Source organism: Pseudomonas sp. ok266 (genome assembly GCF_900110195.1).
GTDB lineage: Bacteria > Pseudomonadota > Gammaproteobacteria > Pseudomonadales > Pseudomonadaceae > Aquipseudomonas > Aquipseudomonas neuropathica.
Genome location: NZ_FOCU01000015.1, coordinates 142,784 through 199,311, shown reverse-complemented (window position 1 = coordinate 199,311; position 56,528 = coordinate 142,784). Strand labels below are relative to the sequence as shown.

At 59.4% G+C, this 56,528-nt stretch carries 55 protein-coding genes and 1 riboswitch (1 of these 56 cut by a window edge); of the genes, 16 read left to right on the top strand and 39 right to left on the bottom strand.

The features are described from left to right. The first annotated feature begins 98 nt into the window (after positions 1 to 98). The 3 genes from rdgC to sugE all read left to right on the top strand — a co-directional run bounded on the left by rdgC (position 99) and on the right by sugE (position 2,567). On the top strand, positions 99 to 1,019 hold the full coding sequence (gene rdgC, locus BMY54_RS26095; RefSeq protein ID WP_064390914.1) for a recombination-associated protein RdgC: 921 nt from the start codon (positions 99 to 101) through the stop codon (positions 1,017 to 1,019). A 148-nt stretch (positions 1,020 to 1,167) separates the two neighbouring features. Further along, complete coding sequence (locus BMY54_RS26090) at positions 1,168 to 2,133, top strand: bile acid:sodium symporter family protein (RefSeq protein WP_093440111.1); 966 nt, start codon at positions 1,168 to 1,170, stop codon at positions 2,131 to 2,133. Positions 2,134 to 2,252: 119 nt separating this feature from the next. After that, positions 2,253 to 2,567: a quaternary ammonium compound efflux SMR transporter SugE gene (gene sugE, locus BMY54_RS26085; protein WP_003223093.1), complete on the top strand. Its 315-nt coding sequence runs from the start codon at positions 2,253 to 2,255 to the stop codon at positions 2,565 to 2,567. A 114-nt stretch (positions 2,568 to 2,681) separates the two neighbouring features. Here the strand turns inward: sugE and BMY54_RS26080 are convergent, their stop codons facing one another. From BMY54_RS26080 to BMY54_RS26065, 4 genes are all read right to left on the bottom strand, one after another. Next, the gene (locus tag BMY54_RS26080; RefSeq protein ID WP_093440107.1) at positions 2,682 to 4,556 is read right to left on the bottom strand and encodes an MFS transporter; all 1,875 of its coding nucleotides are present in this window, start codon (positions 4,554 to 4,556) and stop codon (positions 2,682 to 2,684) included. A 99-nt stretch (positions 4,557 to 4,655) separates the two neighbouring features. Then, positions 4,656 to 5,807, bottom strand: a complete 1,152-nt coding sequence (locus tag BMY54_RS26075) for a TDT family transporter (RefSeq protein ID WP_093440169.1) — start codon at positions 5,805 to 5,807, stop codon at positions 4,656 to 4,658. Between the two features lie 105 nt (positions 5,808 to 5,912). Continuing rightward, positions 5,913 to 6,224 carry a cupin domain-containing protein gene (locus BMY54_RS26070; RefSeq protein ID WP_093440102.1) on the bottom strand — a complete coding sequence of 104 codons (312 nt, stop codon included), beginning with the start codon at positions 6,222 to 6,224 and terminating at the stop codon, positions 5,913 to 5,915. Between the two features lie 51 nt (positions 6,225 to 6,275). Continuing rightward, positions 6,276 to 7,463, bottom strand: a complete 1,188-nt coding sequence (locus tag BMY54_RS26065) for an MFS transporter (protein ID WP_093440097.1) — start codon at positions 7,461 to 7,463, stop codon at positions 6,276 to 6,278. Positions 7,464 to 7,554: 91 nt separating this feature from the next. On the opposite strand from BMY54_RS26065, the gene BMY54_RS26060 reads away from it, so the two are divergent. Continuing rightward, complete coding sequence (locus tag BMY54_RS26060) at positions 7,555 to 8,097, top strand: TetR/AcrR family transcriptional regulator (protein WP_093440092.1); 543 nt, start codon at positions 7,555 to 7,557, stop codon at positions 8,095 to 8,097. A gap of 222 nt (positions 8,098 to 8,319) precedes the next feature. Further along, the gene (locus BMY54_RS26055) at positions 8,320 to 11,790 is read left to right on the top strand and encodes a hybrid sensor histidine kinase/response regulator (RefSeq protein WP_093440087.1); all 3,471 of its coding nucleotides are present in this window, start codon (positions 8,320 to 8,322) and stop codon (positions 11,788 to 11,790) included. Between the two features lie 84 nt (positions 11,791 to 11,874). Here BMY54_RS26055 and rmuC read toward each other — a convergent pair whose 3' ends face one another. Both rmuC and BMY54_RS26045 read right to left on the bottom strand, forming a co-directional pair. Next, on the bottom strand, positions 11,875 to 13,239 hold the full coding sequence (gene rmuC, locus BMY54_RS26050; protein ID WP_163013634.1) for a DNA recombination protein RmuC: 1,365 nt from the start codon (positions 13,237 to 13,239) through the stop codon (positions 11,875 to 11,877). A 175-nt stretch (positions 13,240 to 13,414) separates the two neighbouring features. Further along, complete coding sequence (locus tag BMY54_RS26045; protein ID WP_093440078.1) at positions 13,415 to 13,738, bottom strand: SEL1-like repeat protein; 324 nt, start codon at positions 13,736 to 13,738, stop codon at positions 13,415 to 13,417. 962 nt (positions 13,739 to 14,700) lie between these two features. Here BMY54_RS26045 and BMY54_RS26035 point away from each other — a divergent pair. The 3 genes from BMY54_RS26035 to BMY54_RS26025 all read left to right on the top strand — a co-directional run bounded on the left by BMY54_RS26035 (position 14,701) and on the right by BMY54_RS26025 (position 17,100). Further along, positions 14,701 to 14,925 carry a hypothetical protein gene (locus tag BMY54_RS26035; protein ID WP_003214941.1) on the top strand — a complete coding sequence of 75 codons (225 nt, stop codon included), beginning with the start codon at positions 14,701 to 14,703 and terminating at the stop codon, positions 14,923 to 14,925. A 273-nt stretch (positions 14,926 to 15,198) separates the two neighbouring features. Beyond that, positions 15,199 to 15,681 carry a hypothetical protein gene (locus BMY54_RS26030; protein ID WP_093440074.1) on the top strand — a complete coding sequence of 161 codons (483 nt, stop codon included), beginning with the start codon at positions 15,199 to 15,201 and terminating at the stop codon, positions 15,679 to 15,681. Between the two features lie 147 nt (positions 15,682 to 15,828). After that, positions 15,829 to 17,100: an OmpP1/FadL family transporter gene (locus BMY54_RS26025; RefSeq protein WP_093440070.1), complete on the top strand. Its 1,272-nt coding sequence runs from the start codon at positions 15,829 to 15,831 to the stop codon at positions 17,098 to 17,100. A gap of 133 nt (positions 17,101 to 17,233) precedes the next feature. Here BMY54_RS26025 and BMY54_RS26020 read toward each other — a convergent pair whose 3' ends face one another. The 14 genes from BMY54_RS26020 to cobO form a co-directional block, all read right to left on the bottom strand. Further along, a complete protein-coding gene (locus BMY54_RS26020; RefSeq protein WP_093440065.1) occupies positions 17,234 to 17,794 on the bottom strand; it encodes a glutathione peroxidase in 561 nt (186 codons plus the stop codon). Positions 17,795 to 17,849: 55 nt separating this feature from the next. Further along, positions 17,850 to 17,972, bottom strand: coding sequence for a hypothetical protein (locus tag BMY54_RS31080; RefSeq protein WP_256573964.1), 123 nt, complete (start codon positions 17,970 to 17,972; stop codon positions 17,850 to 17,852). Beyond that, the gene (locus BMY54_RS26015; protein WP_093440060.1) at positions 17,969 to 19,177 is read right to left on the bottom strand and encodes an MFS transporter; all 1,209 of its coding nucleotides are present in this window, start codon (positions 19,175 to 19,177) and stop codon (positions 17,969 to 17,971) included. The genes BMY54_RS31080 and BMY54_RS26015 overlap by 4 nt, the downstream gene beginning before the upstream one ends. A gap of 53 nt (positions 19,178 to 19,230) precedes the next feature. Next, positions 19,231 to 19,635: a MarR family winged helix-turn-helix transcriptional regulator gene (locus BMY54_RS26010; RefSeq protein ID WP_007919794.1), complete on the bottom strand. Its 405-nt coding sequence runs from the start codon at positions 19,633 to 19,635 to the stop codon at positions 19,231 to 19,233. Between the two features lie 175 nt (positions 19,636 to 19,810). Further along, complete coding sequence (locus BMY54_RS26005) at positions 19,811 to 20,542, bottom strand: adenosylcobinamide-GDP ribazoletransferase (protein WP_093440055.1); 732 nt, start codon at positions 20,540 to 20,542, stop codon at positions 19,811 to 19,813. A gap of 1 nt (position 20,543) precedes the next feature. Next, the gene (gene cobC / locus BMY54_RS26000; RefSeq protein ID WP_093440050.1) at positions 20,544 to 21,119 is read right to left on the bottom strand and encodes an alpha-ribazole phosphatase family protein; all 576 of its coding nucleotides are present in this window, start codon (positions 21,117 to 21,119) and stop codon (positions 20,544 to 20,546) included. Further along, on the bottom strand, positions 21,116 to 22,171 hold the full coding sequence (gene cobT, locus BMY54_RS25995) for a nicotinate-nucleotide--dimethylbenzimidazole phosphoribosyltransferase (protein WP_093440046.1): 1,056 nt from the start codon (positions 22,169 to 22,171) through the stop codon (positions 21,116 to 21,118). The genes cobC and cobT overlap by 4 nt, the downstream gene beginning before the upstream one ends. Further along, positions 22,168 to 22,689 (bottom strand): bifunctional adenosylcobinamide kinase/adenosylcobinamide-phosphate guanylyltransferase, encoded by a 522-nt coding sequence (gene cobU, locus BMY54_RS25990; protein WP_093440042.1) that lies wholly within the window; start codon positions 22,687 to 22,689, stop codon positions 22,168 to 22,170. Before cobU ends, cobT begins: the two co-directional genes overlap by 4 nt. 149 nt (positions 22,690 to 22,838) lie before the next feature. Further along, positions 22,839 to 24,290 carry a cobyric acid synthase gene (locus BMY54_RS25985; RefSeq protein ID WP_093440038.1) on the bottom strand — a complete coding sequence of 484 codons (1,452 nt, stop codon included), beginning with the start codon at positions 24,288 to 24,290 and terminating at the stop codon, positions 22,839 to 22,841. Beyond that, positions 24,287 to 25,279, bottom strand: coding sequence for a threonine-phosphate decarboxylase CobD (cobD, locus tag BMY54_RS25980; protein WP_093440034.1), 993 nt, complete (start codon positions 25,277 to 25,279; stop codon positions 24,287 to 24,289). The genes BMY54_RS25985 and cobD overlap by 4 nt, the downstream gene beginning before the upstream one ends. Beyond that, on the bottom strand, positions 25,272 to 26,180 hold the full coding sequence (cbiB, locus tag BMY54_RS25975; RefSeq protein WP_093440029.1) for an adenosylcobinamide-phosphate synthase CbiB: 909 nt from the start codon (positions 26,178 to 26,180) through the stop codon (positions 25,272 to 25,274). Before cbiB ends, cobD begins: the two co-directional genes overlap by 8 nt. Further along, positions 26,177 to 26,827 (bottom strand): 5,6-dimethylbenzimidazole synthase, encoded by a 651-nt coding sequence (bluB, locus tag BMY54_RS25970; RefSeq protein WP_093440025.1) that lies wholly within the window; start codon positions 26,825 to 26,827, stop codon positions 26,177 to 26,179. The genes cbiB and bluB overlap by 4 nt, the downstream gene beginning before the upstream one ends. Beyond that, on the bottom strand, positions 26,824 to 28,224 hold the full coding sequence (locus BMY54_RS25965) for a cobyrinic acid a,c-diamide synthase CobB (RefSeq protein WP_093440020.1): 1,401 nt from the start codon (positions 28,222 to 28,224) through the stop codon (positions 26,824 to 26,826). The genes bluB and BMY54_RS25965 overlap by 4 nt, the downstream gene beginning before the upstream one ends. Next, positions 28,221 to 28,832, bottom strand: coding sequence for a cob(I)yrinic acid a,c-diamide adenosyltransferase (gene cobO / locus BMY54_RS25960; protein WP_003223053.1), 612 nt, complete (start codon positions 28,830 to 28,832; stop codon positions 28,221 to 28,223). Before cobO ends, BMY54_RS25965 begins: the two co-directional genes overlap by 4 nt. An 80-nt stretch (positions 28,833 to 28,912) precedes the next feature. Then, positions 28,913 to 29,143, bottom strand: a riboswitch (cobalamin riboswitch). Positions 29,144 to 29,306: 163 nt separating this feature from the next. On the opposite strand from cobO, the gene BMY54_RS25955 reads away from it, so the two are divergent. Both BMY54_RS25955 and BMY54_RS25950 read left to right on the top strand, forming a co-directional pair. Then, the gene (locus BMY54_RS25955) at positions 29,307 to 29,891 is read left to right on the top strand and encodes a hypothetical protein (RefSeq protein ID WP_093440017.1); all 585 of its coding nucleotides are present in this window, start codon (positions 29,307 to 29,309) and stop codon (positions 29,889 to 29,891) included. Between the two features lie 66 nt (positions 29,892 to 29,957). Continuing rightward, entirely contained in the window at positions 29,958 to 31,271 is a 1,314-nt protein-coding gene (locus BMY54_RS25950; protein WP_093440013.1) for a PQQ-dependent sugar dehydrogenase, read from the top strand. 134 nt (positions 31,272 to 31,405) lie between these two features. On the opposite strand, the gene BMY54_RS25945 is transcribed toward BMY54_RS25950, so the two are convergent. From BMY54_RS25945 to BMY54_RS25925, 5 genes are all read right to left on the bottom strand, one after another. After that, positions 31,406 to 31,942: a C40 family peptidase gene (locus BMY54_RS25945; protein ID WP_093440008.1), complete on the bottom strand. Its 537-nt coding sequence runs from the start codon at positions 31,940 to 31,942 to the stop codon at positions 31,406 to 31,408. A gap of 219 nt (positions 31,943 to 32,161) precedes the next feature. Continuing rightward, positions 32,162 to 32,779, bottom strand: coding sequence for a C40 family peptidase (locus BMY54_RS25940; RefSeq protein ID WP_007919826.1), 618 nt, complete (start codon positions 32,777 to 32,779; stop codon positions 32,162 to 32,164). A gap of 214 nt (positions 32,780 to 32,993) precedes the next feature. Beyond that, positions 32,994 to 33,698 (bottom strand): DnaA regulatory inactivator Hda, encoded by a 705-nt coding sequence (gene hda, locus BMY54_RS25935; protein ID WP_007919828.1) that lies wholly within the window; start codon positions 33,696 to 33,698, stop codon positions 32,994 to 32,996. Between the two features lie 206 nt (positions 33,699 to 33,904). Further along, a complete protein-coding gene (locus BMY54_RS25930; RefSeq protein WP_093440003.1) occupies positions 33,905 to 34,978 on the bottom strand; it encodes an AI-2E family transporter in 1,074 nt (357 codons plus the stop codon). Between the two features lie 34 nt (positions 34,979 to 35,012). Next, positions 35,013 to 36,071, bottom strand: a complete 1,059-nt coding sequence (locus BMY54_RS25925; RefSeq protein ID WP_093439999.1) for a DUF2066 domain-containing protein — start codon at positions 36,069 to 36,071, stop codon at positions 35,013 to 35,015. A gap of 374 nt (positions 36,072 to 36,445) precedes the next feature. Between BMY54_RS25925 and purM the strand changes: the two genes are divergently transcribed. From purM to BMY54_RS25910, 3 genes are read left to right on the top strand one after another with little or no spacing between them, the layout of a single operon-like run. Continuing rightward, positions 36,446 to 37,504 (top strand): phosphoribosylformylglycinamidine cyclo-ligase, encoded by a 1,059-nt coding sequence (purM, locus tag BMY54_RS25920; RefSeq protein ID WP_093439992.1) that lies wholly within the window; start codon positions 36,446 to 36,448, stop codon positions 37,502 to 37,504. Then, positions 37,504 to 38,154: a phosphoribosylglycinamide formyltransferase gene (purN, locus tag BMY54_RS25915; protein ID WP_093439988.1), complete on the top strand. Its 651-nt coding sequence runs from the start codon at positions 37,504 to 37,506 to the stop codon at positions 38,152 to 38,154. Before purM ends, purN begins: the two co-directional genes overlap by 1 nt. An 8-nt stretch (positions 38,155 to 38,162) precedes the next feature. Further along, complete coding sequence (locus tag BMY54_RS25910) at positions 38,163 to 38,876, top strand: DUF3108 domain-containing protein (RefSeq protein ID WP_093439984.1); 714 nt, start codon at positions 38,163 to 38,165, stop codon at positions 38,874 to 38,876. 274 nt (positions 38,877 to 39,150) lie between these two features. On the opposite strand, the gene BMY54_RS25905 is transcribed toward BMY54_RS25910, so the two are convergent. Next, positions 39,151 to 40,776, bottom strand: coding sequence for a methyl-accepting chemotaxis protein (locus BMY54_RS25905; RefSeq protein WP_093439980.1), 1,626 nt, complete (start codon positions 40,774 to 40,776; stop codon positions 39,151 to 39,153). A 130-nt stretch (positions 40,777 to 40,906) separates the two neighbouring features. After that, complete coding sequence (locus tag BMY54_RS25900; RefSeq protein WP_093439974.1) at positions 40,907 to 41,962, bottom strand: amidohydrolase family protein; 1,056 nt, start codon at positions 41,960 to 41,962, stop codon at positions 40,907 to 40,909. A gap of 128 nt (positions 41,963 to 42,090) precedes the next feature. On the opposite strand from BMY54_RS25900, the gene BMY54_RS25895 reads away from it, so the two are divergent. After that, positions 42,091 to 42,507, top strand: coding sequence for an OsmC family protein (locus BMY54_RS25895; RefSeq protein WP_093439968.1), 417 nt, complete (start codon positions 42,091 to 42,093; stop codon positions 42,505 to 42,507). A gap of 61 nt (positions 42,508 to 42,568) precedes the next feature. Next, complete coding sequence (locus BMY54_RS25890; RefSeq protein WP_093439953.1) at positions 42,569 to 43,435, top strand: pirin family protein; 867 nt, start codon at positions 42,569 to 42,571, stop codon at positions 43,433 to 43,435. Positions 43,436 to 43,663: 228 nt separating this feature from the next. Here the strand turns inward: BMY54_RS25890 and BMY54_RS25885 are convergent, their stop codons facing one another. The 4 genes from BMY54_RS25885 to BMY54_RS25870 form a co-directional block, all read right to left on the bottom strand. Beyond that, positions 43,664 to 44,392: a dienelactone hydrolase family protein gene (locus BMY54_RS25885; protein WP_093439949.1), complete on the bottom strand. Its 729-nt coding sequence runs from the start codon at positions 44,390 to 44,392 to the stop codon at positions 43,664 to 43,666. Between the two features lie 68 nt (positions 44,393 to 44,460). After that, positions 44,461 to 46,368 (bottom strand): molecular chaperone HtpG, encoded by a 1,908-nt coding sequence (gene htpG, locus BMY54_RS25880; RefSeq protein ID WP_093440165.1) that lies wholly within the window; start codon positions 46,366 to 46,368, stop codon positions 44,461 to 44,463. A gap of 82 nt (positions 46,369 to 46,450) precedes the next feature. After that, the gene (locus tag BMY54_RS25875; protein ID WP_093439944.1) at positions 46,451 to 46,903 is read right to left on the bottom strand and encodes a PaaI family thioesterase; all 453 of its coding nucleotides are present in this window, start codon (positions 46,901 to 46,903) and stop codon (positions 46,451 to 46,453) included. Further along, positions 46,900 to 47,376: a PaaI family thioesterase gene (locus tag BMY54_RS25870; RefSeq protein WP_093439939.1), complete on the bottom strand. Its 477-nt coding sequence runs from the start codon at positions 47,374 to 47,376 to the stop codon at positions 46,900 to 46,902. Before BMY54_RS25870 ends, BMY54_RS25875 begins: the two co-directional genes overlap by 4 nt. Before the next feature lie 158 nt (positions 47,377 to 47,534). Here BMY54_RS25870 and BMY54_RS25865 point away from each other — a divergent pair, with 158 nt between their 5' ends. After that, positions 47,535 to 47,771 (top strand): hypothetical protein, encoded by a 237-nt coding sequence (locus tag BMY54_RS25865; RefSeq protein ID WP_007919867.1) that lies wholly within the window; start codon positions 47,535 to 47,537, stop codon positions 47,769 to 47,771. Between the two features lie 78 nt (positions 47,772 to 47,849). On the opposite strand, the gene BMY54_RS25860 is transcribed toward BMY54_RS25865, so the two are convergent. The 8 genes from BMY54_RS25860 to BMY54_RS25825 form a co-directional block, all read right to left on the bottom strand. Then, the gene (locus BMY54_RS25860) at positions 47,850 to 48,251 is read right to left on the bottom strand and encodes an MAPEG family protein (RefSeq protein WP_093439935.1); all 402 of its coding nucleotides are present in this window, start codon (positions 48,249 to 48,251) and stop codon (positions 47,850 to 47,852) included. After that, a complete protein-coding gene (locus tag BMY54_RS25855) occupies positions 48,251 to 48,988 on the bottom strand; it encodes a DUF599 domain-containing protein (protein WP_093439931.1) in 738 nt (245 codons plus the stop codon). The genes BMY54_RS25860 and BMY54_RS25855 overlap by 1 nt, the downstream gene beginning before the upstream one ends. 195 nt (positions 48,989 to 49,183) lie before the next feature. Next, complete coding sequence (gene brnQ, locus BMY54_RS25850; protein WP_093439927.1) at positions 49,184 to 50,497, bottom strand: branched-chain amino acid transport system II carrier protein; 1,314 nt, start codon at positions 50,495 to 50,497, stop codon at positions 49,184 to 49,186. Positions 50,498 to 50,901: 404 nt separating this feature from the next. Then, complete coding sequence (sucD, locus tag BMY54_RS25845; RefSeq protein WP_008082972.1) at positions 50,902 to 51,783, bottom strand: succinate--CoA ligase subunit alpha; 882 nt, start codon at positions 51,781 to 51,783, stop codon at positions 50,902 to 50,904. Next, a complete protein-coding gene (gene sucC / locus BMY54_RS25840; RefSeq protein WP_007919879.1) occupies positions 51,783 to 52,949 on the bottom strand; it encodes an ADP-forming succinate--CoA ligase subunit beta in 1,167 nt (388 codons plus the stop codon). The genes sucD and sucC overlap by 1 nt, the downstream gene beginning before the upstream one ends. 182 nt (positions 52,950 to 53,131) lie before the next feature. Further along, a complete protein-coding gene (gene lpdA / locus BMY54_RS25835) occupies positions 53,132 to 54,568 on the bottom strand; it encodes a dihydrolipoyl dehydrogenase (RefSeq protein WP_007919881.1) in 1,437 nt (478 codons plus the stop codon). Between the two features lie 98 nt (positions 54,569 to 54,666). Further along, complete coding sequence (gene odhB / locus BMY54_RS25830) at positions 54,667 to 55,887, bottom strand: 2-oxoglutarate dehydrogenase complex dihydrolipoyllysine-residue succinyltransferase (protein ID WP_093439922.1); 1,221 nt, start codon at positions 55,885 to 55,887, stop codon at positions 54,667 to 54,669. Between the two features lie 42 nt (positions 55,888 to 55,929). Further along, positions 55,930 to 56,528, bottom strand: partial view of a 2-oxoglutarate dehydrogenase E1 component gene (locus BMY54_RS25825; RefSeq protein ID WP_093439917.1) — the 3' portion only. It continues 2,233 nt past the right edge of the window; only the last 599 of its 2,832 coding nucleotides appear in the window; its start codon lies off the right edge, out of view; it ends in the stop codon at positions 55,930 to 55,932.

Here is a 56,528-nt window from a genome sequence, read left to right as displayed (position 1 = left end):
ATAATTTTCTCAGGCCTTCCAAAGGCTTAGAGAAGGGTTGGCCTATGGGACGGCGAAGACAATAATGCCCCCCTTTGTATAAAGGAGAGACTCACCCCATGTGGTTCAAAAACCTGCTTATCTATCGCCTGACCCAAGACCTGCCTGTCGATGCCGAGGCGCTGGAAACTGCACTGGCCACCAAACTGGCGCGTCCATGTGCAAGCCAGGAGTTGACCACCTACGGTTTCGTCGCGCCGTTCGGCAAAGGCGAAGATGCTCCACTGGTGCACGTCAGCGGTGACTTCCTGCTGATTTCCGCGCGTAAAGAAGAACGCATTCTGCCGGGCAGTGTCGTGCGTGACGCGGTCAAGGAAAAGGTCGAAGAGATCGAAGCCGAACAGATGCGCAAGGTCTATAAGAAGGAACGCGATCAGATCAAGGATGAAATCATCCAGGCGTTCCTGCCGCGCGCCTTCATCCGTCGCTCGTCGACCTTTGCCGCTATCGCGCCGAAACAGGGCCTGATCCTGGTCAACTCGGCCAGCCCGAAACGTGCCGAAGACCTGCTGTCGACCCTGCGTGAAGTGATCGGCACCCTGCCCGTCCGTCCGTTGACCGTGAAAATGGCACCGACTGCGGTCATGACTGACTGGGTCACCACGCAAAAAGCCGCTGATGACTTCTATGTACTGGACGAGTGCGAACTGCGCGACACCCACGAAGATGGCGGTATCGTGCGTTGCAAGCGTCAGGATCTGACCAGCGAAGAAATCCAGCTGCACCTGAGCACTGGCAAAGTCGTCACTCAATTGTCGTTGGCCTGGCAGGACAAACTGTCGTTCATGCTCGACGACAAGATGACGGTCAAACGTCTGAAGTTCGAAGATCTGTTGCAGGATCAGGCGGAGCAGGACGGTGGCGACGAGGCACTGGGTCAGCTGGATGCCAGCTTCACGCTGATGATGCTGACCTTCGGTGATTTCCTGCCAGCGCTGGTTGAAGCGTTGGGTGGGGAAGAGACTCCTCAAGGCATCTAAAGCCTTGTGATGTCAAAACTGTAGGAGTGAGCCTGCTCGCGATGAGGGACTGACATTCAACTAATGTGTTGATTGAAAGACCGCTATCGCGAGCAGGCTCACTCCTACATTTGTTTTGTGGTGTTCATTTAATAATAAGGAACAGGCCATGCGCGCACTGGCTGCACTCAGCCGCTTTGTCGGCAATACCTTCGCTTACTGGGTTCTGCTTTTCGCGGTGATTGCGTTCCTGCAACCGGCGTGGTTCCTCGGCCTGAAAAGCGCGATCGTGCCGCTGCTCGGGCTGGTGATGTTCGGCATGGGCCTGACCCTCAAACTCGACGACTTCGCTGCTGTCGCCCGCTATCCATGGCGCGTAGCGCTGGGCGTGGTTGCACATTTCGTGATCATGCCCGGTGTGGCGTGGTTACTCTGCCAAGTGTTTCACCTGCCGCCGGAAATCGCCGTCGGGGTGATTCTGGTCGGTTGCTGCCCGAGCGGCACCTCGTCCAACGTCATGACCTGGATGGCCCGAGGTGATCTGGCATTGTCGGTGGCCATTGCTGCCGTTACCACCCTCCTCGCCCCGCTGCTGACCCCGGCACTGATCTGGCTGCTGGCTTCGGCGTGGTTGCCGGTGTCGTTCATGGAGCTGTTCTGGTCGATCCTGCAAGTGGTGCTGCTGCCGATCATTCTTGGTGTGGTTGCCCAACGCATGCTCGGTGACAAGGTTCGTCATGCCGTGGACGTGTTGCCGCTGGTATCGGTGGTCAGCATCGTGATCATTGTCACCGCCGTGGTGGCCGCCAGTCAGGCGAAAATCGCCGAATCCGGCCTGTTGATCATGGCCGTGGTGATGCTGCACAACAGCTTCGGTTATCTGCTGGGCTATTTCACTGGGCGTTTGTTCAAGTTGCCGTTGGCCCAGCGTAAATCATTGGCGCTGGAAGTCGGCATGCAGAACTCCGGATTGGGCGCGGCATTGGCCAGTGCGCATTTTTCGCCATTGGCGGCGGTGCCGAGCGCACTGTTCAGCGTTTGGCACAATATTTCCGGGGCACTGCTGTCGACGTACTTCCGGCGCATGAGTGAAAAGGAAGATCGCGAGTCGCTGGCGCAACAAGCGGCAGACTGAGGCGCAAACTTGATCCCCGGGTTAATGCTCGTCACACTATTGCGCAACGCGGGGACGACCCTGCGGCTCGATCGAGTTATTAATCTGGGGACGACCCCGTCTATCGATGGAGGTCTTTCATGTCCTGGATCATTCTGTTTTTCGCCGGCCTGTTTGAAGTCGGCTGGGCCGTCGGCCTGAAATACACCGACGGTTTCACCCGCCCGCTCCCCACCGTTCTGACCGTTGCGGCCATGGCCATCAGCCTTGGCCTGCTCGGTCTTGCGATGAAGGAATTGCCGTTGGGCACCGCCTATGCGATCTGGACCGGCGTCGGTGCGGTGGGCACGGTGATTGCCGGAATCATCCTGTTTGGCGAGTCGATGGCGTTGATTCGGCTGGCCAGTGTGGCGTTGATCATTACCGGGTTGATTGGGCTTAAGGTCAGCGCTTAAGCCACTACCGCTTTCGCGAGCAGGCTCGCTCCCACATTCGATCGCGTTCCGTCAGAGGAATACGATCAACTGTGGGAGCGAGCCTGCTCGCGAAGAGGACCTTAAAATCGCCGGCTATCTGACTGCCCCGCGCAACTCCCCGACCAACACCTGCAACGTCGCCGGCTCAGCAGCATCAACGCCCACCGGCGCTCCTGCCACCAGCGTCACCCGCGACCACAATCGGTGAAAAAACCCTTTGTTCGGATCGCGGCTGAAGAAACTCCCCCACAGCCCTTGCAACGCCAGCGGAATCACCGGCACCGGCGTCTCTTCAAGAATCCGCGTCAAACCGCCCCGGAACTCATTCATCTCGCCATCCGCCGTCAGCTTGCCTTCCGGGAAGATGCACACCAGCTCACCGTCCTTCAAATAGTGAGCAATTCGCGTGAAGGCCTTTTCGTAAATCTGGATGTCTTCATTCCGTCCGGCAATCGGAATCGCCCCCGCCGTGCGGAAGATAAAGTTCAGCACCGGCAGGTTGTAGATCTTGTAGTACATGACAAAGCGAATCGGCCGACGCACTGCGCCACCAATCAGCAAGGCATCGACAAACGACACGTGGTTGCACACCAGCAGTGCCGCGCCTTCATCCGGAATGGCTTCAAGGTTGCGGTGTTCGACGCGGTACATGGAATGGCTGAGCAGCCAGATCATGAAGCGCATGCTGAACTCGGGGACGATTTTGAAGATGTAGGCGTTGACCCCGATGTTCAGCAGCGACACCACTAGGAACAGTTGCGGGATCGACAGTTTGACCACGCTCAGCAGCACAATCGAGACGATGGCCGAGACCACCATAAACAGTGCGTTGAGAATGTTGTTGGCGGCAATCACCCGCGCGCGCTCGTTCTCGGCGGTGCGCGACTGGATCAAGGCATACAGCGGCACGATGTAGAAACCACCGAAAATGCCGAGACCGAGGATGTCGACCAACACCGCCCAGGTGTGCACGAAGCCCAGCACTTCAATCCAGCTGTGGCCGCTGACGCTGTCGGGAATCCCGCCGGAATGCCACCACAGCAGCAAACCGAATACGGTCAGACCGAACGAACCGAACGGCACCAGACCGATCTCCACCTTGCGCCCGGACAGCTTCTCGCAAAGCATCGAACCCAGCGCAATCCCGACCGAGAACACGGTAAGAATCAGGGTGACCACGGTCTCATCGCCGTGCATCCATTCCTTGGCGTAGGCGGGAATCTGCGTCAGGTAAATCGCCCCGACAAACCAGAACCACGAATTGCCGACAATCGAGCGCGACACCGCTGGCGTCTGGCCCAGACCGAGTTTCAGCGTGGCCCAGGATTGACTGAAAATGTTCCAGTTCAGGCGCATTTCCGGGGAGGATGCCGCCGCGCGCGGAATGCTGCGGCTGGCCAGATAACCCAGCACGGCGATCCCGACGATGGCGCAGGACACCAACGGTGCATAGTGCGAAGAGGACATGATGACCCCGGCACCAATCGTCCCGGCGAGAATCGCCAGAAACGTGCCCATTTCCACCAAGCCGTTGCCGCCCACCAGCTCATCCTCGCGCAAGGCCTGCGGCAGGATCGAATACTTCACCGGCCCGAACAGCGCCGAATGGGTCCCCATGGCGAACAGCGCCACCAGCATCAACGACAAGTGATCGAAGAGAAAACCGATCGATCCTACGGCCATGATCGCGATTTCCGCGAGCTTGATCAGACGGATCAGCGCGTCCTTGGCGAATTTTTCCCCGAACTGCCCGGCCAGTGCCGAGAACAGGAAAAACGGCAGGATAAACAGCAAAGCACACAGGTTGACCCAGATCGAACGGTCACCCTCGATGGTCAGCCGATAGAGAATGGCGAGGATCAGCGACTGTTTGAACACGTTGTCGTTGAACGCGCCGAGCGACTGCGTGATGAAGAACGGCAAGAAGCGCCGGGTGCGCAGCAGGTTGAACTGTGAGGGGTGACTCATCTTCCGTGTTTCCCTGATGTTTAAGGTAGAGAGGCCTGGGTACTGCTTATTGGATTCTCGAACAGCGATCCAGGCCACACCTTACCTAAACTTTTCCGGTTATTTCTTCAAACCTGCGATGCACGGCGAGACAAACAGCTCGCCCCGCCAGGCGCCTTGCACGGTACGTTTGCCGACGATCAGCCACATCAGCGCCAGCAACATCACCAACAGCGTGCCGACGACACTGAAAAACGTCAGGTTCAGGCTGCTCGCCAGTTTCAGGGTTGCCAGCGAATACACGCCCAACGGGAAGGTGAAGCCCCACCAGCCGAGGTTGAACGGGATGCCGTCACGCAAGTAACGCACGGTGATCAGCAGCGCCATCAGCATCCACCACAGCCCGAAGCCCCACAGGGTAATGCCGGCAATAAGCCCAACACCCGAGGCAATTTCACCGATACCGGGCAGACCGTTCGCCGCGAATATCGCCGGCGCATCACCGCCCAACAGCAACATGCCCAGCGCACCGGTGCCGATCGGGCCGAGGGCCAGCCAGCTCGACGCCGCCATATTTTCGTGGGGCAGTTTGTGCAGGGCCATGCGCAGCAGCAGGATGGTCAGAATGCTGAACGCTACCGGTAGCGAAAAGGCCCAGAGCACGTAGCTTGTCGTCAGTACCACCAGTTGTGAATGGGCATCGGTGAGATGCGGTGCGAGTAAACCACCGCTGGCCGCCGCCACCTCTGCCGCCACGACTGGTAGCAGCCAGACGGCGGTCATCTGATCAATGCTGTGTTCCTGACGGGTAAACATCATGTAAGGGATCAACACGCCGCAGGCCAGCGACATGGCCACATCGATCCACCAAAGCACTTCGGCGAGGTGAATCACGCCGTCACCCCAGCGCGGCAGGCCAAACAGCAGAAAGCCGTTGATGATGGTCGCCAGGCCCATGGGAATCGTGCCGAAGAACATCGATACCGTGGAGTGGCCGAAAATCCGCCGCGCTTCATCAAAGAACAGAATCCAGCGCGCGGCGTAGGCAACGGTAAACAGGCTGAATAACAGAATGTTGAACAACCACAAACCTTCAGCAATGGCGTGCAGGCCTGGAATGGCCAATGGCAGTTGCGCCAACGCCAACGCCAGCACACCCGTGCCCATGGTCGCTGCGAACCAGTTCGGGGTGAACTGGCGGATCACTTCACGCGGGTGCTGAAGCTGGCGGAACGGTTTGATGCCGGGTTTGGCGCTGTTGGGGCAAGTCATCATGGAGTCCTCTCCTCTGGTGAGGTTGAGTCCATGGTAGAACCGAATCGAATATCTATATAACGGGTAATTTCTCTATCTGTTATCTGTTTTGCCTATAAGCAGTCAAACGCTGCCTTCGCTCTCGATCACCAGAATCCGCGCTGCGCCCTCCGGATGGGCGACGTGCTCGGTGCCGACCGAGGCGTAAAAGATGTCGCCAACGTCGAGCTGCACATGCTTTTCTTCGCCGTTTTCGCGATAGCGCATCAGCACTTGACCATCCAGCACCACAAACACTTCCTCGCCGTCGTTGATGTGCCATTTGTACGGCTGATCCGTCCAGTGCAGGCGCGTGGTGATGCCGTTCATGTTGGCAATGTCCAGCGCGCCCCAGGCGCGCTCGGCGGTGAAGGTCTTGCTGCGAATAATCTTCATGAGTCGATCCGTGAGAAGAAGGCTGGGCAAGGCTAACCGAAATCGAGGGGGTTATGGAGCGCGGCACACTTTGGCTGCGGCTGGGCGCAGGCTGAGTAACAGCGCGCCAATGGCCAACACGATCAACACCACCCCGTAACCATCGGTGGTTGCCAGCAAACCGTAGCTACGCGACAAGTGCCCGGCGAGCAACGCCGGCAGGCAGAACGCCAGATAACTGAGCACGTAATAGGCCGCCATCAATCCTGCCCGCTCATGGGGCAAGGCCAGCGGCACCAGGCTGCGCACGGCGCCGAGGAATCCCGAGCCAAAGCCGCAACCGGCCACCAGCGTGCCGAGGAAAAACAGCGACAGGCTGGCGCTGTGCACGCCCAGCAGAATCAATACCAGACCGATCGGCAGCAGGCTCGCGCCCAACTGCAAGGCCCGGACGGCAGGACGATTGCGCATCGTGAAAATCATCAGTGCACCAGTCACGGTCAGGGCCGCAACGGTGGCGCCGCCGATCAGATTCGAGTCCGAGCCAGTGGCGGTGCGCACCAATGACGGTGCCAGCGATGCATAAAAACCGCCGAGCGCCCAGGTTGCCGTGTTCAGCGGCAACACGCGCCACAAAGTGGCTCGCGCTTGAGTCGGCACGTGCAGTGTCGGCCGCAACGAGGCCCACGCCCCGGCTTGCGGAGTGACGCTTTCCGATAAGCGCCAGACATAAATACCTTGCAATACAAACAGTGCGAGCAGCAGCCAATAGGTCAGTTGCAACGGCGCCGGCGCAAACTCCGCCAACAAACCGCAACCCATGCCGCCCAAGGCCATGCCGAGCAACGGCGCGACACTGTTGATCAATGGCCCCTGCTGACGATCCGTGTCGAGCAGGGTCGCGCTTAAAACAGCGGTGGCCATGCCGGTGGCAAATCCTTGCAGAACACGCGCGCTGATCAGCCACGCCACGCTGTCGGCGTAGATAAACAGCAGCATCGCCAACGCGTTGAGCAGCACGGCGGCGAAGATCACCGGTTTGCGTCCCAGGTGATCGGAAAGCGAGCCGACAGTTAATAGCGCCGCCAACAGACTGAGCGCATAAACGCCGAAGATCAGCGTCAGCATGGTTGCCGAGAAGTGCAGCTGATCCTGATACAGCTGATACAGCGGCGTTGGCGCCGTGGATGCTGCGAGAAAACTCAGTAAAGTAATCGCCAGAAACCACAGGCTGGATCGATTGGAAGCAAGGCTAGTCATGGGCACACTCCGCAAAAGCTAATTTTTTGCTTTTGCGGAGTGTGCTACTGCCTTGCGCTTAAAGCAAATTCTTTGTGTTAAGGTCTGCCGCATGGCTATTAAAGAAGGTTTACGCCCCGGCGGCCGCAGTGCCCGGGTGCAAGATGCAATTCATTCGGCAGTCCGTGCGCTCCTGCAAGAACAGGAGCGCTCGAGCGTGACCGTCCCGCAGATCGCCGCGCGGGCAGGCGTTACACCGTCGACGATTTACCGGCGCTGGGGTGACCTGTCGGCATTGTTGGCCGACGTCGCCCTCGCCCGCATGCGTCCGGACAGCGAACCGGCGCAAACCGGCAGCTTGCGCAGTGATATTCGTGCGTGGGCTGAGCAATATCTCGACGAGATGAGTTCGGAGCCTGGGCGCAACATGATGCGCGACGTGCAGGCCAGCGCTACGCCGGGGTATTGCGTGACGATCATTGGTGCGCAGTTGCAGACGATCGTTGAGCGGCATCCGGATGAAATGGCGCCGAGTGTTGATCGGTTGATCAACCTGGTGGTTGCGCCGGTGGTGTTCCGGATTCTGTTTTCGGCGGCGGCGCTGGAGGTGGATGAACTGCATCGGCTGATCGATATTGCGCTGCGTCAGGACTGACGCCTTCGCGAGCAGGCTCGCTCCCACAGTGGAATGCATCGCAAATATGGGAGCGAGCCTGCTCGCGAAGGGGCCCACCCGATCACCCCAGAAACCGAGGGGTTCCCCGCCTGCGACACCCCACCACGCCACGACCTTGGTCGACACTGACTAACCGCCCCGCGCATGCGAGACTGTCCGCCCGGGCAGGAGTGCCGGGGAGTCTTTTGTCGGGAGTGTTGCATGTCGCTGTCCACCGGGCTGATCGCCGCCGTCGCCCTGGCCTATATGGCCATCATGTTCGCCATCGCCTTCTACGGCGACCGCCGCAGCGCGCCGTTGCCGCCGCGCGTGCGTGCCTGGGTGTACAGCCTGTCGCTGGCGGTTTATTGCACCAGCTGGACGTTCTTCGGCGCTGTCGGTCAAGCCGCCGAGCAATTGTGGTCATTCCTGCCGATTTACCTCGGGCCGATCCTGCTGCTGGTCGGCGCGCCGTGGGTCCTGCAGAAAATGGTGATGATCAGCAAACAGGAGAACATCACCTCCATCGCTGACTTTATCGCCGCGCGCTACGGCAAATCGCAATCGCTGGCGGTGGTCGTCGCGCTGATCTGTCTGGTCGGCGTCCTCCCCTACATCGCCCTGCAACTCAAAGGCATCGTCCTCGGCGTGAACCTGCTGATCGGCGCCGGCGCCGACGCCATGGGCACCCGCGCCCAGGACACCGCGCTGATCGTGTCGCTGGTGCTGGCGCTGTTCACCATCGTCTTCGGCACGCGCAACCTCGATGCCACCGAACACCACCGTGGCATGGTGCTGGCGATTGCTTTCGAATCGCTGGTCAAACTGTTCGCCTTTCTCGCCGTCGGCGCCTTCGTCACTTATGGCCTGTATGACGGTTTCGATGATCTGTTCAACCAGGCGATGCTCGCCCCGCGGCTTGAGGAATACTGGAAAGAAACCATTAACTGGCCGTCGATGGTGGTGCAGACCGGCGTGGCGATGATGGCGATCATCTGCCTGCCCCGGCAGTTCCACGTCACCGTGGTGGAGAACATCGACCCGCAAGATCTGCGCTTGGCCAAATGGGTGTTTCCGGCCTATCTGGCCTTGGCCGCGCTGTTTGTCGTGCCGATCGCGCTCGCTGGTCAGATGCTGTTGCCACGCGATGTGCTGCCCGACTCCTTCGTGATCAGCCTGCCACTGGCGCAGGCCCATCCGGCGCTGGCGATGCTGGCGTTTATCGGTGGCGCGTCGGCGGCGACCGGCATGGTGATTGTCGCCAGTGTGGCGTTGTCGACCATGGTCTCCAACGACATGCTGTTGCCATGGCTGCTGCGGCGCAATAACGCCGAGCGCCCGTTCGAAGTGTTCCGCCAATGGATGCTCTCGGTACGCCGCGTCAGCATCGTCGTGATTCTGTTGCTGGCCTACGTCAGCTATCGCTTGCTCGGCTCGACCGCAAGCCTGGCGACCATCGGCCAGATCGCGTTCGCCGCCGTGACTCAACTGGCGCCCGCCATGCTCGGTGCGCTGTACTGGAAACAGGCCAACCGGCGCGGCGTTTTCGCCGGTTTGGCCGCCGGTACTTTCCTGTGGTTCTACACCTTGATCCTGCCGATCGCCGCGCACAGCCTCGGCTGGTCGTTAAGCAGTTTTCCAGGGCTGGCGTGGTTGCACAGCAATCCGCTGAACCTGCCGATTAGCCCGCTGACCCAAGGCGTAGTGCTGTCGCTGGCCGGCAACTTCACCCTGTTCGCCTGGGTTTCGGTGCTGTCGCGTACCCGCGTATCGGAACACTGGCAGGCCGGACGCTTCATCGGTCAGGAGATCAGTGCGCGGCCGAGCGCACGCTCGATGCTGGCGGTGCAAATCGACGACTTGCTGCAATTGGCCGCGCGTTTTGTCGGTGAGGAACGTGCGCGCCAGAGCTTCATTCGCTTCGCCTATCGCCAGGGCAAAGGCTTCAACCCCAACCAGAATGCCGACGGCGAGTGGATCGCCCATACCGAGCGGTTGCTGGCCGGTGTACTCGGCGCTTCGTCGACGCGCGCAGTGGTAAAAGCCGCCATCGAAGGTCGGGAAATGCAGCTGGAGGACGTCGTGCGCATCGCCGACGAAGCCTCCGAGGTGCTGCAGTTCAACCGTGCCTTGCTGCAGGGTGCGATCGAGAACATCACCCAAGGCATCAGCGTGGTCGACCAGTCACTGAAACTGGTGGCCTGGAACCGGCGCTATCTGGAGTTGTTCAATTACCCGGATGGTCTGATCAGCGTCGGCCGGCCGATTGCCGACATCATTCGCTACAACGCCGAGCGCGGCCTGTGCGGCCCCGGCGAAGCGGAAGTCCACGTTGCCCGCCGCTTGCACTGGATGCGTCAGGGCCGCGCGCACACCTCTGAACGGCTGTTCCCCAACGGCCGGGTGATCGAGCTGATCGGCAACCCGATGCCGGGGGGCGGTTTCGTCATGAGTTTCACCGACATCACCGCGTTCCGCGAAGCCGAGCAGGCACTCACCGAAGCCAATGAAGGGCTGGAACAACGGGTCAGCGAACGCACTCAGGAACTGTCGCAACTCAACGTCGCGCTGACCGAGGCGAAGGGCACCGCCGAAGCCGCCAATCAGTCGAAAACCCGCTTTCTCGCGGCGGTCAGCCATGACTTGATGCAACCACTGAACGCCGCTCGGCTGTTCTCCGCCGCCCTCTCCCATCAGGACGATGGCTTGAGCAGCGAGGCGCAGAAACTGGTGCAGCACCTCGACAGCTCACTGCGTTCGGCCGAGGACCTGATCAGCGATCTGCTGGATATTTCTCGCTTGGAAAACGGCAAGATCAACCCCGATCGCAAGGCGTTTGCGGTCAATGAACTGTTTGACACGCTCGGCGCGGAATTCAAGGCACTGGCGCAGGAACAGGGTTTGAAGTTCCGGGTGCGCGGCAGCCATCTGCGCATCGACAGCGACATCAAATTGCTGCGGCGCATTTTGCAGAACTTCCTGACTAACGCTTTCCGCTACGCCAAAGGCCCGGTGCTGCTGGGCGTGCGGCGGCGCGGCGGCGAATTGTGTCTGGAGGTGTGGGATCGCGGGCCGGGGATTCCGGAAGATAAACAGCAAGTGATTTTCGAAGAGTTCAAACGCCTCGACAGTCATCAGACCCGCGCTGAAAAAGGCCTCGGCCTGGGTTTGGCAATTGCCGATGGTTTGTGCCGGGTGCTCGGTCACACCTTGCGGGTGCGCTCGTGGCCGGGTCGCGGCAGTGTGTTCAGCGTCAGCGTGCCGCTCACTCACTCGCAGGCCCAACCGGCAAGCGCTGCAGCCGAAATGAATGGCAGGTTGCCAAGCGGCGCGCGGGTGCTGTGCATCGACAATGAAGACAGCATTCTGATCGGCATGAACAGCCTGCTCAGTCGCTGGGGATGTCAGGTGTGGACAGCGCGCAATCGCGAAGAATGTGCAGCACTGTTAAATGACGGCGTGCGACCGCAACTGGCGTTGGTCGACTATCACCTTGACCACGGCGATACCGGCACTGAGCTGATGGCGTGGTTGCGCACGAGCCTGGGTGAGCCGGTGCCGGGGGTGGTGATCAGCGCTGACGGGCGACCGGAGATGGTCGCCCAGGTGCATGCGGCGGGGCTGGATTATCTGGCCAAACCGGTGAAGCCGGCGGCGTTGCGGGCGTTGTTGAGTCGGTATTTACCGCTGTAGAAGCAAAAAATCGCAGCCTCCGGCTCCTGCATTGGTATGGCGTACATCCTGTGGGAGCTGCCGGAGGCTGCGATCTTTTGATCTTTATTCAGGGAGTTCGACGAGACCATCGACATCGGTCATCGCCCGCTCCAGCAAATCCGCCGGCAAGCTCTTGCTCGCCCGGGCGCCGAGCAATTTCAGCTGCTCACTGCGACTGACCAGATTACCGCGTCCTTCTGTCAGCTTGTTGCGCGCTGAGCTGTAGGCTTTGTCCAACTGCTGCAGGCGATTGCCGACCTCATCCAGATCCTGAATGAACAGCACGAACTTGTCGTACAGCCACCCGGCGCGCTCGGCGATTTCCCGGGCGTTCTGGCTCTGGCGCTCCTGCTTCCACAGACTGTCAATCACCCGCAACGTCGCCAACAAGGTGGTCGGGCTGACGATGACGATGTTGCGGTCGAAGGCTTCCTGAAACAGCGATGGCTCAGCCTGCAAGGCTGCCGAAAATGCGGCCTCGATCGGCACGAACAGCAAAACGAAATCGAGGCTGTGCAGGCCTTCAAGACGTTTGTAATCCTTGCCGGCCAGGCCTTTGACGTGATTGCGCAACGACAATACATGCTGCTTGATCGCGATCTGCCCGAGGCTGTCGTCGTCGGCTGCAACGTACTGCTGATAGGCGGTGAGACTCACCTTGGAGTCCACCACGACTTGCTTGTCGCCGGGCAGGTAAATGATCACGTCAGGCTGGAAGCGCTCGCCATCCGGGCCTTTGAGGTTGACCTGGGTCTGGTATTCGCGGCCCTTCTCCAGACCGGCGTGTTCGAGCACGCGCTCAAGAATCAGCTCGCCCCAGTTGCCTTGGGTTTTCTGGCCTTTGAGGGCGCGGGTGAGGTTGGTGGCTTCGTCGCTCAGGCGCAGATTGAGCGCCTGCAAGCGTTCCAGTTCCTTGGCCAGGGAGAAGCGCTCGCGGGCCTCGGCCTGATAACTTTCTTCCACCCGTTTTTCGAAGGACTGGATGCGCTCCTTGAGCGGATCAAGCAACTGCCCGAGCCGCTGCTGACTGGTCTCGGCAAAGCGCTGCTCGCGCTCATCGAAGATCTTCCCGGCCAGTTCGGCAAACTGCGCACGCAGTTCATCGCGCGAGCCTTGCAGGTCGTTGAGGCGTTGCTGGTGGCTTTCCTGTTGCTCGCGCAGTTCGGCGTTCAGCGAAGCGGCTTGTGCGTCGAGGCGGCGCAGCTCAGCTTCCTTGTTCGCGCGCTCGAGGTTCCAGGCGTGGGAGGCATCGCGGGCGTCATCACGCTCGATCTGCAGCAGCTCGACTTCCCGGCGCAGCGCTGCCAGATCAGCTTGCTTGGCGGCGTTGGCCTGGCCGAGATCGGCGACTTCATCGCGACTGGCGTCGAGCTGCGCGTTGAGTCCGTCCTGCGCCAGTTGCGCCATGGCCAGCCGCTCTTCGAGCAAGGCGACCTCGGCCTGGCCGTTACTCGCCCGGCGTTGCAGTTGCCAGGCCAGCGCCAGCAGTGGCAATCCCGCCCCTGCAAGCCCCAGCAATACGCTGGTCAAGTCCATCGCCATAGCCACTCCCGCCGATCTTATAAAGCCTGAAGGTTAACCAAGGTGTCAGGTCTTGGACAGCTCAGTCTTCGAGCAGACCGAGTTCCTGTTGCGCACGACGGTCACCGGCACGAGCGGCCTGACGCAGCAGATCCTGACCGATGCGACGATCCCGGGCGTTACCGCACTCACGGCACATCAACTGACCGAGACGGCTTTGCGCAGCCACTACGCCTTCACGCGCCGGTTGCTTGAGCAGGCGCCCTGCGATGTGCTTGGCATTATGACTGTCGCTCAGGCGCGGGCTGTCGAGCAGCCATTCTGCGACGCGAACGGAAAATCGCTTGGGCGGGGTAACAGGAGAAGGTTGTGAGGTAACAGAGTCTGATACTGAGCGAAACTTCATAAAGCACTGTGGGACGAATCGGAAGGCGCGCCACTCTACTCTCTTTTTCTTACAGGTAAAGTCGAAAAACAACCCGGCACGCCCGTCCTAGAGCAAGCGCTCGGGACAATCCACAGAAGCTGTGGATAACTCAGTGGACAACCGCCCTCCAACCGCCGCAAAGCCTTATGGAATGGGGCTCGCAGTCAAACTGACGATTTTTTCACCAACAAAAAAAAGCGATGTTTTTCATTGACTTAAACTTTCGATGCAGGCAGCCAGTGGAGTCAGGATTGGTATGACAGTGCCGTTACAGCTTGCGCAACTAATGTGCACAAGTACCTGTTACCCGGTTATATCGATGCGCTTTTTCGGGTCGTTTTGCTAACCGGTCTGGGGATAAACCGGCCTGGCACGCGGCTTGATGAACAAATCTTCACCGACCGACGGTCAAGCGCTGCGCCAAATGCGGGCAATTCTGCGCCCCCCAAAGCAGACTCAATCGGCCTCTGCAATGTTTTTCTACTCGAAGTTTGCTTTACCCGTTTCGATCCGTTAGTATCCGCGGCGTTAGTACCAAGCTGAAAGTCAATTCCGGTCGAACACATCCCCACGGTCTGCCTTCTTCCAAGAAGCCCTACCGAAAAAAGCGGGAACGACCCCTCGATGGTTTCCAGGTAAATCTTGCGACAACACAGCCTTCCAATGACGTGAAGGGTGTTGCGAAGAACACTTACTCTGACCGAACCAACCTGCAAATTGATCAGGATCTTCACCCCGGGCCCAGAACCTTTGCCCTCGTTGTGATGCCTGCCCTCCTAAGTACCTACCTGCCAGCCCAAGCGCGCCAACTTAATAGCGCTTCAAACTGGCTGCTTTGTTCCAGTCGGGTTCTTCGTTCGACCAATGGTGGTCGACGTTACTGGAACGTTTTAACGTTGCACGGTTCTTATCCGTGTCATTTGTAGGAACACCTAATAACTATGTCTACTCAAATCCATACTCAGGATGCCATTCGCACCCTAACCAACGCTTTTGCACCAATGAACTGCCTGATCATGGCCGCTCGCAAAGGCTGCTTCAGCTTCACACTGGTCAACGAACACGGTATCGCCCGCCACAGCGAGCGTCTGTACCCCGATCAGTACTCCAGCGCTGAACCGCTGCAGGCCGTGATCGATCGTACCCGTCAGGCACTGGTTGCCTGAGAGCCGAAAAGGCTGCAAAAGCAAAAGCCCCGCACACAATGCGGGGCTTTTTATTGCCTGATGTTTCGCTTTTACCCCTCAGCGGCTAAGCACCATCGGATATAACGGATATTCCCCGCAGCGGGAAATATTTTAAAAACAGTCCTTTACGTCGCGAATATGACACTACACTTCAACTCAAGCGGCATGATCCGCTTGCGGCGAGCCTGAACCGATCCATAGCTGCCAAGCCCCCTTCAGGACTCGCCATTAATAACAAGAACCGAGGGTTTTATGGGTATCGCTGCCAGCGAACTGTGCCGCTACGTGATCCGTCCTACGCTGATTTATCTGGGACGCCACAGCGCGACCGCCGAATCTCTCCTGCTGGGCATCGCCGCCAGCCAGTCTGCCCTGGGTTCCGCCCTGCATGACCGCCGTGGCCACGGTCTCTACCGTATCGCCGAGCATCGCCACCAGGCACTTTGGGATGATTATCTGGCGCTCGATCCGGAACGTGCCAGCCTGGTTCGCGGCCTCGCCAGTCAGCATGCTTTTCTGACCGGCCCGCACCTGGAACTGACGGTCAATCTGCGCTACGCCACGGCCATTGCCTGGTTGCTGGTAGAAGAACAAAACCCCACCCTCCCCGACTCCAACGATTTGCTGGGAATGGCGCGTATCTGGCGTCAGACCTTTCAACCCCAAGGTCGTCTGCGTGACTTCACTTACGCCTGGCACACCTGTGTTTCAACGGTGAATCAGATCGCTTGCTGATCCGTCCGGTTTCAGAAGATCGGCCAACAGGTCGCGAATCTGGTCGGATTGTCCTACAAAACCGCTCTAAATCAAGGCATACGGACTATAGCGCTGGGACGAAAATGTTGGTAATTTTCGCCCCGGTGATCATCAGGAGTTCTAATAATGAAAAAAGTCATGCTCAAAACCACCCTTAGCCTCGCCGTTACCATGGCATCCACCCAGATCTTCGCAGCTGGCTTTGCCATCAACGAACACAGTATCAGCGGGATGGGCACCGGTTACGCTGGACGATCTTCTTCTGCCGACGACGCAAGCACTGTTTATGGCAACCCTGCCGGCATGTCGCGCCTCAAGCGCGAACAAGTCACTGGCGGTGTTGCATTCCTCGATGCAAAAACCGATATCAGCGACGCCAGCTCCAGCCCTAACCGTGGCAGCAACAAAGGCGACATGGTGCCCTTCACCTCCGTACCTATGGGCTTCTACGTCAAACCGATCGATGATCACTGGGCATTCGGCCTCGGCGTCTACGTGCCGTTCGGCCTGATTACCGACTATGAAAACAACTTTGCCGGCCGCTACTTCGGCAGCAAGTCCGAAGTACAAGTCATCACTTTCCAGCCAACTGTCAGCTACGCCTTCAACGACAAGGTGTCGATCGGTTTCGGTCCGACCATCAACCGCATCGACGGCACGCTGGAATCCAACCTGTCGATCTCTCCGGCGTTCCCGGACGGCAAGGTCAAGATCAAGGGTGACGACACCGCGCTGGGCTACAACATCGGTGTGCTGGTACAAGCCACTGACACCACGCGTCTGGGTCTGACTTACCACTCGAAAGTCGACTACAAGCTCGAAGGCAACACCAAGGTCAACTACGGTGTGCTCGGTGCGATCGGTCTGGGCGCCAACCAGAAGTACGATGCTTCGCTGAAGATCACCACGCCTGAATCCATCGACTTCTCGGTCACCCAGGCGATCAACGATCGCTGGAACGTGTATGCCGGTTCGACCTGGACCCGCTGGAGCCAGCTGGAAAAAATCACCGTCAAGAACTCTGGTGTGCAGCCTTTGCTCGCCGGTCAGTTCGGTGAGATCACCGAAGACCAGAACTGGCACGACTCCTGGGCGTACGCCGTGGGTACTTCGTATCAGTTGAACAAGGAATGGGTACTGCGTACCGGTCTGACCTTCGACCAGTCGCCGACCAACAACGTCGACCGTTCGCCACGCATCCCGACCGGCGACCGGACCATCTTCAGCATCGGTGCCGGCTGGAGCCCGACTGAAGACCTGACCATCGACGTTGCCTACTCGTACCTGAAGGAAGAGTCGGTGAAGATCCGTAACGAAAACGATCGTGGTCAGACCTACGACGCCAAGTATGAAAACTCGGCAAACGGTTTCGGTGTCGGCGCGACCTACCGCTTCTGATGCTGCACGGCGAGGCTAACCCCTCGCCGACAAAAAAGCCCCGCTCTCTTTGCAGAAAGCGGGGCTTTTTATTGCCTTGAGTTTACTCACCACCACAACACACTTCCCAGGCTCGCTCCCACAAAAAACAGCGCTATGGCTTCAGCGGTTTCGAGGCGATAGCCTTCTCGATCGCAGCAATAAACTCCGGATCATCCGGCTTGGTCAGACTGGAGAAATTGGCGATCACCTTGCCCTGGCGATCAACCACATATTTATAGAAATTCCATTTCGGCGCACTGCTCTGTGCCGCCAATATCTGGAACAGATGCGTAGCGTCATCACCACGAACCTTTTGTGGCTCGGTCATATTGAACGTCACGCCATAGTTGGCGTAGCAGACCTTGGCAGTCTCGGCGCTGTCCTTGGACTCCTGTTTGAAGTCGTTGGAAGGCACCCCGAGCATTTGCAAACCTTGCCCTTCGTAGCGCTTATGCAGCGCCTCAAGACCTTCGAACTGCGGCGCAAAACCGCAGAAACTGGCAGTGTTGACCACCACCAGCGGCTTGTCGGCGTATTGCTGGCACAGATCAATGGATTCCTTGGCTCGCAACTTGGGTAGCGAGCCTTGCAGCAATTCGGGACAGTCGGCAGCCTGGGCCAGACCAGTCAACGCCATCAGCAACGCGGGAACAGCACACCAGCGCATCAGCATGTCGAGCATCCTTGAGCAGTCGTTCAGGATTCGACGTTACTCGTCATGCCCGCTTCTAGCAAATGCTCATGCCCAACTGCATCAAGGCCAGACCGCCCTGCTGCCAGCCCCACCACACCAGCGCCAGCACAGCGGCGCCGAGTGCCGTGATGGCCAATCGTCGCCAGAATCGGCTCATGCGGCGCTCGCTGCGGCTTGCAGGCGTGCGACCGGACGCTCACGCACCGGCCAGTTCAGCGCGGCTGCCAGCAGGCTCAGCAGAACCGCCACTTGCCAGATCAAGTCATAACTCCCGGTTCGGTCATACACCACCCCGCCCAGCCAGCCGCCAAGAAACGATCCCAACTGATGGAAGAGGAACACGATGCCACCGAGCATGGACAGGTTTCGCACCCCGAACAAGGTCGCCACCGTACCGTTGGTCAACGGCACCGTCGACAGCCACAGGAAACCCATGGCCATGCCAAACAGGTACGCCGACGTGGTCGTCACCGGCAGCCACAGGAACAACACGATCACCACTGCGCGCAGCAGATACAACGCGGTGAGCAAGCGCGGCTTGGACATGCGTCCGCCGAGCCAGCCGGCGGTGTAGGTGCCGAAGATATTGAACAGCCCGATCAACGCCAGCACCGTGGTGCCGACACTGGCCGGCAGATGCTGATCGACCAGATAGGCCGGCAAGTGCACACCGATGAACACCACCTGAAAACCGCAAACGAAAAAACCAAACGCCAGCAGCCAGAACCCGGAATGCGAGCAAGCTTCGCGCAACGCTTCGGACAGGGTTTGTTCATGGCCGAGCACCGGCAACGGCTTGTCCTTGAGCATGCTCACCAGCGGCACGATCAGCGCCACCAGCAAGCCCAATACCAACAACGCCGCCGACCAGCCGAGCCAGCCAATCAAGCCGAGGGTACCCGGCAACATGGCGAACTGGCCGAAAGAACCGGCGGCGCTGGCGATACCCATGCCCATGCTGCGTTTTTCCGGCGGCACCGCGCGGCCGACGACGCCGAGGATCACCGAGAACGAGGTGCCGGACAGACCAATGCCGATCAGCAGGCCGGCGCTCAGTGATAGCGTCACCGCTGAATCAGACAGGCCCATGCACACCAGACCCACCGCGTAGAGCACCCCACCGACGAGCACCACTTTTGCCGCGCCGAAGCGGTCAGCCAATGCACCGGTAAACGGTTGCGCCAGGCCCCAGATCAAATTCTGCAAGGCAATGGCGAAGGCGAACACCTCTCTCCCCCAGCCGAACTGAGCGCTCATCGGTGACAGAAACAACCCGAAGCCGTGCCGCACGCCCAATGACAGCGCCAGGATCAGCGCACTCCCCAGCAACACCCAACCGCACGTACGCCACATCGATGTCATTGTTATTCTCCGCTTGCGGGTATATACCCGCTTGAGTTTGGAAAAAACCGGCCTCAGGCCAGTTCATCCAGCAATCTGAGCAAGGTTTCACGCTTCTCGGCGCCCAGTCGGTCAATCAACCGCTGCTGCGCTGCTTCCCAGGCCGGCAGTGCCGCTGCCAGGCGTTGCACGCCGGTCTCGGTGAGTTTGACGATACGGTTGCGCATGTCCTCGCCTTCGGCCAGCGCCACCAGCCCCTCGCCTTCCAATACCCGCAGATTGCGCCCGAGGGTGCTGCGGTCCAGACCCATCGCCTCGGCGAGTTCGGAAATGCTCGGTTGATCCAGACGCTGCAGATTGCACAGTAAAGAATACTGGGCAACGTTGATCCCGAAGCCGTCGAGAGCGCCGTCGTAATGCCTGCTGACGCCACGAGCGGCGCGACGCAGGTTGGTGCACAAACACTGAGAAGGAAGCATGATGCGTGTATATACCCGCGACTATGTTAAATCAAGTTACAGATGAGTTTACCCATAACATTTGTGCTGCCTGACAAACCGCCTTCGCGAGCAAGCTCACTCCTACATTTGCAATGCGATCCCCTGTGGGAGCGAGCCTGCTCGCGAAGAGGCCAGCACAGACAATCCAAAACTGTCAGATCAAAACCAATCCAACCAACACCACCATCTCCAGCAATTCCAGCAACGCCCCCGCCGTATCGCCCGTCGTCCCGCCCAACCGCCGCATCATCACTTGCCGCAGCCAGACAAACACAACGACCGAAATCACCAACGCAACAACGGCGCCAAACCCGGCGATCAACACGCAGCCCAGCGCACTCAAGCCCAGTACCCGCCACCCGGCCTTGCGCGGCAGATGATCCGCCAACGCCTGCCCCAACCCGCCCGCACGCACATACGGCGTCGTCAGAAACAACCCCAACAGCGCCGCCCGCCCGAGCAGCGGCACAATGATCAACATCAGCCCATGCCCTTGCTCGATCAGCGCCAGCAGTGCAGCAAACTTGAGCAGCAACACCAGCACCAGCGTCACTACCGCAATCGGCCCGCTGCGCGGGTCTTTCATGATCGTCAACGTACGCTCGCGATCACCAAAACCACCGAGCCAGGCATCGGCGCTGTCAGCCAGACCATCCAGATGAAGTGCGCCGCTGAGCACCACCCAAACCGTCAACAGCAATGCCGCATGCAGCAACAACGGCGCACCGCTCAAGGCGAGATTCAGCGCCCACAGGATCAGCCCGAACAACAGCCCCACCAGCGGATAAAACAGCAACGATCGCCCAAGCTGTTCCGGCTCGGGCATCCCCGACAGGCGAATCGGCAGGCTGCTGAGAAATTGCAGGGCGATCCACAGCGGCAACATGTCAGTGACCTTCCTTGAGTGAACCGTCAACCTCGACCGTCAGCGCAAACATTGCGCCATGCCCGACCTCGACATTGAGCAGTTGTTCGCGTGGCAACCCTCGCGCTTGCGCCAACAGCAGACGCATCACGCCGCCATGACTGATCAGCAAAACCCGCTTCCCGGCGTATGCAGTGTGCAGGTGCGCAACCGCTGCCAACACCCGAGCCGCAAACGCGCTGACCGGCTCACCTTGCGGTGGCGTAAAGGAATACGGATCAGCCCAGAACAGCCCTAAGGCCTCGGCGTCCGTTTCCATCAACGCCGCTGCGCTCTGCCCTTCCCATGCGCCGAAATGCAGCTCCTGCAGATCCTCGTCCAGCTGCACCGGAAGACTCAGCTGTTCGCCCAGTTCGGCGGCGAAGCGCGCACAACGCTGCAACGGCGAACTGACAATCCGCTGCCACGGCCCGCCTTCGACTACCGCCGCACGCATCTGCGCCCAACCCTGTTCGGTCAGCGCATCGTCGAGGCTGCCGCGCAAACCGCCGCCGAGTTCAGTTTCACCATGACGCAACAGATCCAGTTGCAGGGTCATGCCGGACGATCCGCCACCGCCGCTTCGGCGAACGTCGCCATCTGCCCGTGCAGATCGCAGGCAAGACGCAACAACGGCACCGCCAACGCGGCGCCACTGCCCTCACCCAGACGCAGACCGAGTTCCAGCAACGGCTCAGCTTTCAGCGTTTCCAGCACATGGCGATGGCCCGGCTCGGCGCCCCGGTGACCGAACAACAACCACTCGCGGCAGTCCGGATTCAAGCGCACCGCAACCAGCGCAGCGACCGTGCAGATAAAGCCGTCGACCAATACTGCAACGCCTTCTTGAGCCGCCGCCAGATACGCGCCGACCAGCGCCGCAATTTCAAAACCACCAAGATTGAACAGGGTCTGCAAGGCATCGCCACGTTGCGCGACGTGCAACGCCAATGCGCGCTCGATCACTTGCGCTTTATGGCTGACACCTTCGGCATTCAGCCCGGTGCCGGGACCGGTCAGATGTGCCACCGGGCAATCGAGCAAGGCACAGGCCAAGGCGCTGGCGGCGGTGGTGTTGCCGATGCCCATTTCGCCACCGATGAACAACTGTGCGCCTGCGGCTTTCGCCCGCAGCAGACTGTCGCGACCGGCCTGCAACGCCAGCTCGCCTTGAGCCTGAGTCATCGCCGCGCCCCGCACGAAGTTGGCCGTGCCCGGGCCGATATTCAAGTGGCGCACACCCGCCAGGTTCAGCGCTGGATTCACCGTGCCCAGATCAACCACTTCCAGCTGCGCACCGAGCTGCCGCGCCAACACACTGATCGCCGCACCGCCGCTGACAAAGTTGAGCAGCATCTGCCCGGTGACTTCCTGAGGGAACGCCGAAACACCTTCAGCGACTACGCCGTGATCACCGGCAAAAATCGCGATCCACACTTGCGAGAGCGTCGGTTTGACCTGGCCTTGCAGACCGGCCAGTTGCACCGCAACCGATTCCAGACGCCCCAGCGAACCTGCCGGTTTGGTCAGTTGCTGTTGCCGCGCCGTCGCTTGTTCAACGACGTTCAGATCGACCGGTTTGCACGGGTTCAGCCACCAGGTTTGAGTCATAACGCAGGTCCTTTCAGAGTCAGGGGCAGGCCGGCGACGGTCAGGACAACACGCTGACAGCGCTCAGCCAGAGCTTGATGCAGCCAACCGGCTTCATCGACGTAGCGGCGAGTCAATTCGCCCAGCGGCACGACACCCATTCCGGTCTCGTTGCTGACAAAAATGATTTCCCCCGGCAGCAAGGCCAGGCATTCGAGCAGGGCTTCGCGCTCAGCGGCGAGACGTTCGGCGTCATCGAGCATCAGCAGATTGGTCAGCCACAGGGTCAGGCAATCGACCAACAGGCAACGCTCGGCGCTGGCGGATTCGCGCAGGACGCGGGCCAATTCGAGCGGCTCTTCGATCAGCGCCCATTCGACGGGACGGCGCGCGCGGTGGTGGGCGACGCGGTCGCTCATCTCGCCATCGAGGGGCTGGCTGGTGGCGATATAGGTCACCGCCAGGCCGCTATCGCTGGCGAGTTTTTCGGCCAGACGACTTTTGCCGGAGCGGGCGCCGCCGAGGATCAGTTGGAGCATGGTTTTATCCACAGAATTATGGGTTGAGGCAACTGGCCCCTTCGCGAGCAAGCTCGCTCCCACAGGGTTATGAGTTGTACTCAAAATGTATGGTTAACCGCATTCACTGTGGGAGCGAGCTTGCTCGCGAAGAGGCCAGCACAAGCACCTTAAATCCCACAGAGCTGACGCAACAAGCCGGTATCCAGATGCTTCTCCACCAGATCCGCCAAGCGCTCGATATCACGCTCGCGCAAGCCGTGATAATCCACCTGCTGCACATCGCTCAACCCGGCCCAGCGCAGCAACGCTGCACTCGCCGTCGGCGATTCAAACAAGCCATGTAGATACGTGCCAAACACCTGCCCGTCAGCGCTCTGCGCACCGTCGCAACGGCCGTCTTCAAGATGCACCGCTGCGTTCTCCAGCGCCGCTCCCGTGGTCACGCCCGCATGAATTTCATAGCCACTGACTTCGGCATTTTCCAGCGCCAGCCGCCCACGCACATTGCGCAACTGCTTCTCGGCTTCAAGCGTGGTGTCGAACGCCAGCAAACCCAAACCGGCACTCGTACCCGGCGCACCTTCGAGGCCGAGCGGATCATGCACCTGCTCACCGAGCATCTGCAGACCACCGCAAATCCCCAGCACTTTGCCGCCGTAACGCAGATGCCGATTGATCGCGGTATCCCAGCCATTGGCACGCAAATAGGCCAGATCGCTGCGCACGCTTTTCGAGCCCGGCAGGATGATCAGATCGGCAGCAGGGATCGCCTGCCCCGGGCCGACGAATTGCAGATCAACCTGCGGATGCAAGCGCAACGGATCGAAGTCAGTGTGATTGCTGATGCGCGGCAGCACCGGCACCACCACTTTCAGCACTTGTTCGGCCTTGTCGGTCTGGCGCTGATCGATGCCGTCCTCGGCCTCCAGATGCAGATCCATCACGTAGGGCAACACGCCGACCACCGGTTTGCCGGTGCGCTGTTCCAGCCAGTCAAGGCCCGGTTGCAGCAAAGCGATGTCGCCGCGAAAACGGTTGATGATGAAACCTTTGATCCGTGCCTGCTCGCTCGGCGACAGCAGTTCGAGGGTGCCGACCAGATGGGCAAAAACCCCGCCGCGATTGATGTCGGCAATCAGCAACACCGGGCAATCCACCGCTTCGGCAAAACCCATGTTGGCGATATCACCGGCACGCAGATTGATCTCCGCCGGTGAGCCCGCGCCTTCGACCATCACCAGCGGATACGCGGCACGGAGTCGTTCATGCGAGGCCAGCACGGCTTGCATCGCGATGGCTTTGTAGTCGTGGTAGGCAACCGCGTTCATCGTGGTGACGGCACGACCATGGATGATCACTTGCGCGCCAGTGTCGCTGTTCGGCTTGAGCAGCACCGGGTTCATGTCAGTGTGCGGTTCGAGATGAGCAGCTTGCGCCTGCACCGCTTGCGCGCGGCCAATCTCACCGCCATCAGCGGTCACGGCACTGTTGAGCGCCATGTTCTGCGGCTTGAATGGTACGACCGCAACGCCCTGACGAGTTGCCCAGCGGCACAACGCCGTCACCAGTGTGCTTTTGCCGGCGTCGGAAGTGGTGCCTTGCACCATCAGGGTGGTCATGGGTGGTCCTTGGTGAAGGCTATCAAAGCCTGTTCGAGGCGCGTCTCTTCAGTCGCATCGGCGGGCAGACCAAAACGCAGACTGCTGTTGTGGGTGAAAATGCGCAGGAGGATGCCGCGACGGGCCATGAATGCGTGCAGCGTTTCGGCATGCTCGGTGATCAGCCACTGGAACAGCGCGCAACCGCCCTGGGGCTTGAAGCCGTAGCGCTCAAGCAGCGTTGCCAATCGTTCGCTGGCCTCATCGCTGCGAATGCGTTGGCGGGTGTGGCCTTCGGTGTCTTGCAGGCACACCTGGCCAAGCACTCGGGTTGGCCCGCTCACCGCCCATGGCCCAACCTGTTCAGCGAGCAGTTTGAGCAACTTGCGTTCGGCCAGGACAAAGCCCAGACGCACCCCGGCCAGACCGAAAAACTTGCCGAACGAGCGCAACACAATCAGCCCGACTTGATGGGCATGCGGGGCCAGGCTCAACTGCGGTGTGTTGTCCATGAAGGCTTCATCGACCACCAGCCAGCCACCACGCCGGGCGAGCCGCGCGTGCCAGTCGAGCAATCGTGCCGGGGTCAGGCTCAAGCCGGTCGGATTGTTCGGGTTGACCACCACCAGCACGTCGAGGCTGTCGAGAAAGAATTCGACTTCCTGCTCCAGCACTTCGCGCACGATGTAACCACTGCGCCGCCACGCTTCGGCGTGTTCGGCATAACACGGCGACAACACGCCGACCTTGCCGGCCCGGCGCAAACGCGGCAGCAACTGGATGGCCATCTGCGAACCGGCCACCGGCAGCACTTGCGCGGCACCGTAGTAATCGCACGCGGCTTGCTCCAGACCGTCATCGGTTTCCGGCAAGCGCGCCCAGGCGCGCAGCGGGATTTCCGGGATCGGAAATGGCCACGGCGCGAGGCCGCTGGACAGGTCGAGCCAGTCCGCCTCGGCAATGCCGTAATCGTGTGCAGCCTTGCGCAGCCGGCCACCGTGCTCAAGCATAGAATTCAGCTCCCACGCAGAGAATCAGCAGCCATAACCATACCCCGCGCTGGACCAATTGCCAGCCACGGTCGATGGAATCGGCATCCGCTGGAGCGCCTTCGCCGAGTTGCGGACGGTCGTGAAGTTCGCCGTGATAGATCGCCGGGCCGCCCAGCTCCACGCCCAAGGCACCGGCCCCGGCAGCCATCACCGGGCCAGCGTTGGGGCTGTCCCACTTCGGCGCCTGCGCGCGCCAGCACTTCAGCGCGAGTCGGGTTTTACCCAGCAGCGCGTAGGTCAATGCCACCAGACGCGCAGGAATGTAGTTCAACACGTCGTCGATTTTTGCTGCTGCCCAACCGAAACGCTCAAAGCGTTCGTTGCGATAGCCCCACATCGCATCGAGCGTGTTGCTCAAGCGATAGAGGACCACGCCCGGCGCACCCGCCACGACAAACCAGAACAGCGCGGCAAACACCGCATCGCTGCCGTTTTCCAGCACCGACTCGGTGGCGGCGCGGGCGACGGCGGTGCTGTCGAGTTCATCGGTCTGGCGGCTGACCAGATAGCCGACACGCTTGCGCGCCTCGTCCAGATCATCCGCGCGCAACGCGGCGGCGACCGGCGCGACATGTTCACCGAGGCTGCGCATGCCGAGGGCGCAATACAGCGCGAGAATCTCGACGACCCAGCCCACGTATGGCGCCCAGGAAAACGCCGTGGCGAGCAAGGTCAGCGGCAGCACCGCGATCACCCACGCAGTGACCCCATGGCTGCGCCAACCCCGGCCACCAGCGTTGAAGCGTTGCTCGATGCGCCCGGCGAAATTGCCGAACGCCACCAGCGGATGCCAGCGTTTCGGTTCACCCAACAGCGCATCCAGCGCCACTGCGGCGACACTCAACAACGCCACACTCATTGACTCACTCCCCAATAATTTTCGTACAGCAACTCATTGAGCGGCCGCGCCTGCGCCCACCCTTCGAGTACCAGCATCGGCGCTGGATAGAATTCCTTGACCGGCCCCAGGCATAAAACCGCCAGTGGCTTGGCACCCTCGGGCAGCTTCAGCAGATCCGCCAACGCTTGCGGCTCGAAAAGCGAGACCCAGCCCATGCCCAGGCCTTCGGCGCGCGAGGCCAGCCACAGATTCTGGATCGCGCAGGACAGCGAGGCCATGTCCATTTCCGGCAATGTACGGCGACCGAAAATGTGCTTTTCGCGATCATCCATCAACGCGGCGACCAGCACTTCGGCGCAATCATTGATGCCTTCGACCTTGAGCTTCATGAACTCGTCACTGCGCTCGCCGAGGGCTTCGGCTGTGCGGATGCGTTCTTCTTCCACCAGATTCTGGATCTGCCCGCGCAGGCTGCGGTCGCTGATGCGGATGAAACGCCAGGGCTGCATCAGGCCGACGCTTGGGGCCTGGTGGGCGGCTTCCAGTAGTCGGCGCAACAGCTCCGGTTCGACGCTGCCGCCGGTGAAGTGGCGCATGTCGCGGCGTTCGGCAATGGCTCTATAAACCGCTTCGCGCTCGGCTTCGGAGAATGTGTTGTCGGTCATGGCCCTTTCGCGAGCAAGCTCGCTCCCACAGGGGATTGCATTGCTTCAGTCACCACCGTTTCAATTGTGGGAGCGAGCCTGCTCGCGAAGGCGCCTTCGGAATCAGGCGCAAACAGTGCAGCGACAGCCGCCGGATTCGACGGGAAATAGAAGTGCACATAAGAAGCCGTCATCCGCCCTTCCCGATAAACCGCCTCGGCACCGCGCCCACCATTCGGACTCAAACCCCGCGCAATCGGCGCCAGTTCGGTAGTCGTCAACGAATGATGATAAGTGTGCCCGCGCAACGAACCTTCCGGCAGATCCACCGCTTGCAACGCCAACGCCGCCAGACGCTTCTGCATCACCGCATCGCCCTTAAGCAGCCCGACCAATTCAGCGCGGGTGCCTTCAACGTCAGTCAACGAATCGAGCAGGTACAGCATCCCACCACACTCGGCGAGCAACGGCTTACCCGCCGCGTGATGCGCGCGAATCGCCTCACACATCGCAGTGTTCTGCGACAACGCAACGTGGTGCAGTTCCGGATACCCACCGGGCAAATACAGGCTGTCCGCTTCAGGCAATTGCGTGTCGCGGATCGGCGAGAAGAAACTCAACTCGGCGCCCATCGCCCGCAACAGATCGAGACTCGCGCCGTAGGTGAAAGCAAACGCTTCATCACGGGCGACGGCAATCCGCACATTCTTCAGCAACGGCTCGACAGCGATCACGTCCGGTGCGGCAAACTCCACCGCCGGTGGCAGCGCTACCTCACAACTGCTGGCCAATGCATCGGCGGCGGCGTCGAGACGCACATCGAGGTCATTCAATTCACTGGCCTGGACCAGACCGAGATGGCGGCTCGGCAGTTCGATACCGGTTTCGCGGGACAACGCGCCGTACCAGCGCAGACCTTCGGTGAGGCTACCTTCGAGCAACTGCGCATGGCGCAAGGTGCCAACGCGGTTGGCCAACACACCGGCAAACGGCAGATCTGGCTGATACTTGGCCAAGCCGAGCGCCAGCGCACCAAAGGTCTGCGCCATCGCCGTCCCATCAATCACCCCGAGCACCGGCACGCCGAAGTGCCGCGCCAGATCGGCACTGGACGGCGTGCCGTCGAACAGGCCCATCACGCCTTCAATCAGAATCAGATCCGCCTCGGCGGCGGCTTCCCACAACAGACGACGACTTTCCTGCTCGCCGACCATCCACATGTCCAGTTGATACACCGGCGCACCGCTGGCGCGCTCGAGAATCATCGGATCGAGAAAGTCCGGCCCGCATTTGAACACGCGCACCTTGCGCCCCTGATTGCGATGCAAACGGGCGAGCGCGGCGGTGACGGTGGTCTTGCCCTGACCGGAGGCCGGCGCGGCGATGAGTACCGCCGGGCAGTGACGTGGTTGATTCAAAGTTCGACGCCTTTCTGCGCTTTGATGCCGGCCTGGAAGGCATGTTTGAGCATGCCCATTTCGGTGACCGTGTCGCCCATCTCGATCATTTCCGGCTTGGCCGCGCGACCGGTGACGATCACATGCTGCATCGGCGGACGCGCCTGCAGATCGCTGAGCACCTGATCGAGATCGAGGTAGCCGTGCTTGAGGGCGATGTTCAATTCGTCGAGCACCACCAGACCGATCGACGGATCACGCAGCAATTCGCGGGAGACCGCCCACGCGGCTTCGGCGGCGGCGATGTCACGCTGACGATCCTGGGTTTCCCAAGTGAAACCTTCGCCCATCACGTGGAAGCGCACTTGCTCGGGGAAGCGCCGGAAGAACAACTCCTCACCGGTGCTGTTACGGCCCTTGATGAACTGCACCACGCCGCACTGCATGCCGTGGCCCATGGCACGGGCGAGCATGCCGAACGCCGAGCTGCTTTTGCCTTTGCCGTTGCCGGTCAGCACCAGCACCAGGCCACACTCGTCAGGCGAGTTGGCGATGCGTTCGTCGATCACGGCTTTTTTGCGCTGCATACGCGCCAGATGGCGTTCGTCGCGCTCGGGGGAATCAGTCATGGGGGAGCTCTCCGTTGAGGCTGGATAACGGCGGGCAGGCACAAGAATAGACGGCAAAAAGCCTGGCATCGCCCACCGTGATGCCGCTGGATGGATCAGGCCGGTCTCCGGGCTCATGAGCGGCGCATGCCTGACTGCGCGCCTTCCCGCTTCTTTCGAGGCAGTGGCTCAAGGCGCAGTTTTCACTCATTTACCGTTGCGGGGGCAGCGCCGGGATCGTGGTGGTTCTTCGTGCGAAGACAACCCTCACCGGCTTCCCTGTTTCACTCTGTCGACGCAGGTCACAGAGCACCTGAAACAAGCCGCGAAGGTTAGAGGGTTGGGGGTGGAGCGTCAATTAAAGAGGGGGCCATCGGGCGAATAACTGCCGCCGATCACTTATCTGCCGCCAATCTTGTGCCACACTGATACAAATGATATCAAAGAGCCATGCTTTTCTCGAAAAGCCCACTACAACAATAAAGGATGATGACGATGCAAGGCATGATCATCAGCAACCCGCGCCTGGAATTCCTGCGCCCGGTGCTTGAACGCTGGTTTGACTGTATCGACCGCTACAACGCCGTGCGCGGCGACAGCGACACCCCTTACTGGCATGACGAGAAAGCCAATCTCGGATTGCTCTCGGCCGCAGCCTGGATGGCTGAGCTGGTCACTTTGAACGACACTGCCACGCGCAAGCAGAACGAAGAAGGCGAGCGCAATGCCCGCGCCGATCTGTTTCTCGCCGGTGCCGAAGACCGCGCCTTTATCCAGGCCACTCAGCGCTGGCCAAAGGTTACCAACCTGAATCTGACTCAAGCCCTGCTGGACATCACCAACGACGCCAAACGCATCAGCTACGCCAGCGATCTTAAGCTCGGCTGCCTGTTTGTCGCGCCACAAAAAGCCCAGCACAGCGCCAGCCCCGAAGAACTACAAGACATGGTCGACGACCTGCAAAAGGAACACACCTGCGCGGTCGCCTGGTATTTCCCCTACGCCTACCGCAAATTGCGCAGCGAAGTCGGCAACTATCACCCGGGCATCGCCGTGCTGTTCAAGGAAGCCCGCGGCTGAGCAGTTGAACCATCGGGCTTGCGCCCTCCTCTATGATTAGGAATGCATTCATAGGGAAGATCAGCAATGCGCAAGCCCCAGCTCGTTTTTGTCATCGCCTTCGCCGGAGGGCTCGCCGCCTGCGGTGAATCCTCCAGCCTGCAAGTCACCGACGGCACCGGTCCGTCACCCAAGCTGCCCGAACCGAACAAGACCCTGATCCCAACGGTGAACATCGCCCCGGCGATCGGCTGGCCCGAGGGCGGCAAACCGACTGCGGCGGCCGGCACCCAGGTCGCGGCATTTGCCGAAGGCCTCGATCATCCGCGCTGGCTCTATGTGCTGCCCAACGGCGATGTGCTCGTGGCGGAAACCAATGCCCCGCCAAAGCCTGATGACAGCAGTGGCATTCGTGGCTGGGTAATGAAGAAGGTCATGGGCAAGGCCGGCGCTGGCGTGCCGAGTCCGAACCGCATCACCTTGCTGCGTGACGCCGATCATGATGGCGTCGCCGAGACCCGCACGGTGTTTCTGCAGAACCTCAACTCGCCGTTCGGCATGACCCTGGTCGGCAACGATCTGTACGTCGCCGATACCGATCGCCTGCTGCGCTTCAACTACGAACCCGGCGCGACCGAGATCAAATCGCAGCCAATCAAGGTAGCCGATCTGCCGGGCGGGACACTGAATCACCACTGGACCAAAAACGTCATTGCCAGCAAGGACGGCAGCAAGCTGTACGTCACCGTAGGTTCGAACAGCAACGTCGGCGAAAACGGCCTGGACAAGGAAGAAGGTCGCGCGGCGATCTGGGAAGTTGATCGGGCGACCGGCAATCACCGCATTTTTGCCTCAGGCATCCGCAACCCCAATGGCCTGGCGTGGGAGCCCACCAGCGGCGCACTGTGGACAGCGGTGAATGAGCGCGACGAGATCGGCAGTGATCTGGTGCCGGACTACATCACTTCCGTGAAAGACGGTGGGTTTTATGGCTGGCCTTTCAGTTATTACGGTCAGCATGTCGATGTGCGTGTTACGCCGCAGAACCCGGACCTGGTGGCCAAAGCCATCGCCCCGGATTACGCGGTCGGGCCGCACACCGCCTCACTGGGCCTGAGCTTCGCCGAGGGCAACACGCTGCCGGCGCAGTTCAAGGAAGGCGCGTTTATTGGTCAGCACGGCTCATGGAATCGCAAACCGCACAGTGGCTACAAAGTGATTTTCGTGCCGTTTACCGGCGGCAAGCCGAGCGGCAAACCGATGGATGTGCTGACCGGGTTCCTCGACAAGGACGAGAATGCTTTGGGTCGGCCGGTAGGCGTGGTGATCGATCAGCAAGGTGGTTTGCTGGTGGCGGATGATGTTGGCAATAAGGTGTGGCGAGTGTCGGCCAGCAAATAATTTTCGCCATGCACAAACAACTGTAGGAGTGAGCCTGCTCGCGATAGCGGTCGATCATTCAACATTGATGTTGAATGTGACACCGTCATCGCGAGCAGGCTCACTCCTACACATTAGCTTTTAGGCAACTTGAATTACGGGTTATGCGCCAGATGCTCCGGCTGCAACACCCGCTTGGCACTCAGATAAGCTTTCTGCCAGTACGCCTTCGACAGGCTGTCCAGCTTCACCGTGCCGCCCGTGGCCGGCGCATGCACGAAGCGCCCTTCCCCGACGTAAATCCCTGCATGACTGACCTGCGAGCCGCCATTGGTGGCGAAGAAGATCAGGTCGCCGGTCTGCAAGCCTTCCTTGCCGACATTCGGCGCCTGCATGACGATCATCTCGCGCGTGGAGCGCGGCAGCGAAATCCCCGCCGCATCACGATAGACAAAACCGATCAATCCGCTGCAATCAAATCCCGAATCCGGCGTGTTGCCGCCCCAGCGATACGGCGTACCCACCAGGCCGAGCGCGCGAAACAACACGTCTTCAGCAGCCGGCGAGAAAGCTTGCGAAGGACCGAATACGACCGGAGCGCGAACCACCGGCGCAGGTGGCGGCGTACGACTGGCGCAGGCGCTGAGCAGCGCTGCGAAGAACATCAACGTGAGGCGGGCCGACATCGTCATAAGCAGAACATCCTGATCTGGCTGCGGCTTTTTCTGCCGATGGACAGAAAACAAAACCGCCTGCGTGAGCACGCAGGCGGTTTGCCATCAATATAGATACAGGATTCTAGCGGCTACGCGGCAAACTTCAAGTAAGACTTTAACTTCACCTTGTAAAGTCTACGTCTACTCCGTTACCGGAAGCCTGATTGTCGCCGCGAACGCAGCGACAACAGGGGATTACTTGCGAGCAGTGACTACAGTCGGAGCGTTGGCCAGAGCGCGTTTCGCTTCGATGAAGGTCTTGCTCCAGTAGCTGTCACCCAGGCTGTCGATGCGAACACCGCCGCTGCGACGACTGCTGGAGTGGATGAACTGGTTGTCACCGAGGTAGATCCCGGCGTGACTGACACGACCGCGACGACCGTTGGTGGCGAAGAACAGCAGATCGCCCGGCTCAAGGTTGCTGCGCGAGACCAGCGGCGCATCGACGTTGATCATTTCGCGGGTCGAGCGCGGCAGGTTCATGCCAGCTTCTTCGCGGAACAGATAGCCGATGAAACCGCTGCAATCGAAACCGGCTTCAGAGGTACCACCAAAACGGTAACGGGTACCGATCAGGGACATGCCGCGTTCAAGGATGCTGTCGGCCAGAACAGGAAGCTGATAAGGCTTCTTGCCATTGAATTCGTTGAGCTCTTTTTCGGTGTCCAGCTCTTCCTGGTAAATAACGGAAGACTGAGCCGTGGCAGAATTTTTAACCTGTTGAGGCTGCTCTTGAACTGGAGAATGAGCAGCGCAACCGTACAACAGGGTGACGAGTGCGAGAGGCACGAGGGGTGCGAAGCGCTTTAGCATGGGCACGACCGTGGCTGATAGTTGTAAAGAAGCCGAGACTATGCCCGCTATCAGCCTCATTTGCAAATTCAATCGATCTTTTTGTGACTTCCCGGTTTCTCGTTTACATCTAAGCGCTTAAGCCCATTTGAACCGATACGCGGCCTGCGCACCTCGCAGGAAAGCGGATTTTCTGGCGCCTGAAATATGCCGAAACACGCTGAAAGCCGCGCCGTTACCAGCCTAGCGTTTCTTTCAGGAAGGGAATGGTCAGCTTGCGTTGAGCCTGCAACGAGGCCTGATCGAGCTGTTCAAGCAAGTCAAACAGCGCACTCATGCTGCGAGTGCCGCGAGTCAAAATAAAATGCCCGACTTCGTCAGTCAGGTGCAGACCGCGACGCGACGCGCGCAATTGCAAGGCGCGCAATTTGTCTTCATCGGAGAGCGGGCGCATCTGGAAAATCAGCGCCAGCGTCAGGCGGGATTTCAAGTCAGCCAGTTTGACCGGCAATTCACGCGGAGAGGTGGAGGCGGCAATCAGCAAGCGCCGACCGCTGTCACGCAGACGATTGAACAGATGAAACATCGCCTCTTCCCAGTCAGCCTTGCCGGCAATCACCTGCAAGTCGTCTAGGCAGACCAGTTCGTACTGTTCGAGGTTGTCGAGGATTTCAACGCCGCGGTCCATCAACTCGGCCAACGGCAAATACACAGCCGGTTCACCCATCTGCTCGAAGCGCAAGCACGCGGCCTGCAACAGATGCGTCCGCCCTACGCCGTGTTTGCCCCACAGGTAGATCAGGCTTTCTGTCCAGCCGGCGTCGGCTTCGCATAGACGCTCGACATAGCCGAGTGCAGCGGCATTGGCGCCTGGGTAGTAGTTGATGAAGGTGGCGTCGTCACGCAGACGCACACCTAGGGGCAGCTGAATCGGTTTCATGCTGACTGAACAGTTCTCAAGGAACCGTTAGTGGCCTCTGTGTAAAGTTTGCGAAGTTTATACCCGTGAAGCTGAGCGCACAATGCGACAGAGTCCAAGCAAAATCAAAGGTTTGCGTTAACACGCTGGTTTTATGACAGATTCTTTGGCGCCAGCGCCTGCAGGACACGGGCCAACCCGGCTAATCGCCGGGCCGCCCTGCACCGTTACAACTCCGGCTCGTCCACACCGCTATAGATCTCGGAATCCTTGTACAAGTCGTGCACATGACGCACCAGCACCATGATCACCGCCGCCACCGGCAAGGCCAACAACACACCGGTGAAACCGAACAGCTCGCCGCCAGCCAGAATCGCGAAGATCACCGCCACCGGGTGCAGACCAATACGATCACCCACCAGCAACGGGGTCAACACCATGCCCTCAAGCGCCTGACCAACCATGAACACCGCGACGATCCCGACCATCGGGTACAGATCACCACCGAACTGGAACAACCCGGCAATCAGCGCTGCGCCAATGCCGATCACGAAGCCCATGTACGGCACGATCGCCGCCAGCCCCGCGATCAGGCCGATCAACAGCCCCAGTTCCAGACCGACAATCATCAGGCCTGCCGCATAAATCACACCCAGCGCCAGCATCACCAGCAACTGACCACGAACGAACGCGCCCAGCACCTCATGACATTCGCCAGCCAGCGCGACTACACGCTCTTCACGATCACGCGGCAACAGGCTGCGGATCTTGGCCATCATCACGTCCCAGTCGCGCAGCAGGTAGAAACTCACCACCGGGATCAGCACCAGATTGGCCAGCCAGCCGATCAGCGCCAGACTGGAGGCCGTTGCCTGACTCAGCACCACGCCGACAATGTCGGTGGTCTGACCCATGTGCTCGCTGATCGCGGCCTTGACCTTATCGAACTTCCAGAAACCGTCCGACAACCCCAGCTTCGACTGCGCCCACGGCACAGCTGTGTGCTGCAACCAGTCGAGCATCTGCGGTGCCAGTTCGTACAGACGCAGCAACTGCTTGGCGAGCATCGGCACCAGCACCAGCATCAGTGCGGTGACGATCAGCGTGAACAACGCAAACACCGCGATCACGCCCCAGGTTCGCGACAGCCCGAGTTTTTCCAGTCGATCCACCAACGGATCGAACAGATAAGCCAGTAGCAGCGCCACCAGAAACGGCGTGAGGATCGGGTGCAGCAACCACACAAACGCGCAAAGCAGGACTACCCCACCGAGCCAGAACCAACGCCGCGTATCGGCCATGTACCACTCCTGTTGCTTCTATATAAGGAAAGACTTACCAGCGAAACCGCAACGACGGTGCTGCCGGGGTCGGGGCTGGCGCCGCGACAGGTGCTGCACCACCAGCCACTGGCTGTGGCGCCGCCACTGGAACCGGGGCTTCGGCGGGCAACTCCTGCAACTTCGCCAGCGACAACTGCGCGCGCATTTGATCGGCGCTGCCATTGACCCGATAAACGATGCGATCACCATCAACACTTTGCAGACGCACGCCAAACGGCTCGAGTAACCGCAACAGCGCCGCGTAATGTTCAAGATTCATGCCTTGGACTTCCAGGGTCTGCTGACCCGAAGCGCCGGGCTTGGCCACAAATCGTGGCGCCAGACGTTCAGCCACCGCCAGCATCACCGCATCAGCGACAGCGGCCTGATCGGCACCCTGCACACTGCCCGCCTCTTTCTGGTCGCCCAGCCACAAGTGCCACTTGGCCTGCCATTGCCCGCCTTCTTCGCGGGCATGCACCGCCAGCAAGGCGTCAGCGTTGTAGCGCTCGGAGGCGCCGCGCAACGGTGCCGGATCGGTGCCTTCCAGCGCTGGCGCCGTGGCAACCAGTTGCTCGCTCAAGTCCGCCAACGGCAAACGCAATGGCAAGCCGCGATGCTGAGCGGCGGTACGCAACGGCGCGGCAGCGGCCTGACCATCACCGACCAGACTCGAACCTTCAGCCGAATCATTCAGCCACCAGCTCAGAATCGACGGCCGACTGGCGCCCCACAACGACAGGCCGGCCCGACGCAGCGCCTGCTCGGTGGTCGCCGGATCGAAATCGACCTTCAGCACCTCCGGCGGCCCGGCATCGAAACCAAACTGACTGATAATTTGCTGCGGATCCTTGCGAATCGCCGCCAGCCCCGGGTTTTGCGCAGCTTTCGGATCGCCGGTCAGACGCAACACCAACGTGTCGAGCGCCGCCTGCGTGGCGCGATCACGTTCTTCCGGCGCCTGGCCGTTGACCGGCTCACGCACTTGATAAAGGCCTTTGAGATTTTCGGCATGACTCGCCAGGCTGATCAGAGACAAACAACCCACAAACAACAATTTACAAAAACGCATGGAGAATTCCCGTCGACAGGAGCGGCTGGAACAGGCCGCGTGAACCGGTTAAGCAAGGCTGTGACAATCTGCCATCGCAAAACATTCACACGGTAGCGGTAAGTTTTTGCACAGTGATAACGATAGACGGTTAATCGCCACACCTTATACAGGCGTTCATACGGCTCAATTGCAAAAAATTTCCGCTGATATGGCCCTGCCCGTCGGTGCGAGGATGGCCGCTGCCCCTCAAGCCTGATAAAATCGCGCGCCTTCGCAGACCGGCAACAGCCGGGCACCTCGAAACTCGCGTGAGGCCATCGCCACCCTCGATTTCGACGTTCCCGCTGAACTCGGTCGTTACCCCTGAATCCCCTCCCCTAAAGGCCTGGATCATGAGCAAGCAACCCTCCCTGAGCTACAAGGACGCCGGTGTAGACATCGACGCCGGTGAAGCATTGGTCGAACGCATCAAGAGCGTCGCCAAGCGCACTGCGCGCCCGGAAGTCATGGGCGGCCTGGGCGGTTTCGGCGCCCTCTGCGAAATCCCGGCCGGCTACAAGCAGCCAGTTCTGGTTTCCGGCACCGACGGCGTCGGCACCAAGCTGCGTCTGGCGCTGAACCTGAACAAGCACGACAGCATCGGTATCGACCTGGTTGCCATGTGCGTCAACGACCTCGTCGTTTGCGGCGCTGAGCCACTGTTCTTCCTCGACTACTACGCCACCGGCAAATTGAATGTCGACACCGCTGCCCAGGTGGTAACCGGCATCGGCGCTGGCTGCGAACTGTCGGGTTGCTCGCTGGTTGGCGGCGAAACCGCTGAAATGCCAGGCATGTACGAAGGCGAAGACTACGACCTGGCCGGCTTCTGCGTCGGCGTCGTGGAAAAATCGGAAATCATCGACGGCTCGAAAGTCGCCACTGGTGATGCGCTGATCGCTCTGCCATCGTCCGGCCCGCACTCCAACGGCTACTCGCTGATCCGCAAGATCATCGAAGTCTCCGGTGCCGACATCGAAAACATCCAGCTCGACGGCAAACCGCTGACCGACCTGCTGATGGCCCCGACCCGCATCTACGTGAAGCCGCTGCTCAAGCTGATCAAAGACACCGGCGCGGTCAAAGCCATGGCCCACATCACCGGTGGCGGCCTGCTCGACAACATCCCGCGCGTACTGCCAAAAGGCGCTCAGGCGGTGGTTGACGTGGCTAGCTGGACTCGCCCTGCCGTGTTCGACTGGCTGCAGGAAAAAGGCAACGTTGACGAAACCGAGATGCACCGCGTACTGAACTGCGGCGTTGGCATGGTCATCTGCGTGGCTCAAGAGCACATTGAAGTAGCCCTGAAAACCCTGCGTGACGCCGGCGAACAGCCTTGGGTCATCGGTCAGATCGCTGCTGCTGCCGAAGGCGCTGCCCAGGTTGATCTGCAGAACCTTAAGGCTCATTAATGTCCGCAACCTGTGATGTCGTGGTGCTGTTGTCCGGCACCGGCAGTAACTTGCAGGCTCTGATCGACAGCACGCGGACCGGCGACAGCCCGGTCCGCATCGCTGCAGTGATTTCCAATCGCGCCGATGCCTACGGCCTGCAACGCGCCAGTGCTGCGGGTATCGCCACCCGCGCGCTGGATCACAAGGCATTCGAAGGTCGCGAGGCCTTCGATGCTGCCCTGATCGAACTGATCGACGAATTCAAACCGAAACTTGTGGTGCTGGCCGGCTTCATGCGCATTCTCAGCGCTGATTTCGTTCGCCACTATCAGGGTCGCCTGCTCAACATCCACCCGTCGCTGCTGCCCAAATACAAAGGGTTACACACTCATCAGCGCGCGCTGGAGGCCGGTGACACTGAGCACGGCTGCTCCGTGCACTTCGTCACCGAGGAACTCGATGGCGGACCACTGGTCGTACAGGCAGTATTACCGGTAGAGTTGCACGACACGCCGCAGAGTCTGGCGCAGCGAGTCCACGTTCAGGAACACCTGATTTATCCGATGGCAGTGCGCTGGTTTGCAGAAGGCAGACTGGCACTCGGTGAACACGGTGCTTTACTGGACGGGCAGTTACTCGCGGCCAGCGGCCACTTGATTCGAAACTAGGAGATTTTATGCGTCGCGCCCTGCTCTTCGCTTGCGCTCTGCTCGCCCTGCCCTTCGCGCAGGCAGCGGACCTTCAACCGTTCTCCGCCAGCTACACCGCCGACTGGAAGCAGCTGCCCATGAGCGGCACCGCCGAGCGCAGTCTGGTCAAGGAAGCCAACGGCGTCTGGAAGCTCAGCTTCAAGGCTTCGATGATGATTGCCAGCCTGACCGAAGAAAGCACCCTGACCCTGGACAAGGACACCCTGCTACCGCAGTCCTACCACTTTGAACGTGGCGGTCTGGGAAAAGCGAAAAAGGCTGATCTGGATTTCGACTGGAACAGCAAAATGGTCACCGGTACCGACCGTGGCGACGCGGTGAAGATTCCACTGAATCGCGGCATGGTCGACAAGTCCACTTACCAGTTGGCACTGCAACATGACGTTGCTGCCGGCAAGAAGACCATGAGCTATCAAGTGGTCGATGACGGTGAAGTCGATACCTATGACTTCCGCGTTCTGGGCTCGGAGAAAGTCGAGACCAAGGCTGGCAAGATCGATGCGATCAAGGTCGAGCGTGTGCGCGACCCGACACAAAGCAAGCGCACCACCGTCCTCTGGTTCGCCAAGGATTGGGATTACCTGCTGGTTCGCCTGCAACAGGTTGAAACCGACGGCAAGGAGTACAACATCATGCTCCAGGACGGCACCGTCAACGGCAAAGCCGTTAAAGGCAGCTGATCTGCCGCAAGAACAAAAAGCCCCGCGAAATGCGGGGCTTTTTTTTGCCTGCGTTCAACCCTATTTTTTGTATCACCTTCGCCCCTCACCCCAGCCCTCTCCCGGGGGAGAGGGAGCCGACCGAGATGTCTGGCGCCATACATCGACCTGAAAGACCGAGTCGATTATGGACTCACCAAAGCAAGATCAGGTCGGTGCAACTCGCCAATCTCCCACGGTCAGTCCCCTCTCCCCCTGGGAGCGGGCTAGGGTGAGGGGCTTTTGAAGGCAAACCTCAAACCGAAAACTTCGCCACCATGCTGTTCAAATCCACCGCCAACCGCGACAGCTCCTGACTCGCCGCACTGGTCTGATTGGCCCCAGCCGATGTCTGCATCGCCAGATCACGAATATTCATCAGATTACGATCCACCTCCCGCGCCACCGCCGCTTGCTCCTCCGAAGCACTGGCGATCACCAGATTGCGCTCGTTGATCAGCGTGAATGCCGAGGCGATCTCTTCAAGTGCAGTCCCGGCAGCCTTGGCCAGCTCCAACGTCGAACGCGCACGTACATTGCTTTGCTGCATTGAACTGACCGCCGAATCGGTACCCTGCTGAATCCCGCCAATCATCTGCTCAATCTCTTGCGTCGACTGCTGGGTGCGATGCGCCAAGGCCCGCACCTCGTCCGCCACCACAGCAAACCCACGCCCGGCATCACCGGCCCGCGCCGCCTCGATCGCAGCGTTCAGCGCCAGCAAATTGGTCTGCTCGGCAATCGAACGGATCACGTCCAGCACTTTGCTGATGCTATAGACCTTCTGCGCCAGATCTTCTACTTGGCTGGCATTGGCCGTCACATCATCGGCAAGCGATTCGATGGACAACACCGTTTGATGCACCTGTTCACGACCATGCTGGGCAATACGATCGGATTCCCGCGACGCTTCTGACGTTGCCACGGCATTGCTGGCAACCTCCTCCACTGCAGCAGTCATCTGATTGACCGCCGTGGCCGCCTGTTCAATTTCCAGGCTCTGCTGGTGCAAACCGCGCGTAGCGTCTTCCGTGACGCAACTCAGCTCCTCTGACGCCGAGGCCAATTGGCTGGAGGACTCCGAGATCTGCCGAATCGTCTCGCGCAAGTTGTGCTGCATGCTCTTGAGCGCCTGCAACAGCCGCGCCGGCTCGTCCTTGCCGCTGATGTTGATGTCGCCGGTCAGATCGCCACGCGCCACCACCTCGGCCACGCCCAACGACTGCGCCAGCGGCAACACGATGCTGCGGGTCAGCAACAGGGCCAGGCCGATGGTGATCAGCGCGGTCACGCCAATCATCACCCCGACCCACACCCGCGAATTCATAAACACCAACCGCGCAGCTTCAGTGGCGAGATTGGCATTGTGTTTATTCAGCTCAACCAGTTCGCGCAAAAGCACTGCGATTTCGTCGGCCAAAGGACTCATCTGACCGTTGAGAATGGTCGCAGCCTCCGCGACCCGATTCTGCGCCGACAACTGCATGACCTGTGCCTGAAACTCCAGATACTGGTGCTCGGCAACCTTGAAGCGATCGAACAGCTTGCGCTCCTCGGGCAACACGATCAGCACGTCATATCGTTGCTGGGCTTCACTGAGCACACCGCGCAATTCATTGAGTTTGGCAACGTTCTGTTCGAGCGCCTGCGGATCACGATTGAGCAACAGACGCATGGTCAACGCTCGCAGGCGCAGCATGTCCTGACTCATCTCGCCGACCGCCATCACGCTCGGCAACCAATTGTTATCGACCTCGTCGGACTGCGCGCGCATGTTCGACATTTGCAGCAAAGCGAACGCGCCAAGAACAAACACCATCAGCGCCAACAAGCCAAAACCGAGGCCGGCGCGCGGGGCAATATTGAGACTACGGATACTCATTGCTCTGGTTCCTTCCAAAAGCGCTGCATCAACCCTGCAGCTGGTTGCTTTAGAAGGTATCGGCCCGGCGAAAATTTGCGTAAGACGAAAAGGCGATATCAAAAGGCCTTGATCCTTCGAACCGTTGGCATTAACGATTCAGCGTGCTTTTGCCGGACTTGAGCACCGTTCGCGGCAAGATTGCCAGGAAGTTATCCCGAGCGACTTTTTGCGCAACGTCTTCCGGCAGCGCATCAAGGAACGGTTTGAAACTGCGCATTTCTTCACCGAGCTTATTGAAACGCCCGACCACGTCAGAGCCGAGCATGAAGCGTTCCGGGTATTTCTCGACCAGCGCCAGCCACTCCGCGCGCGGCGTGCCCTGTTCGTCCAGCAGGTACGGCGTGAGCATGCTCCAGGACAAGTCGATAAACAGGTTGGGATACGCCTCGAGCATGCGCGTCAGCGTGGGCAGCAAGAACTTCAGTTGTGTCTGATGCCGATGAATTTCGGCACTCGTGCCGGCGTGCGCCCAAATGAATCGCGTGTGCGGGTGATTACGCAGCGGCTCTTCGATTTCCTTCAGGTACAGCGGATTTTTCTCACGCTTGGAAGTGATATTGGAATGCAGCATCACCGGCAGATCGTTCTCGGCGGCCAGATGATAGATCTTGGTCATCGCTTCATTGTTGGCCCGCGGCGTGTCGCCGGAGGTCAGCGCCGTGAGATCGTCATGCCGGGTAAACACTTCGCCGATGCCCTGCCAAAGCCCTGGGTAAAGGTCGAGCATGCGCTGGATATGTGCGGCGGAGTTCTTGTCGTTGGGGTTGAAGCCGGACAGGAACGGATGAAAGTACGGGCGCTGCTCGGCACTGAGTTTTTGCACGGCATCAGCAACGATCACATCGGTTGCGCTGTACCAGTAGGCGTCAGCGTCGTCACCCGCGTAATAGCGCGGACGCTTGGGTTCGTCTTCGTGCCATTTCTTCGCCACCGGAATACCGGAAATCATCACATGCTCGATGGAATTGTCCTGCATGGCTGTCAGCAATTTCGCCATGCCCGCGCTTTCCTGGAAAAAATCCACGTAATGCAGGTGCGCATCGCTGTAGGTGTAATCGCGGGCGCTGGCGCTGCCGGCAACCAGAAGAAGACAGGCAAGACTCAGACGATACAGGGACACAAGTAATCTCCGGGAAGTAGGCATAGCCTAGACCCCGCCCTGACGACAAGGGTTCATCCCACAGGAAAGTGGAACGCGTACCGGTGGGAATGCTCTATAACTGCAAGGTCTTTTTTGATCGAACGACTTTTCCTACTGCCAGTGAGGTTCCCATGACCGTTACCGTCAATACCGTCTCCGCTGAAGGTTTTCGTCACACCGTACAGATTGATGACCACGAACTGTTTGCCGACGTGCCGAAATCCGCCGGCGGCGAAGGCACGGCGCCTGAGCCGCACGACTACTTCGATGCCGCCCTCGGCGCCTGCAAAGCGCTGACCCTGAAGATGTACGCGAAGAAGAAAGACATTCCGCTGACCGGCGTCGGGGTCGACGTCAAACGCGATAACAGCGAAGAACAAAAAGGCAAATACGTGCTGCACGTCACCCTCACCCTCAAAGGTGTACTCACCGATGCCCAGCGTGAGGAACTGCTGCGGGTTGCCGACCGTTGCCCGATTCACAAACTGATGACCACCAGCGACGTGACGATCGAAACCCACGCCCCGCAAGGCTTCGATAGCCAGTAACCCTCCTGATGCCAGCGGCGGGTTATGCTTCTGGCATCACCCGCTCAGTCTGGAATGCACCATGGACACGCAACCTCTGATCATCCGCCCGCGCGCCGAAGACGTCGAAGGCCAGCCGATTCTGCGTCCGCTGCCGTCAGCCAAATGCCGCAGTGTCGGGCCATTCGTGTTTTTTGATCACATGCTCGAGACGGTTTATCCGGCGGGCAAAGGCATGAACATCCGACAGCACCCGCACATCGGTCTGTCGACGCTTACGTATCTGTTCGAAGGTCAGATCCAGCACAAGGACAGCCTTGGCTCCGATCAGGTGGTCGGCGCTGGCGATGTCAGCTGGATGACCGCTGGCAGCGCGATTGCTCACGTTGAACGCACGCCTGAGCCGTTGTGGGAGCAGAGCTTCACGATGCACGGTTTGCAAATCTGGCTGGCCTCGCCCAAGGAGCACGAGCAAGGTCCCGGGCATTACAGCCATCACCCGGCGGCGACCTTGCCGGTCAGCGACAACCTGGGTGTACAGATCCGCATGATTGCCGGGTCAGGCTTTTGCCTGGAATCGCCGGTGCCGGTGCTTTCTCCTACGTTGTATGCGGAAGTGCAGATGCGAACGGCGACCACTTTGCTGATTCCGACCGAGCATCAAGAGCGGGCGGTTTATGTGTTGAGTGGCGATGCGCAACTGAACGGTGAAGCGCTTGAACCGCATGCGCTGGCGGTATTGCCGGCCGGGGAAGAGATAAGTCTGTTTGCCGAAAGTGATGTGCACGCGGTGGTTTTTGGCGGCGCGCCGTTGGATGGGCCTCGGCGGATCAACTGGAATTTTGTCGCGAGCGATCCGGCGGCGATCGATGAGGCGCGGCGCAAATGGGCGGCTGGGGATTGGCCGACGGTGCCGGGGGAAGTTGAGCGGATCGAGTTACCGCGCTGAAAAGCACCCTCACCCCAGCCCTCCCGAAACGTCGGACCGCCCGTAGGGAGAGGGAGCCGACCGAGGTGTCTTGCGTCATACATCGACCTGAAAAATCTTGGCGATTATGGATTCACCAAGACACTTTCAGGTCGGCGCAGTACTTCAGCATCCCCAATCAGTCCCCTCTCCCTCTGGGAGAGGGTTAGGCGGGCGGCGTTCCGATGAGGGGCTTTTGATTGTCAGGCTTCAGCCCTTGAACACTTCATCCAGCAAATCATGCATCGACTTGAACGCGCGCTTCGCGGTCTTCGCGTCGTACATCATCTTGCCCGGCACATTCGCATGCGGATCAGTAAACGAGTGCACCGCACCGCCATAGCTCAGCAACTGCCAATCGACTTTCGCCGCGTTCATTTCATCCTCAAACGCCGGCAATTGCTCTTTCGGCACCAACGGGTCTGCAGCACCGTGCAGCACCAGCACCGAACCTTTAATGTTCTGCGCGTCGCCCGGATTCGGTGAATCCAGCGTGCCGTGGAACGACACCGCAGCCTTCACCGGCGCACCGGTGCGCGCAAGATCCAGCGCACAGCAACCGCCGAAGCAGAAACCGAACACCGCCAGCTTCGAAGTATCCACCGCCGCTTCGCCCTGCTTCTGCAACTGCTCGAACGCCGCTTGCATACGCTTGCGCAGCAGCGCGCGATCATCCTTCAGCGGCATCATCGCCGCGCCGGCCTGATCAGCATTCTGCGGACGCACAGCCTGACCGTAAACGTCAGCGATCAACACCACGTAGCCCTTGGCCGCCACCGATTTGGCGATCTCTTCGGCACCGGCGCTGACGCCCATCCAGTTCGGCGCCATCAACAAACCCGGCCGCGCGCCTTTGTGCTCGGCGTCGAACGCCAGACGACCTTCATAAGGCTGGCCGTCGATCTGGTAGACCACGGAACGTACAGTGACTTCGCTCATTTCTGACTCCTGATTTGCTAAACACCAGAATGAAAAAACCCGCCGAAGCGGGTTTTTCTACGACTTGGTTAAACCGACAGTTCAACCAGCAGCTTGTTCAGGCGGCGCACATAAGCGGCCGGATCTTTCAAGCTGTCGCCGGCAGCCAGGGCTGCCTGATCGAAGAGGATGTGCGACAGGTCGCCGAACCGCTCTTCGCTCTGCTCGCCATCGAGTTTCTCGATCAGCGGGTGGCTTGGGTTGAATTCGAAGATTGGCTTCGAATCCGGCACTTTTTGCCCGCTGGCTTCGAGGATCTGGCGCATTTGCAGACCCAGATCCTGCTCGCCGATGGCCAGAATGGCCGGCGAGTCGGTCAGACGATGCGATACGCGGACTTCAGCCACGGAATCGCCCAGCGCGGTTTTCAGACGCTCAACCAGACCTTCTTTGGACTTGGCGACTTCTTCTGCAGCTTTCTTGTCCTCTTCCGAGTCCAGATTGCCCAGATCGAGGTCACCGCGCGCCACGTCGACAAAAGTCTTGCCGTCGAACTCGCTGAGGTAGCTCATCAGCCACTCGTCGATGCGGTCGGTCAGCAGCAGCACTTCGATGCCTTTCTTGCGGAAGACTTCCAGGTGCGGGCTATTTTTGACCTGCGCGTAGGTTTCGCCGGTGAGGTAGTAGATCTTGTCCTGACCTTCCTTGGCACGTGCCAGGTAGTCGGCCAGACCGACGATCTGCTCGCCGTCGTCGCCATTGGTCGATGCGAAACGCAGCAGGCCGGCAATTTTCTCTTTGTTGGCGAAGTCTTCAGCCGGGCCTTCTTTCATGACCTGACCGAAGTTCTTCCAGAAGCCTTTGTATTGCTCAGGCTCGTTTTTCGCCAGTTTTTCCAGCATGTCGAGCACACGCTTGGTCAGCGCGGTCTTCATCGAATCGATGATCGGGTCTTTCTGCAGGATCTCGCGCGACACGTTCAGCGACAGGTCGTTGGAATCGACCACGCCTTTGATGAAGCGCAGGTACAGCGGCAGGAACGACTCGGCCTGATCCATCACGAACACGCGCTGCACGTACAGCTTCAGACCTTTCGGCGCTTCACGCTGGTACAGGTCGAACGGTGCGCGGGCCGGCACGTACAGCAGCGAGCTGTATTCGAGCTTGCCTTCGACTTTGTTGTGGCTCCAGGCCAGCGGGTTTTCAAAGTCGTGAGCGATGTGCTTGTAGAACTCCTGGTATTCCTCGTCCTTCACTTCAGTGCGCGGACGGGTCCACAGGGCGCTGGCGCGGTTGACGGTTTCCCACTCAACGGCCGGAGCCTCTTCGCCTTCGGCAGCAGCAGCAGCTTCTTTCGGCAGCTCGATCGGCAAAGCGATGTGGTCGGAGTACTTCTTGATGATGTTGCGCAGACGCCAGCCATCAGCAAACTCGTCTTCTGCAGCTTTCAGGTGCAGGACGATGCGGGTGCCGCGCTCCGGTTTGTCGATGGTGGCGACTTCGAACTCGCCCTCACCTTTCGACGACCAGTGCACGCCTTCGCTGGCCGGGGTGCCGGCGCGACGGGAGTACACGTCAACCTGGTCGGCAACGATGAAGGCGGAGTAAAAGCCGACACCGAACTGGCCGATCAGATGCGAATCTTTCTTCTGATCGCCCGAGAGGTTCTTCATGAAATCAGCGGTGCCGGATTTGGCGATGGTCCCCAGGTGGGTGATCACATCGTCACGGTTCATGCCGATACCGTTGTCTTCGAGGGTGACGGTCTTGGCGTCCTTGTCGAAGCTCACACGGATTTTCAGATCAGCGCCACCTTCGAGCAACTCTGGCTTGGCCAGGGCTTCGAAGCGCAGCTTGTCGACAGCGTCAGAGGCGTTCGAGATCAATTCGCGAAGGAAAATTTCCTTGTTGGAATACAGCGAATGGATCATGAGGTGCAGCAGCTGCTTTACCTCGGTCTGGAAGCCCAGGGTTTCCTTTTGAGTTTCCACACTCATGGTCATCAAACTCCAATCAGATGGCAGTGGCCGCGACCCGAAATGGTCGGCGGCGGGTTGTCTTGTGAGTTTGGGGCGCTGTTCAGGATTTCAAGGGCTCCTCGATTTTGAAGTGCGCACGCGCGGTGGCAATCGGTTCGCTTTCAGTGCTTTGCCAGGCTGTGATCGCAACGTTGGCGACGCGCCGGCCCTGACGGCAGACCTGACATTTGGCCCAGGTATCACGGAACTGCCCGGCGCGCAGGTAATCGAGGGAGAAGTCGATAATCTTCGGCACGCCAGGCGCACCAGTGAAAATCAACAGATGCAGGGCGGCGGCCAGCTCCATGAATCCGGCAATCACCCCGCCGTGGATCGCCGGCAATAAAGGGTTACCAATGTTGTCCTTGTTCGCCGGCAGCTTGAACAACAGTTCATCGCCGACTCGCGAACACTCGATACCGATCAGCCCAGCGTATGGGATCAGCTCCAGCAACGGCGCGTAATCACCCTCTGCATGGGCCTGCTGCAATTGTTTCTTGAGGTCGTCGATCATTGATTTTCTCCCTTGATCGCGCCGCCGAAACCTTTGGTGCCTTTAAGGCCCTTGCCCATGCGCATGAAGGTGCCAACCACATGGGCGATGGGCTGTTCGGGATCATCCTGATAAGCGAAGCCTCGGGCGAATATCACATCGGTGGTCACTCGGTAGCACTGGGCAAAGCCATACACATCCTTGTTCGGCTCGGCGGCGTGCATGTAATCGATGCGCAGATCAAGGGTCGGACACACCTCGAACTCCGGCAACACGCACAGGGTCGACATCCCGCAAGCGGTGTCCATCAATGAAGTAATCGCCCCGCCGTGAATGACTCCGGTCCGGGGATTGCCGACGATTTTTTCGCTGTACGGCAAGATCACCGTAAGCCCTTCGGCCGAGGCGCTGTGCACCTGCAAACCGAGTACCTGACAGTGGCGCAGCGCGGAGAGAAATCGCGTCGCACGCTCAAAAACGGGATTTTCGGCCATATGATAATTACTCTCGTTAGAGCCTTTTGCCAGTAGTGTGCAAAACAGCAAAAGTTCCGTGTAAAAACAAACTTATATATCTGAAAGAAATGAGGAACTTAACCTGTAGCGCCGAGTTCTTAAGGCCAGTAGTTATTTTCCATAAGGAGAAACACCCCATGCGTAAGACTTTTGCTATTGCCTTGATGTTGACCGCTTCCCTCGGTCTCGCTGCCTGCGATAAAAAATCCGAGGACAAAGCTCAAGATGCCAACCAACATGCTGAACAAGCTCAGCAGGACATGAACAAAGCTCAGGATAAAGTGAACGACGCTGCGAAAGAAAACGCCGAAGCTGCCAAAGCTCAGGCTGAATCGAACGCTGCTGCACAAGAAGAAGCTGCCAAGAAGCAATAATTCGCTTTTTGCTGCAGAAAAAAGAAAACCCGCCAAGTGCGGGTTTTCTTTTGTCTGGGAATTAACGCCAGAGCCGCCTTAGAGCAAGACAGTTCTAAAAGTCGGACTAATCATTAGCAACAGCGAACACAATACGCCAACTATCCAGGCCAGACTGCGCAGCTTGGGAAGATCGGCCAGGTAGAACCACAAGTAGAAGAGTCGCGCGATCACGAAGACTATCGCTAATGTGTCGATCAACCATCCTGCCGTTTGCGTGGTGTGCGCCATCAACACACCGACTGCGAACAACATGAACGCTTCGATGCTGTTCTGATGCGCCGCCAGCGCCCTCGCGCCGTAACCGGTCAGTTGCGCCTGTTGCTGACGCGGCAGGTGATTGTTGTAACCACCCTGCTCTTTCATCGCTTTGCCTACCGGCATACGCGCGATATAGATCAACAGCGCACTGATAAACACACACCAGAACGGAATACTCATCAAGCGACCTCTCTGTTTGTTTCGGGAAGGGGGGCTTCTGTAGGGGTATAGACCATGACATCGAGAACGTCGGAATGAAACTCCCGGCGATACAGAACCACCACGACGCCGGCACTCATCAGCATGAACAGCCATGGACTGACAAACCAGGCCAGCATGCTCATGCCGAAGTAGTAGGAACGCAAGCCGAAGTTGAACTGGTTGGCAGCCATCGAAATCACTCGCGCCGCCCGTAAGGCGAAGGCTTTACGCTCCTGCTCCGACACCTGCCGCTCGCCAATCATCGGCGCCGACCCCACCAGAACGGCGGCAAAGTTGTACTGGCGCATACACCAGCTAAAGGTGAAAAAGGCGTAAACGAACACCATCGCCAGACACAGCAACTTGATCTCCGACATGCCCTGCGACGCCTGTTGCACCATCGGGATGTCCGCCAGCAACGAAACCGCCCGCTCTGACGCGCCAAGCACGGTGAGAATGCCGGCGAGAATAATCAATGTGCTTGAGGCGAAAAACGAGGCGTTGCGTTCAAGATTGCCAATCACGCTGGCGTCGGCGATGCGGTTGTCACGCAGCAACATACGGCGCATCCAGTCCTCGCGGTACAGGTGCAGCACACTGGCCAGGCATGCTGTGTCGCGGGCCTTCCAAGTGGCATAACGGGTATAGCCACCCCAGCAGATGACAAACCAGACGGCCGCGAGCAGGTGGATCAGGTTGGCTTGAATGAACGACATGCAATTCCCTGTGAAGTATGGATGCTACCTGTGGGAGCGAGGCTGCTCGCTCCCACGTTAGGACTTCGGCAACCCTTCGACGTTAGCCTAGGGAAAAAGACACTGCCTGAGGCGCATAAAAAATGCCCCGTATCGATTGATACGGGGCATTTCTGTTTAAGCGTTGAAGACCCGCTTATGGCGGGTCAGGCAACGTCAGGCAACCGCTTCGCTGCGCTTGCCCAGCATGCGATCGCAAACCACTGCGACCACCAGGGTCATCACACAGGGCACCAGCCATGCCAAACCCTGCTCGCTCAGCGGCAGGTGGGACAACTGCGATGGCATCCAGTCGGCCAGACCGGCGCCTTTCAGCGCGTCGATGGTGCCGAACACGAACGATACCAACATCACCGGACCAAGAATCCGGCCGTGCTCATGCCAGAAGTCTTTGCAGAAGCTCAGCGCCACCAGCACGATGCACGGCGGATAGATTGCGGTCAGCACCGGAATCGAGAACGCAATCAGCTTGGTCAGGCCCAGGTTGGACACCAGCAGCGAGAACGCCGCCAGAATGATCACCAGGGTCTTGTAGGACAGTGGCAGCACACGGCTGAAGTACTCAGCGCAAGCACAGGTCAGGCCGACCGCTGTCACCAGGCACGCCAGCGAGATCAGCACCGCGAGGAAACCGCTGCCCAGCGAACCGAAGGTGTGTTGCACATAGGCGTGCAATACCGCGGCGCCGTTGGTCGCGCCCACCGCCACTTCGTGGCTGCCGGAACCGAGGCGGAACAGGCTGACATACACCAGCGCCAGACCGACACCGGCAATCAGCCCGGCGATGATCGCGTAACGGGTGATCAGCGCGGGCGACTCGACGCCACGGGAGCGGATCGCGTTAACGATGACGATGCCGAACACCAGCGCCCCCAGGGTATCCATGGTCAGGTAACCATTGATGAACCCTTGGGAGAACGGTGCAGCCACGTATTCGGGCGTACCTTGGCCGATGTCACCCGCCGGCAAGGCGAATGCGGCGATACCGAGCACCGCCAGTGCGATGATCTTCAGCGGCGCGAGGAAACGGCCAACCGTGTCCAGCAACCGCCCAGGGTAAAGCGAGATGAAGAACACCAGCAGGAAGTACACCGAGCTGTAGAGGAACAGTGCCAACGGGCTTTCGCCAGTGAGCGGCGCCAGACCGACTTCAAACGATACGGTTGCGGTACGCGGGGTGGCGAACAACGGGCCGACCGCCAGGTAGCACGCCGCCGCCAGAATGCCGCCGGCAATCTTGCCGATCGGGCTGCTCAGCGTATCCATCGCCCCACCGACCTTGGCCAGTGCAACGACGGTGATCACCGGCAGACCCACCGCAGTGATCAGGAAGCCCAGCGCGGCCATCCAGACGTGAGGTCCGGCCTGCAAGCCCACGATCGGCGGGAAGATGATGTTGCCAGCCCCAACGAACAGGGCAAATGTCATAAAGCCAAGTGCCAGGATGTCCTGACCTTTCAAAACTTTCATTAAGGTAATACCACACTACTGAAATCGGAATTTAGAGGGGGATTGCCCTGTGTAATTAGGGAAATGCTGTCGATCCGTATGGGACTGACCCTTAAAGCGCGTTGCATGCCTTGTGGGCGGCAGACGCAAAAATGGCTGCTAGCCTAACGAATTTGTCGTGCGAACGCACTGTTAGAGGGCGAACTATCCGATACGCGACGTTTCCGTGTCGCGTTTTTGCATGTAATTGGGTAGATGTCTATAAATCGCCTTCGCGAGCAAGCTCGCTCCCACTTGGGAATGCGTACAAATGTGGGAGCGAGCTTGCTCGCGAAAGCGATATCACTGATGACGCAGGTGCCAGAAACGACAAAGGCCACCCGAAGGTGGCCTTTGTTTGGTAAAGCGTCAGTTAAGCGCGAGGCTTACTTGACAGCCCAACCAGTCAGCTCGGCCAGGGCCTTGCCGATGTCTGCCAGCGAACGCACGGTTTTCACGCCTGCGTCTTGCAGTGCAGCGAATTTCTCGTCTGCAGTGCCTTTGCCGCCAGAGATGATTGCGCCAGCATGGCCCATGCGCTTGCCCGGAGGAGCAGTCACACCAGCGATGTAGGAAACAACCGGCTTGGTCACGTGTGCCTTGATGTAGGCAGCCGCTTCTTCTTCAGCCGAACCACCGATCTCACCGATCATGACGATCGCTTCGGTCTTCGGGTCTTCCTGGAACAGCTTCAGGATGTCGATGAAGTTCGAACCCGGGATCGGGTCACCACCGATGCCGACGCAAGTCGACTGACCGAAACCGGCGTCAGTAGTCTGCTTGACAGCTTCGTAGGTCAGGGTGCCGGAACGCGAAACGATACCGACCTTGCCTGGCAAGTGAATGTGACCTGGCATGATGCCGATCTTGCATTCGCCTGGGGTGATCACGCCTGGGCAGTTAGGGCCGATCAGGACTACGCCCAGCTCGTCGCACTTAACTTTAGCGTCCAGCATGTCCAGGGTAGGAATGCCTTCGGTGATGCAGACGATCAGCTTGATGCCGCCGAATGCCGCTTCCAGGATCGAGTCTTTGCAGAAAGGAGCCGGAACGTAGATCACGCTGGCGGTAGCGCCAGTGGCTTCTACTGCGTCTTTAACGGTGTTGAACACTGGCAGACCCAGGTGTTCGGTGCCGCCTTTACCAGGAGTAACGCCACCAACCATTTTGGTGCCGTATTCGATGGCTTGCTGGGTGTGGAAACTACCTTGCGAACCGGTAATACCCTGGCAGATAACTTTGGTGTCTTTATTGATCAGGACGCTCATTATTTGCCCTCCGCAGCTTTGACAACTTGTTGAGCAGCGTCGGTCAGGCTGGTAGCCGCGATGATGTTCAAACCGCTTTCTGCCAGTACTTTAGCGCCCAGCTCAGCGTTGTTGCCTTCAAGGCGAACAACAACCGGGATTTTCACGCCGACTTCTTTCACAGCGCCAATGATGCCTTCGGCAATCATGTCGCAGCGAACGATGCCGCCGAAGATGTTGACCAGTACTGCAGCGACGTTGGTGTCGGACAGGATGATCTTGAACGCTTCAGTTACGCGTTCTTTGGTAGCGCCACCACCTACGTCGAGGAAGTTGGCTGGCTTGCCGCCATGCAGGTTGACGATGTCCATGGTACCCATGGCCAGGCCAGCACCGTTGACCATGCAACCGATGTTGCCTTCCAGTGCTACGTAGTTCAGTTCGAACTTGGCAGCGTGCGCTTCGCGCGGATCGTCTTGCGACGGATCGTGGAAAGTCTTCAGCTTAGGCTGACGGTACATGGCGTTGGCGTCGATGTTGATCTTGGCGTCCAGGCAGTGCAGATCGCCGTCAGCCTTGATCACCAGCGGGTTCACTTCCAGCAGAGCCAGGTCGTGATCCTTGAACAGTTTGGCCAGACCTACGAAGATCTTGGCGAACTGAGCAACCTGCTTGCCTTCCAGACCCAACTGGAATGCCAGCTCGCGACCCTGGAATGGCTGAGCGCCAACCAGTGGATCGATAGTGGCCTTGAGAATTTTTTCTGGAGTGTCGTGAGCGATTTTCTCGATGTCCACGCCACCTTCGGTGGAAGCCATGAACACGATGCGACGGCTCGAACGGTCAACGACAGCGCCCAGGTACAGCTCTTTAGCGATATCAGTGCACGATTCAACCAGGATCTTGGTGACTGGCTGGCCATTGGCATCAGTCTGGTAAGTCACCAGACGCTTGCCCAGCCACTGCTGTGCGAAGGCTTTGGCGTCTTCTTTGCTGCGAACCAGCTTGACGCCGCCCGCTTTACCGCGACCACCGGCGTGGACCTGGGCTTTGACAACCCACTCGCTGCCGCCGATTTTGTCGCAAGCTTCTGCTGCTGCTTCCGGGGTGTCTACTGCGTAACCAGTGGAAACTGGCAGGCCGTATTCAGCGAACAGCTGCTTACCCTGATACTCGTGAAGATTCATGCTTTTTACCGTCTTCGTTAGGTACTGCGCATTCGGCGCTGCGCTCGTTTGAGTGCCGCGCCACCTGTGACTGCTGCTTGCGTAGCTGAGCTACGCAAGACTGCGTCCAGCGGACATTCCGCGGTGAGACTTGCTCGCAAGGCTCACGACGGGCCGTTACCGCCGTGGTTTCTTATTGTGTCTTAACGCTTCTTGCGGTTGGCAATGTGGATGGCACCGCCATTCACAGCCAGAGCAGCTTCGTGCAAGGCTTCAGACAGGGTCGGATGGGAGAAAACCATCATGCCCAGGTCTTCAGCGCTGGTGCCGAATTCCATACCGATCGCGCCCTGCTGAACCAGTTCTGCAGCGCTCGGGCCAATCACGTGCACGCCCAATACGCGGTCAGTCTTGGCATCAGCGATGACCTTGACGAAACCACCGGTATCGTTGGCGGCCATGGCACGGCCGGAAGCGGCGAACGGAAAGGTGCCGACGTTAACTTCAACGCCTTCAGCTTTCAAGGCCTGCTCGGTTTTGCCAACCCACGCGATTTCCGGGTGAGTATAAATAACCGAAGGGATCAGGTCATAGTTCATCTGGGCTTTGTGGCCCTTGATGCGCTCGACAACCATGATGCCTTCTTCCGAAGCTTTGTGAGCCAGCATCATGCCGCGAACCACGTCACCGATGGCGAAAACGCCCGGTACGGTGGTCGCGCAGTGATCGTCAACGTGCACGAAACCGCGCTCGTCGAGGGTCACGCCACTGTCGGCAGCCAGCAGATCAGTGGTCACCGGACGGCGACCAACGGCTACGATCAGCTTGTCGAAAGTGATGGTCTGTTCACCGTTGGCATCGGTGTAGTTCACAACGACTTCGTCGCCGTTCACTTTCGAGCCGGTTACGCGAGCGCCCAGTTTGATGTCCAGACCTTGTTTGGTCAGGGTTTTCAGCGCTTCCTTGGAAACAGCGGTGTCCGCTGCCATCAGGAAGGTGTCCAGTGCTTCCAGAACAACGACTTCGGAGCCCAGACGCGACCACACCGAACCCAGCTCCAGACCGATCACGCCAGCGCCGATCACGCCCAGACGCTTAGGTACGGACTGGAATTCCAGAGCGCCAGTCGAATCAACGATGACTTTCTGATCAACCGGAGCCGGTGGAATGTCGATCGGACGCGAGCCTGGAGCCAGAATGACGTTTTCAGCTTCGATGACTTCAACCGAGCCGTCTGGCTTGGTGACTTCGACTTTCTTGCCAGCCAGCAGTTTGCCGTGGCCCTGGATCGAAGTAACGCCGTTGGCCTTGAACAGGGTGGCAACGCCGCCGGTCAGGTTCTTGACGATGCCAGCCTTGCGGCCAACCATCGCAGCGACGTCCATTTTGACTTCGCCAGTCGAGATACCGTGAACGTTGAAGCTTTCTTTCGCTTCCTTGTATTTCCAGGAGCTGTCGAGCAGCGCCTTGGAAGGAATGCAGCCCACGTTCAGGCAGGTGCCGCCCAGGGCTTGCTTGCCTTCAGCGTCGGTGTACTTCTCGATGCAGGCAGTGGTCAGACCCAGCTGCGCCGCCTTGATGGCAGCCACGTAGCCACCAGGGCCAGCACCGATCACTACTACGTCAAATTTCTGCGACATTCAAAAATCCTCTTTTTTGCAGCAAGCGTGAAGCCGCAAGCCTCAAGCCAAACTGCGGTTACTCGCAGCTTGCAGCTTGAGACTTGCAGCTGCTTCTATCAAATATCCAGCAACAGACGAGCTGGATCTTCCAGCAGGTTCTTGATGGTCACCAGGAAGGTCACAGCTTCTTTGCCATCGATCAGACGGTGATCGTAGGACAGTGCCAGGTACATCATCGGACGGATAACGACCTGACCGTTGATGGCCATAGGACGCTGGATGATGTTGTGCATGCCCAGAATCGCTGCCTGCGGCGGGTTGACGATCGGGGTCGACATCATCGAACCGAAGGTACCACCGTTGGTGATGGTGAAGGTACCACCGGTCATCTCGTCCATCGACAGTTTGCCGTCACGGGCTTTCTTGCCGAAGGTGGCGATGCCGCCTTCGATTTCAGCCAGGCTCATCAGTTCGGCGTTACGCAGAACCGGAACCACCAGACCGCGATCGCTGGAAACGGCAACGCCGATGTCCGCGTAGCCGTGGTAAACGATGTCGCCGCCGTCGATCGACGCGTTGACAGCCGGGAAGCGTTTCAGCGCTTCGGTGGCCGCTTTCACGAAGAACGACATGAAGCCCAGGCGTACGCCGTTGTGGGACTTCTCGAACAGATCCTTGTACTTCGAACGCAGGGCCATGACTTCAGTCATGTCGACTTCGTTGAAAGTGGTCAGCATCGCCATGTTCGACTGTGCTTCAACCAGACGCTTGGCCACGGTGGCACGAACGCGGGTCATCGGTACGCGCTTCTCGATGCGGTCGCCAGCGGCGAACACAGGAGCAGCAGCCGAAGGAGCAGCAGCCTTGGCAGGTGCGGCAGCCGGAGCAGCTTTCTTGGCAGCAACAGCAGCAACCACGTCTTCCTTGGTCACACGACCGCCCTTGCCGGTGCCGGCAACGGAAGCAATGTTGATGCCGTTTTCTTCAGCCAGCTTGCGAGCAGCCGGTGCAGCAACAGGATCGTCTTCGCCTTCGGCGGCAGCCGGTGCAGCGGCAGCAGCGGCCGGAGTAGCAGCGGCTGGGGCAGCGGCAGCAGCGCCGCCCGCTTCGATGGAGCCCAGCACTTCGTCGGACAGAACGGTGTCGCCTTCGTTCTTGACGATTGCGCCCAGCACGCCATCAGCGGTAGCCAGAACTTCCAGTACGACTTTGTCGGTTTCGATGTCGACGATCAGGTCGTCGCGCTTGACAGCGTCGCCCGGTTGTTTGTGCCAGGTGGCAACGGTGCCATCGGCAACCGATTCCGGGAAAGTGGGGGCTTTGATCTCGATAGCCATTATCTGTGGTTCCTTAAATTCGGTTTCAGGTGCGCGAAGGCGTTAAATGGTAAACGCGTCTTGCAGGAGTTTTTCCTGCTGCTCGGCGTGCATCGATGCGTAACCACAAGCTGGGGCAGCAGAAGCCTCACGGCCCGCGTACTCAAGTACGAGAGACTTGTCGAGGTTCCCGATGCTGCGACGCAAGTGGTGCTGGCTGCAGTACCAGGCGCCCTGGTTCATCGGCTCTTCCTGACACCAAACGGCATTTTTGACGTTGGTGTATGGAGCCAGGACTTCTTTCAAGTCGTCCTCAGGGAATGGATACAGCTGCTCGATACGCACGATGGCGATATCTTCACGGCCTTCGGCACGGCGTTTTTCCAGCAGGTCGTAGTAGACCTTGCCGCTACACAGAACAACGCGCTCGACCTTTTTCGGGTCCAGAGCATCGATTTCCGGGATCACGGTCTGGAACGAACCTTCGGCCAGATCTTCCAGGGTCGAGATGGCCAGCTTGTGGCGCAGCAGCGACTTCGGCGTCAGCACGATCAACGGCTTGCGCAGCGGACGAATCACCTGACGACGCAGCAAGTGGTAGATCTGTGCTGGCGTAGTCGGTACGGCAACCTGAATGTTGTGCTCGGCGCACAATTGCAGGT

Coding starts and splice junctions, on each gene's coding strand:
- cobD (WP_093440034.1), bottom strand. CDS start 25,279: ATGCTTGAGCACGGTGGCCGGCTGCGCAAGGCTGCACACGATTACGGC.
- BMY54_RS25955 (WP_093440017.1), top strand. CDS start 29,307: ATGCAAGGCATGATCATCAGCAACCCGCGCCTGGAATTCCTGCGCCCG.
- BMY54_RS26005 (WP_093440055.1), bottom strand. CDS start 20,542: ATGTTGCCGCTGTGGATCGCCCTGCAATTTCTCAGCAGCCTGCCGATT.
- BMY54_RS25855 (WP_093439931.1), bottom strand. CDS start 48,988: ATGTCGTTCATTCAAGCCAACCTGATCCACCTGCTCGCGGCCGTCTGG.
- odhB (WP_093439922.1), bottom strand. CDS start 55,887: ATGGCTATCGAGATCAAAGCCCCCACTTTCCCGGAATCGGTTGCCGAT.
- htpG (WP_093440165.1), bottom strand. CDS start 46,368: ATGAGTGTGGAAACTCAAAAGGAAACCCTGGGCTTCCAGACCGAGGTA.
- sucD (WP_008082972.1), bottom strand. CDS start 51,783: ATGAGCGTCCTGATCAATAAAGACACCAAAGTTATCTGCCAGGGTATT.
- BMY54_RS26045 (WP_093440078.1), bottom strand. CDS start 13,738: ATGAAGTTTCGCTCAGTATCAGACTCTGTTACCTCACAACCTTCTCCT.
- BMY54_RS26030 (WP_093440074.1), top strand. CDS start 15,199: ATGGGTATCGCTGCCAGCGAACTGTGCCGCTACGTGATCCGTCCTACG.
- BMY54_RS26055 (WP_093440087.1), top strand. CDS start 8,320: ATGTCGCTGTCCACCGGGCTGATCGCCGCCGTCGCCCTGGCCTATATG.
- BMY54_RS25905 (WP_093439980.1), bottom strand. CDS start 40,776: ATGAGTATCCGTAGTCTCAATATTGCCCCGCGCGCCGGCCTCGGTTTT.
- hda (WP_007919828.1), bottom strand. CDS start 33,698: ATGAAACCGATTCAGCTGCCCCTAGGTGTGCGTCTGCGTGACGACGCC.
- BMY54_RS25985 (WP_093440038.1), bottom strand. CDS start 24,290: ATGACCACCCTGATGGTGCAAGGCACCACTTCCGACGCCGGCAAAAGC.
- cobU (WP_093440042.1), bottom strand. CDS start 22,689: ATGCTCCAACTGATCCTCGGCGGCGCCCGCTCCGGCAAAAGTCGTCTG.
- BMY54_RS26025 (WP_093440070.1), top strand. CDS start 15,829: ATGAAAAAAGTCATGCTCAAAACCACCCTTAGCCTCGCCGTTACCATG.
- BMY54_RS25940 (WP_007919826.1), bottom strand. CDS start 32,779: ATGCTAAAGCGCTTCGCACCCCTCGTGCCTCTCGCACTCGTCACCCTG.
- BMY54_RS25860 (WP_093439935.1), bottom strand. CDS start 48,251: ATGAGTATTCCGTTCTGGTGTGTGTTTATCAGTGCGCTGTTGATCTAT.
- BMY54_RS25950 (WP_093440013.1), top strand. CDS start 29,958: ATGCGCAAGCCCCAGCTCGTTTTTGTCATCGCCTTCGCCGGAGGGCTC.
- purM (WP_093439992.1), top strand. CDS start 36,446: ATGAGCAAGCAACCCTCCCTGAGCTACAAGGACGCCGGTGTAGACATC.
- bluB (WP_093440025.1), bottom strand. CDS start 26,827: ATGACCGACAACACATTCTCCGAAGCCGAGCGCGAAGCGGTTTATAGA.
- BMY54_RS26075 (WP_093440169.1), bottom strand. CDS start 5,807: ATGACTTGCCCCAACAGCGCCAAACCCGGCATCAAACCGTTCCGCCAG.
- lpdA (WP_007919881.1), bottom strand. CDS start 54,568: ATGTCGCAGAAATTTGACGTAGTAGTGATCGGTGCTGGCCCTGGTGGC.
- BMY54_RS25945 (WP_093440008.1), bottom strand. CDS start 31,942: ATGACGATGTCGGCCCGCCTCACGTTGATGTTCTTCGCAGCGCTGCTC.
- BMY54_RS26010 (WP_007919794.1), bottom strand. CDS start 19,635: ATGCTTCCTTCTCAGTGTTTGTGCACCAACCTGCGTCGCGCCGCTCGT.
- cbiB (WP_093440029.1), bottom strand. CDS start 26,180: ATGAGTGTGGCGTTGTTGAGTGTCGCCGCAGTGGCGCTGGATGCGCTG.
- purN (WP_093439988.1), top strand. CDS start 37,504: ATGTCCGCAACCTGTGATGTCGTGGTGCTGTTGTCCGGCACCGGCAGT.
- rdgC (WP_064390914.1), top strand. CDS start 99: ATGTGGTTCAAAAACCTGCTTATCTATCGCCTGACCCAAGACCTGCCT.
- cobC (WP_093440050.1), bottom strand. CDS start 21,119: ATGACCCTGCAACTGGATCTGTTGCGTCATGGTGAAACTGAACTCGGC.
- BMY54_RS25900 (WP_093439974.1), bottom strand. CDS start 41,962: ATGCCTACTTCCCGGAGATTACTTGTGTCCCTGTATCGTCTGAGTCTT.
- BMY54_RS26060 (WP_093440092.1), top strand. CDS start 7,555: ATGGCTATTAAAGAAGGTTTACGCCCCGGCGGCCGCAGTGCCCGGGTG.
- sucC (WP_007919879.1), bottom strand. CDS start 52,949: ATGAATCTTCACGAGTATCAGGGTAAGCAGCTGTTCGCTGAATACGGC.
- BMY54_RS25870 (WP_093439939.1), bottom strand. CDS start 47,376: ATGGCCGAAAATCCCGTTTTTGAGCGTGCGACGCGATTTCTCTCCGCG.
- sugE (WP_003223093.1), top strand. CDS start 2,253: ATGTCCTGGATCATTCTGTTTTTCGCCGGCCTGTTTGAAGTCGGCTGG.
- BMY54_RS26020 (WP_093440065.1), bottom strand. CDS start 17,794: ATGCTGATGCGCTGGTGTGCTGTTCCCGCGTTGCTGATGGCGTTGACT.
- BMY54_RS25875 (WP_093439944.1), bottom strand. CDS start 46,903: ATGATCGACGACCTCAAGAAACAATTGCAGCAGGCCCATGCAGAGGGT.
- BMY54_RS25925 (WP_093439999.1), bottom strand. CDS start 36,071: ATGCGTTTTTGTAAATTGTTGTTTGTGGGTTGTTTGTCTCTGATCAGC.
- BMY54_RS25930 (WP_093440003.1), bottom strand. CDS start 34,978: ATGGCCGATACGCGGCGTTGGTTCTGGCTCGGTGGGGTAGTCCTGCTT.
- BMY54_RS25885 (WP_093439949.1), bottom strand. CDS start 44,392: ATGAGCGAAGTCACTGTACGTTCCGTGGTCTACCAGATCGACGGCCAG.
- cobT (WP_093440046.1), bottom strand. CDS start 22,171: ATGACTCAAACCTGGTGGCTGAACCCGTGCAAACCGGTCGATCTGAAC.
- BMY54_RS26070 (WP_093440102.1), bottom strand. CDS start 6,224: ATGAAGATTATTCGCAGCAAGACCTTCACCGCCGAGCGCGCCTGGGGC.
- BMY54_RS25890 (WP_093439953.1), top strand. CDS start 42,569: ATGGACACGCAACCTCTGATCATCCGCCCGCGCGCCGAAGACGTCGAA.
- BMY54_RS25910 (WP_093439984.1), top strand. CDS start 38,163: ATGCGTCGCGCCCTGCTCTTCGCTTGCGCTCTGCTCGCCCTGCCCTTC.
- BMY54_RS26065 (WP_093440097.1), bottom strand. CDS start 7,463: ATGACTAGCCTTGCTTCCAATCGATCCAGCCTGTGGTTTCTGGCGATT.
- BMY54_RS31080 (WP_256573964.1), bottom strand. CDS start 17,972: ATGAGCCGATTCTGGCGACGATTGGCCATCACGGCACTCGGCGCCGCT.
- BMY54_RS26080 (WP_093440107.1), bottom strand. CDS start 4,556: ATGAGTCACCCCTCACAGTTCAACCTGCTGCGCACCCGGCGCTTCTTG.
- brnQ (WP_093439927.1), bottom strand. CDS start 50,497: ATGAAAGTTTTGAAAGGTCAGGACATCCTGGCACTTGGCTTTATGACA.
- BMY54_RS25895 (WP_093439968.1), top strand. CDS start 42,091: ATGACCGTTACCGTCAATACCGTCTCCGCTGAAGGTTTTCGTCACACC.
- cobO (WP_003223053.1), bottom strand. CDS start 28,832: ATGACTGATTCCCCCGAGCGCGACGAACGCCATCTGGCGCGTATGCAG.
- BMY54_RS25865 (WP_007919867.1), top strand. CDS start 47,535: ATGCGTAAGACTTTTGCTATTGCCTTGATGTTGACCGCTTCCCTCGGT.
- BMY54_RS26035 (WP_003214941.1), top strand. CDS start 14,701: ATGTCTACTCAAATCCATACTCAGGATGCCATTCGCACCCTAACCAAC.
- BMY54_RS26015 (WP_093440060.1), bottom strand. CDS start 19,177: ATGACATCGATGTGGCGTACGTGCGGTTGGGTGTTGCTGGGGAGTGCG.
- BMY54_RS26090 (WP_093440111.1), top strand. CDS start 1,168: ATGCGCGCACTGGCTGCACTCAGCCGCTTTGTCGGCAATACCTTCGCT.